Below are 57,671 nucleotides of genomic sequence, written 5' to 3'. Positions count from 1 at the left end.
TACACGCGCGTGGATCTGGAGGCCGTCGATCGGGGGGTCGTCATCGCGCCGCACGTCGTGGACCACCTCGTGCACCTGTGCGCGGAGCTGCTGGACAACGCGACCGCGTTCTCCGCGCCGGACAGCCGGGTGACGGTCGAGGGCCACCGGATGACCGACCGGGTGATCATCCAGATCGCCGACCGCGGCCTGGGGATGACGCCGGCGCGGCGTGCGGAGCTGAACACCCAGCTGGCCGCGCCGCGGCAGGTGGACAGCGAGACGGTGCGGGCGATGGGCCTGACCGTGGTCGCGCATCTGGCCGCGTGGTACGGGATCGAGATCCAGCTGCGGGCCCGGCCCGGCGGCGGGACGGTGGCCGAGGTGGGGCTGCCGTTGCGGGTGGTCTCGGCGGAGGCCGGTGCCGCGCCCGCGGACGGCACGGTCCATCTCGTGCCGGACACGGCCGCCGCGGTCAACCGAATCAACGGGGTCAACGGGGTCAACGGCGAGGACGCCGCCGCCGAGGACATCGACTGGCCCGAGCTGCCGTTCCCGGACGTCGACGAGCCGGCCACGATCGGCGCCAACGGGAGCGCTCACGTCAACGGCAGCGTTTCGGCCGACGGCAGCAGCGGCAGCGCTCAGGTCAACGGCCACGCTTCGGCCAACGGCAGTAACGGATCTCAGTCTTCTGACACCTATACAACTGTGAACGGCCTGCCTGTACGTCGCCCGAAGGCCCAGTTGCCGGCCAGGGCACGGCGCACCCCGGCCCCGGAAGCGGCCGCGTCCCCAGCACCTCCGACCGACGGCGGGCCCGGCAGCCACCCCGAGCCCGCCAAGAAGAAGGCCCGCATCGACCGCGACCCCGAATACGTGGCGGCGACCATGGCCGCCTACGCACGCGGGCTCAGCGGCCGCAACGGGCCGAAATCGTAGTGACGCAAACCCCTCATGCCATCCTCTAGCCCCACGGGAACCGCCCCATGAACGAACCTGCACCCGATCCGCACGGCAGCCTCGACTGGCTGCTCAACGACTTCGCCCACGGCACGCCCGGGGTCCAGCACGCGCTGGCGGTCTCCGCCGACGGCATCGTGGTGGCCGCCTCCCGGGATCTGGGCGAGGAGCAGGGTGAGCAGCTCGCGGCGGTGGCCGCCGGACTGGTGAGCCTGCTGGCCGGGGCCGCGCTGCTGCTGGACTCCGAGCCGGTGCGCAGCAACCTGACCGAACTCGGCAACGGCTTCCTGTTCTCGATGGCCGTCAGCGACGGCGCCTCGCTGCTGGTGTACGCCGAGCGCGAGTGCGACATCGGCCAGGTCACCTACGCCATGGCCGAGCTGATCAACCAGGTCGGGGAATCCCTGACGCCGACCGCGCGGGCCCGGATGCTGGCCCACGGCAACCTCCCGGGGGCCCGCTGATGGCCGCCCCCACGATCGCGGCGAAGATCGTCGTGGCCGGCGGCTTCGGCGTCGGGAAGACCACCCTGGTCGGGGCGGTCTCCGAGATCCAGCCGCTGACCACCGAGGCCGAGATGACGCAGGCCGGAATGGGACTGGACGACGTCCACCTGATCCCGACCAAGCGCAGCACCACGGTGGCGATGGACTTCGGCCGCATCACCATCGCCGAGGACCTGATCCTGTACCTGTTCGGCACCCCGGGCCAGGAGCGCTTCTGGTTCTTCTGGGAGGAGCTCTCCCGCGGCGCACTCGGCGCGGTGGTGCTGGCCGACGTCCGGCGCCTGGGCGACGCTTTCGCGGTCATCGACTTCTTCGAGGACCGCCGGATCCCGCACGTCATCGCCGTGAACCAGTTCGACGGCGCGCAGGTGTACGGGCACGAGGAACTGCGCCAGGCACTCGCCTTGGAGGACGACACGCCACTGCTGATCTGCGACGCCCGGCGGCGCGACTCGGCCAGGGGGGTGCTGGTGACGCTGCTGGAGCACGCGATCACGCAGCAGCGGATGCGCGACGACCTGCCGCCCGACGACCGGATGAACTGATGGCGGCGGCCCGGGGCGGTGCCCCTGTCGCGAGTGCCGCCGGGCACCGCCGGCGGGCCTTCGCCGCACTGCTGCTGGCCGCCTCCACCGCCGCCTCGGCGGGCTGCGCGTACGGCGGCGGCTACGGCGGCGGCGGCCTGGCGTACGGCGACCCCGCGGGCCGCCCCGACAGCCACACGCCGTTCCCGGTGGGGCTGCTGCTGGACACGTCCGGCACCAACGGCACCGGCGGCGTCGACGCCCGCGACGGCTTCGAGCTCTACGTCAGCCAGCACGCCGGCCGGCTCGGCGGCCGTCCGGCGCAGGTGACCGTCGCCAACGAGGGCCCGACACCGGCGGCCACCGCGACGACGATGCAGGGCCTGGTGGCGGCCGGGGCGCAGACCGTCGTCGGCCCGATCGACTACGCGGGCTACGAGAGCGTCGCACCGCTGGCGGACGCGGCACACGTACCGCTGATCGGCGTGGTGGCGCGTCCGGACCTGACGGACATCAGCTACATATGGAACGTGGCGTTCCTGTCCACGGAGCCCGGCGCGGCGATCGCACCGTTCATCTACAACCACGTCAAGTCCCCGGTCTTCGCAATCGGCGGCAACTACCCCGGCGACTGGGAGCAGGTGCGCGGGTTCGTCGACTCCTACACCGCCCTCGGCGGCAAGCTGGCCAACACCGGAGGCCAGCCGACGTTCACCCCGGCGGCGACGTTCACGCCGGCGAACGACACCACCGACTTCACCCCGTACCTCCAGGCGATCAAGGACTCCGGAGCGAAGGCGGTGTACTGCGCCTTCACCGGCGCCGAGGCGGTGCGCTTCGTGCAGCAGTACGCGCGCTCGCAGGTGAAGGACCTGCCGCTGTACGCGGTCGGCCTGGTCACCGACGGCCCGCTGCTGAAGCAGGAGGGCCCGGCGGCCACGAACATCACCTCGGTACTGAACTACTCCCCCGACGTCGACACGGCCGCCAACCGGGCCTTCGTCTCAGCGTGGGCAGCGGGCCACGACGGCCAGGAGCCGAGCGTCTACGCCCTGGACGGCTACGACGCGGCGGCACTACTGGACCAGGCAGTCGCCCAGGCCGGCCCGAACGCAGGCGCCGCAGCCGTCAACGCGGCGATCGCGGCGCTGGGGCGCATCGACAGCCCGCGCGGGGCTTGGCAGCTGGCGTCGACGACGCACGCGCCGATCCAGAAGTGGTATCTGCGGCGGGTGCAGGTGGACGGGACGGCGCTGGCGAATGTGGAGATCGAGGAGTTGGCTACGTTGCCGGATTGATGGCGCTGCTTGGTGGCGCCGTTTGATCGCGCTGCTCCGATCGGGCGGACTTCCGGCGCTGTGTCTTCGTTCGGCGGTTGACGGTCCGGGATAATCGACACGAGGGTGGGTGTCCCCGGATGGGGCGGGGTTGCCATGCCATTGTGGCCGAGGCTGGCGAGCTGCCGCAGAGATGGCGAGTCGACACCGGCCAGCAGCGCATCCAGCCCGAGGCGGAACAGGTGCCTCTGGCCACAAATGGCAGTCGGCGGCATGATCGAGGCGCGCCGCGCGGAGCCTCGCGACGCTCGCGGAGGCCTCGATCTCGGGGATGGAACCTGCCCTTGCGGTCTGGCGGCGGTTGCGCACTTCTTCCGGCGGCGCGGTCGTCGGTGAGCGGTTTTCGCCACCTCCCGGCCCGGCTAACGTCCCGGTCTCGGGTCAGGAATGTTCCCCATTGCCAGCGCGTTCTGTCCCACATGCGTATCGAGATGTGGGCCGACATCGCCAACCCGTGGACCCACGCCGCGGCCGAGCGGCTGCGCGTGGCGTTGGGGGCGGGTGACGTCGCCGCCGAAGTTGTCTGGCGTCCGCTGCTGACCGATGCCGCCGATCCCGACGCGCCGCGTGATGCCCTGCGCCTGCTGGTGCTCGCCGAGGAGCGTGGCGGGGTCGAGCTGCAGGGTCGGGTCGTTGCTGAGCTGCTGGCGTCGCATGATGTGCGCGACCTGGTCGAGCTGGCCGCCGTCGCGGAGCGTGCGGGGTTCCCGGACGGCGGGGCGCTGTTGGCGTCCGGCGGCGGGCAGGCGCGGCTGCGTGAGCTGCTGCTGATCGGCAAGGCGCGCGGCATCACCATCTCGCCGACGCTCGCCGACGGGGAGCGGTTGCTGGAGTTCGCGATGTCGCCGGCGACGATCGGCGAGTTCCTCGACGCGTCCGACGGCGCAGACGCCGACGCCGGCAGAAGCGCGCGCCGCCTCCCGCCCGAGGTCGAGCGCCTCCGCTGGGCCGAGGAACTGCTCGCCCTCAACGACCCGCTCGGCGCCCTGGTGCTCCTGGAGCCGCTGCTGGCCGAGCACGCTCAGGACCCGAACATCCGCCGCGTCGCCGCCTCGGCGTACTTCGCCTCGGCGCAGCTGGGCCGGGCACGCCAGGTCCTGGAGGCGACGCTCGCCGACCACCCCTCCGACTCCTACGCGCGCCTGATGCTCGGCCGCACGCTGAAGCGTCAGGGACACGCCGAGGAGGCCGGGACGCATCTCCGAATGGCCGCGGCGATGACGCCGGAATACGCGTAGACGCGTAGACGCTTAGGCCGCGGCAACCCGCACCTCGCGGGAAGACGTACAATCCAGCGGCGGCGGACAGGACTTACTGCCCGCCGCCGCAAGCGTTTCCAGCAGCGCACACCTTTTCTCGCGTAGACCACCTATGGCGGAACCCTCCAGACCCGACACGAACCCCTTGGTGCTTCCGTGACCGCACCCCTTCACGTCAGCACGCGAGGATCAGTAGGGAACAACCGCCCGCCCCGCGAGCAGCGACCCGCTCCGCGAACAAACTAAGGAGCGTCGCGTGCCCGGTTCCCGGATCGCAGCCCTCGGCCACAGCCAGCCCGACCGCGTCCTCACCAACGCCGACCTGGCGCAGCTGGTCGACACCAGCGACGAGTGGATCACCACGCGCGTGGGGGTGCGGACCCGCCGTGTCGCCGAGCCCGGCCAGACGCTCGACGAGTTCGCCGCCGTGGCCGCCGGCAAGGCGCTGGCCGGCGCCGGCATCGCGGCGGCCGACGTGGACCTGGTCCTCGTAGCGACCAGCACCGCCGTCGCGACCAGCCCGAACACCGCCGCGCGCGTCGCGGCGCGCCTGGGCATGAAGGCCCCGGCGACCATCGACGTGAACGTCGTCTGCTCCGGCTTCACCCACGCCCTGGCGCTGGCCGACCAGGCGATCCGCTGCGGCCAGGCCGCCACGGCCGTGGTCGTCGGCGCCGACTTCATGAGCGCCGTCACCGACTGGACCGACCGCAGCACCTGCGTCCTGGTCGGCGACGGCGCGGGCGCCGCGGTGGTCACCGCCACCGACCACGCGTCCGGCATCAGCCCGGTGCTGTGGGGGTCGGTCCCCGAACGCGGCCGCGCCGTGGTCATCGAGGGCACGCCGAACCGCTTCTCCCAGGAGGGCCAGACCGTCTTCCGCTGGGCCACCACCGAACTCCCGGCCGTGGCCCGCCGGGTCTGCGACCGCGCCGGCATCCGCCCCGAGGACCTCGGCGGCGTCGTCTTCCACCAGGCGAACCTGCGCATCATCGAGCCGCTGGCGGCCAAGCTCGGCGCCGTGAACGCGGTGATCGCCCGGGACGTCGTCGACTCCGGCAACACCTCCGCCGCCTCGATCCCGATCGCGCTGGCGAAGCTGGTCGAGCGGCGGGAGATCCCGGCGGGCGCGCCGGTGCTGCTGTTCGGGTTCGGCGGGAACCTGTCCTACGCCGGGCAGGTCGTGACGAGCCCCTGAGGGCAGCGGAGGGGCAGCGGAGGGGTGACGGCAGGGCGTCAGCTACCGGCGCCGCCGCCACCGCCGCCACCACCGCCGCTCAGTTGGTGACGGCGGAGGCCACCGCCGATTGGACAGTGGTCAACGTCAGCTTGGAGTAGAAGTCCGACGGCGCCCGTCCGTTCACCACTGTGATCGTGTCCGGGCAGGCCGAGTCGTCGCCGTCGATCTCGTGCGGTGCCAGGACCTGCGCCCCGGTCCGTGCCGCGTAGACCGAGATGGTGTACTGCTCCAACTTCATCGGTATGTTCGCTCCGCTGGAATACGGACAGTTGTCGAGCAAAGTCTCGGTCTGGACACCGGTGACGCAGGCGACGAGCTGGACGTCGGTCGCCTTCGCAGGGGCCCACCCGACGTACTCGCCGTCCAGGACTCCGGCATTGTCGTCGACTCCCGCGAAGCCGTCGGAGCCGCCCTCGAAGTCGATGGGATGCGGCGCGCCGCCGCCCGGGACGTAGGCCGTGGCGCGAGAGGCACCGTGGCCGTCGCACGCCGCGGTATAGCCGAGCCCGTGCCTGGGCAGATGGATCGTCGTGATCGCGGCGCCGCCGATCACCACGGCGGCGAAGGCGGCCCCGCCGAAGACGGCCTGCCGGCGGTCCTTCCGCGAACGCTGCCGTACCTCGGCCTGCTCGGTAGCGATGTCCTTCGCCAGCAGGTCGGCGGCCTTCTCAGCCGGCGGCGTGGTCGGATCGGGATCGGTCGCGGCCATCAACCAGTCGGCCGCGGTCGCGTCCGCCACGAGCGCCCGGAACCACTCCTTGGCGATCCTGCCCTTCGTGGCGTCCTTGACGAAGGCGCTGACGACGATGACGCCTCCGTCGTGGGTGTACGAGGCGACGGCCGGCCACGGCGCGTGGACCGTGCGTTTCCCCTGGTCCGCGAAGATGCCGGCGGCGGTGACCGCCATCGGCGGGAAGTCCGCCTGCTCGCCCGCCGCGAGCCGGGCCTGACCCCGGGCGAACGCGCGCGGCTGCAACTCGGCGTCGACGAGCTGCAGCAGCCGGTAGATCCCCGCGACCCGTCGCAGGATGATGCGGCCGCCCGGCCCCGTCAGATCCGGCGTGTCCGCGGCGCCTGTTGCTTCCAGGACGTCCTTCCGCGGCATGATCGCCATATCGGATTTGCCCCGCCACGAGTAGAGCGCCTCGTCCCAGCGCACAGACCGCAGTTGCCGGCCGACGCAGCACGCGAGCCCGTGCTCGTACACGACGACGCATCTGGCGTCGCCGCTGTACCGCCACAGCGCGATCCCCACCACGAGGGCCCCGATCAGGATGAGGGCCGGCCCGTGCCAGCCGAGCAACCCCAGGGTGACCGCCAAGGCCACCCCCACGATGGTGATCGGCCACACCAGCAGCACAGGAGCCGCGCGCCGCCAGAAGACGGCTTTCTGCGCCCCGAGTGCGCGCTGCTCGGCGAGCGCCGTGACGGCCGGCGGCACCCCGACGGTGAAACTGACGGACCTCATGGCGCCCCCAGGCATCTATCTTCGTTCTCTGAGATAGTCCGTTGCGGATTCAACCAGCGCCGCACCCCGCGCGTCCATCGTTTGCCGCTACTACACAACGGGCAACCGCCGGCCTTCTCCTCCTGCCCTCAGGAGTCAGGATTCGACTAATGTCCGGTCGGTTGTGTCTTCACGAGACGGGACGGTGCTTCGATGCTGTGCGGTGATCCCGCATGACCTGGAACCGATTTCTGCTCGGCAGGTCGACGCGGGTGTACGACGCCGTATTGATCGTCGGGATGCTGTCCGTCGCCCTGCTCGTGCCGCTCTCGCAGCCGGCGCAGCCATGGCGCCACATGGACTTCCTCGGCCAGATCCTCATCACGCTCTCGATCGTCCCCGCGCTGGTGCGCCGCTCGGCGCCGTGGGTGACCCTGATCGCCAGCTGCGCGGCGTGCGTGGCGATCGAGGCGTGCGGCTTCTGGCCGGTCGTCGGGACATACGGTCCCATGATCGCGCTCTACAGCCTGGCGGCTTACCGCGGGCTGCGCGCGGGAGCGTACGGCGCCTCAGTACTGGGGGTGATCTGGATTTACGGCGGCATCGTCACCCGGGGCGGTTCCCTGCCCGCGACCATTGTGCAGGCCATCGTCGTACCCGTGATCCTTGCCGTCTTCGGGCTCCAGGCCTTCCGGCTGGCCGAGCGCAATATCCGTCTCGCGGAGCTCACCGAGCAGCTTCACAAAGAGCAGGCCGCGCGCGCTGAGCTCGCGGTGACGGCTGAGCGCCTGCGGATCGCGCGGGAGCTGCATGACGTGGTCGCACACCACCTGTCGGTCGTCTCGATCCAGGCCGGTCTCGCGTCGTACGTGTTCGACTCGGATCCGCCGACGGCGCAGGAGGCTTTGGGCGCGGTCAGGGCCACGAGCAACGAAGCCTTGCAGGAGATGCGGTCTGTGCTGCGTCTCTTGCGCGGCGGCGCGCGCCCCGGCCAGGCGGGCTCCGGTACGGCGGACTCCGGCGCGGAGGCGCAGGGCGGGGGACGCACGCCGGGGCTGGCGCAGCTGGACGCTCTGGTCGAGCGCGTGGGCGCCGCCGGCGTGGACGTACGGCTCGCGCTCACCGGCGCGCGCAGGCCGCTGGGAGAGGGCACCGAGTTCGCGGTCTACCGGATCGTGCAGGAAGCGCTGACGAACGTGCTCAAGCACGTGGGACCGGCAGCCACGGCGGAGGTGGCGCTGCACTTCAGTGCGGATTGCTTCGAGGCACGCATAACCAACACCGTCCCGTCGGCGGAGTCCGGACAGGCCCAAGTCCAAGTCCATAGTGTCCATAGCGGGGAAACCGATCACCGCGGTGCCGGAGACGGGCTCATCGGCATGCGCGAGCGAGCCAGGATGCTTGGCGGCACGCTGGCCGCCGGGCCGCGTGCGCAGGGCGGATTCGAGGTTGTGTTCAGTCTGCCGACGGCCTCGGCCGCTGAGTGAACGCCGCGCCGGCCGACGAAGGAGCCCCTGGCCGGATCGGCTGCCAGGGGCCTGGTTCGGAGCGTCGTCAGATGCGAGACAGAACCAGTTCGGTCAGGCTGTACGCGGGCAGCTGGGCCCGGCCGGCGGACCCGATCGAGGTGGCGATGGCGGTGCTGCCGGGGGCGTAGCGGTAGCTGATCGCCAACGGCAGCGGTCGGTAGCCCGCGTAGTCCAGCTGCACGGTGTGCGTCGCGGCGGGGTCCTCGTTCTCGATCAGGACCACGAGATCGCCGTTGCGCTGAACGGCGGCGTGGGTGACGATCGGCGTGCTGCCCGTGCTACCCGTGCCCGACACCGAGGTCCGCACCAGCGTCGCGCCCGGACCGGCCAGCCGGCTGGTCAGGCTGAGCGCGTAGTAGGCCGGGAAGGGCGTGTTCACGGGCGGCTCGCACACCTTGGCGCCCTGGACGTTGGTCACGCAGCTGTTCACACCCGAGGAGAGCAGGCCCCAGTCGCCGTAGCCGTGGCCGTCCGGGTCGTCCGGCGAGCCGGCCGCGTCCTGCACCGCGCCGATGTGCGTGTTGAACCAGTCCACCTGGGATGCCCCCTGCTCCAGCCAGGTGGCCACGTCGTCGGCCGCGTAGAGCGCGTCCGGCGCGGTGACGCTCTGCACGCCCGGGTCGAAGCCGGCGGTGTTCGTCTCGCCGACGATCACCTGGATGTGGTCGGCGTGCGGGCCGGCGTTCTGCGCGATGTCGGCCTTGATGGACGCCATCTGGGCGGGGATCCGGGCCGGCACCGTGAACAGCGAGGCGTCGCTGGTGTCGGCGAAGGGCGGGCGGTACGAGTGCACGTCCACGAAGTCGATGGCCGAGCCGGCCGCCTTGAGCAGCGGCCCGTTCCAGTCCGGCTGTCCGGCGGCGGGGGCGAACGGGGAGATCTCGACGCCGACCTCGATGCTCGGGTCGACGGCCTTCATCGCCTTGGCGAACAGCACGGCGTTCCGGCCGTAGGCCGTGGGGCTCTTGTCCGCGTGGTTGTCCGGCTCGAAGGCCGGGAAGCTGGTGTAGAAGCCGTTGCCCCAGACCTCTTCGCCGATGGTCCAGTACTTGATGCCGTCGTGGTCCACGATGTTCGCCTGGCGCACCCAGGCCGCCGCCTCCTGCGGCCCGATGTCGGTGCCGCCGGGGCCGTCGGTCGCGGTGCTGCCGTAGTTGACGTGGATCATCGCTTGCGCGTGCGTCTGTTCGGTCTGGTGGACCCAGGTCTGCCACGGCAGCGGGGCGTCCGGACCGAGGTTGGCGGTGGCCGCGTTGGCGTCGTCGGTGTTGGTGCGCCAGCGGTAGACGTCGTCGAACGGGCCGGTGTTGAGCTCGCGGACGCGGAGTCCGGCGGCGTCCAGGAGCGCGCTGGTGCCGGGGTTGGTGATGTTCGGATCCGAGTCCCAGTCGTTGGTGCCGATCGGCGCGGCGGGGACGCGCGCGAGCGCTTGGTCGGCGTGCACGGTCACGGTGATCGGGGTGGCGCCGGTGTTCGCGGTGGTGGTTGAGGTTGAGGTTGTTGTGGTGGTGGCGGTGGCGGCCGGACCGGTCGCCACCGTCGCGCCGAGCGCCAGCGCGGCGAAGGCGGCGGTCTTCGAAACGGTCTTCATGATCCGAGCGTAGGGCTCTGACATGCCGTTTCGGCATTGCCGCGAATCATGACCCTGGCATGACCTGTGTCATGGATCGGCCAATCAACGGCGTCACAATTTCCGTCCGCCGATCTCCGTCCCGTCCGGCAGTTCCATCTGCGCGGTGAGCCAGGGGATGAACGTCGCTTCCTCGAACGCCGACCAGTCCGGCGTGTGCAGCACCTGCGCCTCGCCGATGCGGCGGGCCAGCGCAACGACGGCGTCGCCGGCGGGGCGGCGGGCCGCGTCGTAGCGCGCGGCGAGGTCGTCGAGGTCGGTGGCGGCGGGCCAGAGGTGCAGGAGGGTGGCGGCGTCCTGCATGGCCTTCACCGCGCCGGCGCCCGCGTGGGGGCGCGCGACCGCGCCGGCGTCGCCGAGCAGGAGCATGCGGTGCTTGGCGTAGGCGGGAGCTTCGAAGTCGTAGATCGGCTGGATGAAGACCTCTTCGCGCGGGGTCTTGCGGAGTGCCGCGGCCCAGAGTGGCGGCAGTTCGCGGGTGAGCAACGCGTCCATGAAGTCCAGGAGGCCGTCCGAGACCGCGCCGGGCGGGATGCTCGTCGCGGTGCCCAGGTCGCTGGCCAGCTCCGGCGGGACCATGGAGTACAGCACCCAGTTGAAGTGCCGACGGCCGTCATCGGCGGGGATCGGGTACGCGACCAGGTGCCCGTGCCGGAAACCGACGGTGAAGAACGCATCGGTCGGCAGCCCCTCGAGCTCTGCGAAGTCCGCCAGGCCCCGCCAGCACAGGTAGCCCGCGTACTCCGGCACGACGCCCGGAAACATCGCCTCGCGCACCACCGAGCGGTAGCCATCGGCACCCAGCAGCAGGTCGAAGTGCTCGACGGTGCCATCGGCCAGCGTGACGGAGGCACCGGATTCGCTGGGCGCCGCCGAGACCACCCGTGCGTCGCCCCGGTACTCGACGTGCGACGGCAACCGGCCGCGCAACGAGCGGTGCAGGTGCCCCCAGTTGTAGGCATTGAAAGGGAAGGGCTGCGGCCAGATCAGCTTCCCGAGCCCGGACCCCTCGCCGCCCCACGCGTACCACTGCCGCGCGGCGTTGGTCGTAGCGGGCAGCGAAGCATCGAGAAGCCCCGCCGCGACCAGCTCCGCGAACCGCTCATGCTGGATGCCGATCCCAGCCCCGCGCTCCCGCAGCTCCCCGGCCGAACGCTCGAACACGACGACCGCCGCGCCGGGCACCGCCTGCGCCGCCGCCAACGCCGCCGCGCACCCGGCGATGCTGCCGCCGACCACGCCGATTCGTATGCTGCCAGTTGTCATCGCCGACCCCCCGTATCAGAGCTCAGCCCAAAATATCGTTGCCGGCGGGTCGGCGCCGCCGCGGCTCAACGTGCTGGGGCAGGTGCTACTGCGAGTGCGGTTTGCACCAGTGCCGCGCGGTGTTGGTCGTGGCGGCCTGCGGCGACCAGCTCGGCGAACCGCTCGCGTCTGGATGTCGATGCCGATCCCGACTCCGCGGTCCCGCAGTTCACCGGCCGAGCGTTCGAACACGACGACCGCCGCGTCGGGTACTGCCTGCGCTGCCGCGCTTCGCACCCCACCCCATCCAGGGGGACAAACCACCCTCGTATCGATTGTCCCGGAACGTCAACCGCCGAAGGAAGCCACCACCGCCGAAGTCCGCCCGATCGGAGCAGCGCCGCCTAGAAGCCCCTACAACTCCCCAGGCTGCGTGGCCGAGAACCGAGCCTCCACAGCCGCGTAGACGTTCTGCCGCGTCGGTTCCAGGTCCAGCGCGGGCGGGCCGTCGTCGACCATGCCGCCGCCGCGCGTCGCCATCGCGTACATCGCGCGGCCTTGGGGGGCTGGGGCGCCGCCGGTCGACAGGCCGGTGTCGGCCAGTTCGAGGAGGGCCGTGAGGTGGGAGCCGAGTGCGTCCGCGTACTCGCGTGCTCTGCGGACCGCCTCGCCGACGGCCTCGGTGCGGGCTTTGCGGTAGACCTCCGAGTCGCGGCGGAGGGTCCAGTAGGGGCCGTCGATCGCGCGGCCTTCGCCGTCGGCGATGCGGGTGACCATCTCGCCGAGGACTGTGAAGTCCTTCACCACGAGCCGGATGCGGACCGAGCCCTGATACGGGCCCATCTTGTCCGTGCGCTTGCGCCATTCCGGGTACACCGAGAAGCGGCCGGTCTCCAGCTTCTCCAGCGCGTCGCCGTAGTCGGCCTTGATCTGGTCCAGGAGTTCCTTGTTGCGCTTGGTCAGCTGCTCCAGGGCGGCGCGGCGGTCCTTGTCGCGGGCCGTGACCGTGACCGTGAACTCGCACAGTTCCGGGTCCGCTTCGAGGTTGGCCTCGCCGCGGACGCTGACGACGATGGGGTTGCCGGCGGTCTGGGCGACCTGAGCGTTCTGAGCTTCCCTAGCGGTCTGATCCGTCTGATCGGGCTGGGCGGTCTGAGCGGTCTGGTCCGTCATGACCGCCAGTCTGCCGTAGCGGCGGGGTACCGCGCCTGGCGGAGCTCAGGACCGCACTAGCCTCGCGATGGCCTCGTTGGCCTCCTTGACCTTCGCGTCCGCCTCCGGGCCGCCGGTCGCCAGGGCGTCGGCCACGCAGTGCGCCACGTGCTCCTCCAGCAGCCCCAGGGCCACCGACTGCAGGGCCTTGGTGACCGCGGAGATCTGCGTGAGGATGTCTATGCAGTACTTGTCCTCCTCGACCATCCGCTGCAGGCCCCGCACCTGTCCCTCGATGCGGCGCAGCCGCTTGTTGTAGTCGTCCTTGCGGTCGGTGTAGCCGTGCATGCCCGGTGTCCCATCCGTCGTCGTCGCGCCTGGTGGATTACCCCCTTGGGGTAACTGGTCAGCCCGCTCCAGTGTTCCCGCGGATACCTACCCACAGTAACGGGCTGAACTGCGCCGACCCGTAAGATTAACGTCATGAGCCACTCCGATTCCGGCACCGCCCGGCCCATCACGATCGTCGGCAATCCGGTGCTGCACCACCCGTGTGCTCCGGTGGAGACCTTCGACGACCAGCTGGCGGTGCTCGTCGACGACATGTTCGCCTCGATGTACGCCGCCGAGGGCGTGGGACTGGCCGCCAACCAGATCGGCGTGGCGCTGCGGGTGTTCGTCTACGACTGCCATGACGACGACGACGTCCAGCACGTCGGCCACATCGTGAACCCGGTGCTGGCCGAGCTGCCGGCCGACCGGCGCCAGCTGGACGACTCCGCCGAGGGCTGCCTGTCCGTCCCCGGCCCGCACCACGAGCTCGCGCGCCCGGACTACGCGAAGGTGACCGGCGTGAACGTCAAGGGCGAGCCGATCACCGTGGAGGGCACCGGTTACTTCGCCCGCTGCCTGCAGCACGAGTTCGACCACCTGGAGGGCCGCCTCTACATCGACCGGCTCAGCAAGCGCCAGCGCAAGAACGTGCTGGCCGAGATGGAGCGGATGCAGGCGGAGAAGGCGGAGAAGGCGGCGCAGGCAGCGCAGGCCGAGACGGCGACCGCCCCCGCGAACTGAACCGGAACACGAGACAGAGAAAGACGGCAACGACGAAGGGCCCGCACATGCGGGCCCTTCGTCATGTCATCCGAGCAGTCGCCGGAACCGACGGAACCGCCGGAACCGTCAGAACCGTCGAAACCGCCGGAACCAGCGCGGCAGCCGGAGCCAGCGCCCGCGTCACCCGCTCGTCTGCGGCTGCGGCCCGCCGGTCGTCGTCGGCCGCCCACCCGGCTGCGTGGGCCGGATCTGCGTCGTGCTCGTCCCCGGGGAGCCCGGCGAGTTCGACGTGCTCGGCGCGTTCCCCGACGTCGTCGACGTCCCGCCGGTCGCCCCGGTGCTCGTCGGCGGCGTGACCGGCGGCTGGTAGGTGCTGGTCGGCGCCGGCGGCGACGGCAGCCCGGTCGAGGTCTGGCCCGGCGTCGCGCCGCTGGTCGCCGGCGTCCCGGAGGGCGAGGAGCTCACCGGGTTCATCGGCACCGCCTGGTTGTTCTGCGCCGTGAACGTGAACGACTGCGCCTGCGTCCCGGCGACCGCCTTGTTCATGTACGCCGCCCACAGCGGCGCCGCCACCGCGCCGCCGCCGACGGTGTCCTTGCCGGCCATCCCGTTGATCGACATCAGCGCCCCGCCGTCGGTCTGGCCCCAGACCGCGACCGCGGTCGACAGCGTCGGGGTGTAGCCGACGAACCAGACCGAGCCCAGCTTGGCGCCGTCGCCCGGCAGGTCGGTGGTGCCGGTCTTGCCGGCCACGTCGCGGCCGTCGGACAGCTGCGCGCCGCCGCCGGAGCCGTTGGTCACCACGCCCTGCAGGGCCCGGGTCACCTGGTCGGCGACGGCCGGGGTGAAGGCCTGCTTGGCCAGGCTCTGGTGCGCGTACACGGTCTTGCCGCCCTGTACGACGCTGGCCACCGTGTACGGATCCACCTGCTGGCCGTGCGCGGCGAAGGTGCCGTAGGCGTCGGCCATCGACTCGGGGTTGGTGGACACCACGCCCAGCGGCAGCGTCGGCAGCGACTGCTCGGAGGCGTTCACCGGGATGCCGGCGGCGCGCGCCGCGTCGGCGACCTTGGTCATCCCGATCTGCTGGCCCAGCTCCACGAACACCGAGTTGATCGACTGGTTCAGCGCGTACTGCACCGAGACCTGGCCGTAGCTGGTGCCGCCCTCGTTCGGGATCACCTGCTGGGAGTTGGGGACGCGGTAGGGCGAGTCGCCGTCGAAGGTGTCGTTGACCGTGCCGCCGTTCTGCAGGTACGCGGCCAGCGCGAAGGTCTTGAACGACGAGCCCGGGGACAGCGTGCCCTGCCAGGAGGCGTTGAAGGCCTGCTTGGCGTAGTCGTCGCCGCCGTAGAGGACGCGCACCGCGCCGTCGCCGGGGACCACGGTCGCGATCGCGGTGTGCACGTAGTTGTCCACGGACCGCTTGGCCGGGTTGAGCTGGCTGGTGATCTGCGCCTGCACCGCGGCGGCCGCGGCGTCCTGCATCTTGGCGTCGAACGTGGTGTTGATCGTGTAGCCGCCGGTGACCAGCTGCTCGCGGGTCAGGCCGGTCTTCGCCTCGGCCTCGCCGATCGCCGCCTCGACCAGGTACGGGTCCTGGTTGTCGCTCTGGCTGCTGGGCCGGGGCCAGGCGGCGAGCGCCGGGAACTGCACGGCGGCGCGGTCGGTCTGGCTCAGCTTGCCCATCTTGACCAGGCCGTCGAGCACGTAGTTCCAGCGTGCCTGGAGCTTGGCCATGACGGAGGGGTCCTTGGGCGCCAGCTCGTAGTACGACGGAGCGTTCACCAGCGCGGCCATCACCGCGCCCTCGGCGACACTGAGCTGGTCCACGTCCTTGTTGAACCAGGCGCGGGCGCCCATCTCGACGCCGGAGGCGCCGCGGCCGAAGTACACGGTGTTCAGGTAGCCCTGCAGGATCTGCGACTTGGGCTGCTGCTGGGAGATCTTCAGGGCTATGACCGCCTCCTTGGCCTTGCGCGACAGCGTACGCTCGTCGGTGAGGTAGGCGTTCTTCACGTACTGCTGGGTGATCGTCGAGCCGCCCTGGGTGGAGCCGCCGCCGAGGTCGTTGACCAGGGCGCGGGCCGTGCCGGTGACCGAGATGGCGCCGTCGGACCAGAAGTTGCGGTCCTCGGCGGACAGGAAGGCGTTCTGCACCTGGGCCGGGACCTGCGAGAGCGGGACGTCCTGGCGGATCTCCGGGCCGCGCCGGCCGAGCACCACGCCCTTGTCGTCGACGACGGTCAGGTGCTGCTGGGTCACCGACTCGTTGATCGGCGGGACGTCGATCGAGGCGTAGACCGCCCAGGCCCCGCCGGTGACCAGCAGCACGAACGCGATCAGCGTGCTGGCGACCAGCCGCCAGGACGGCAGCCAGTGCCGCAGCCCGGACTTCCCGCGGCGGGGATAGTCGATCACACGCAGGGCCATGGGGAACGGCTCCTCATCCGGGCCCCTGCCGACTCGGCAGACCCCTCGCAGTCATTGTCTTCGGGCGTCAACACATCAGACCATCGTGAACTGAAAATTCTGAAAAAATCCGGAGGAACCGGTCGTGATCCACCTCTCATCACGGTATGCGTCCCTCCGTGGACTCATCGAGTAGTTGCGAACTCTTCGCAACTGCAAAATAATCGCGTCTGGGGCGGGCAGGCGTCCTCCCCCGCCGTCGGCCCCGGCGGCGACCATGTACCGAGCACAGGGGGCGTCCCGCGCCATGACCGCGACCACAGCAGGTGGCACCGACAGCACCGGCACCGCGCAGGCAGCGGACCAGGCGGCCGGATCCCGGCTGGCCCGGATCCGGGCCAGCCTGACCCCCGCCGAGTGGGGGCGCGTCGGGGGCATGTTCGGGTTCATCGCGCTGCTGCACGTGGTCGGCTGGGGGATCCTGGCGGTGATCGTCGTGCCCGGCCACTACAAGCTGCAGGGCGGCCTGTTCGGCTTCGGCACCGGCCTGACCGCCTACACCCTGGGCATGCGGCACGCCTTCGACGCCGACCACATCGCGGCCATCGACAACACCACCCGCAAGCTGATGGCCGAGGGCAAGCGGCCGCTGTCGGTGGGCTTCTGGTTCTCCCTCGGCCACTCCACCATCGTGGTCGCACTGACCCTGCTGCTGGGCCTGGGCCTGAAGGGCCTGGGCGTGCAGCTGACCGACGACAAGTCCGGGCTGCACAACTTCGGCGGCCTGGTCGGGACCACGGTCTCCGGCACCTTCCTGTACCTGATCGCGATCATCAACCTGGTGGTGCTGGTCGGGATCCTGAAGGTGTTCCGGCAGATGCGGCGCGGGGAGTTCGACGAGGCCACGCTCGAGGAGCACCTGAACAACCGCGGCCTGATGAACCGGTTCCTGGGCCGGGCCATGCGGGCGGTGAACAAGCCCTGGCAGATCTACCCCGTCGGCGTGCTGTTCGGCCTCGGCTTCGACACCGTGACCGAGGTCGGGCTGCTGGTCCTGGCCGGCACCTCGGTGGCCTCGGGCCTGCCCTGGTACGCGGTGATGTGCCTGCCGATCCTGTTCGCCGCCGGCATGTCGCTGCTGGACACCATCGACGGCTCGTTCATGAACTTCGCCTACGGCTGGGCCTTCTCCAAGCCGGTGCGCAAGGTGTTCTACAACATCACGATCACCGGCCTGTCGGTGGCCGTGGCGCTCATCATCGGCACCATCGAACTGCTGAGCATCCTGCAGGACAAGCTGAACCTGACCGGCGGCTTCTGGGACTGGGTGGCGCACGTCGACCTGAACAGCATCGGCTTCGCCATCGTGGGCATGTTCCTGGTGGTCTGGCTGGCGGCCGTGGCCGTGTGGAAGTTCGGCCGCATCGAGCAGAAGTGGACCGCGGCGATGCCGGTGGCCGAGAAAGTTACCGACCAGTAGGATCATGGCATGACCGCAGCAGAGCAAGAGCCTTTCGACGTCGGCGCCTTCCTGACCGCCGCCGTCCCCATGGTCGGCACGCTGGCGCTGGAGTACGTCGAGACCACGCCGGAGCGCGCCGTGCTGAAGTTCCGGGACCAGCCGGCGTACCGGAACCACATCGGCGGGCCGCACGCCGGCGCGATGTTCACGCTGGCCGAATCCGCCTCCGGCGCGATCGTCACCGCCGCGTTCGGCCACCTCATGGCTGAAGCCACCCCCCTGCCCACCACCGCCACCATCGATTTCAAGAAGGTCGCCCGAGGCGACGTCACGGCCACAGCAACACTCGGGCGCCCCGTGGACGACATCATCGCCGAGCTCAAGGGCGGCACGCGCCCCGAGTTCCCGATCCATGTCGCCATCCAGCGCGACGTCGACGACGCCGTGACTGGCGAGATGACCATCATCTGGACCCTGCGGCCCAACAGCTGACCCCACCCACCGACGGCGCACGCGCCGTCGGCCCCTGCTTATAGAACGTCGCGAGCCTCGAAAAGGTTGCCTTTCCGCGGTGTTCGGGCCCGCCGGAAGATGGACTCCGCCGGCGGGCCCGTCCCTGTTCAGGGAGCTGATTCAGCGTCAGGAGACTCCGCCGGGGGCTGCGGCGGACGTCCGGTCGCGACACGACACCCGGTCAGGACACGACGCCCGGTCACGACACGCAGAGCACCGACCCCTGGGCCACCGCGCTGAGCACCCGTGCGCCGTCCTCCGCCACGCCGTACAGGTCGCACCGGCACACGGCCTGGCGGCGTCCGGTGTAGGTGACCTCGGCTTCGGCCTGCAGCGTCACCCCGGACGCCGGCCGCACGTAGCTGATCGTGACGCCGCTGGTGAGCACGTCCGGGCCGAGCGTCGTGCCGGCGGCGAAGGTGATGGCGTTGTCCGCCGCGTAGGCGAGCACGCCGCCGTGGACGAACCCGTTCTGCTGCTTGAGGTTCTCGCGGATGGGGACGGCCAAAACCGCACGCCCCTTCTCGAAGACCTCCACGCGCGCCCCGAGAAGGACGCTGAACGGCTGCGCGGCAAGGACCATGCGCGCCGTATCGATGTCGAGGGTGACCATGGAGGTCCATTGAGCGGATCTCAGGGCCCGGCGTCAAATCGAGACCCGGGGACCGCTCCCCGTGGCCGCAAAACGCAAAGGCGCCGCGCGTACCGTAGATTCCTGCCGTGGACCCCGACACACTGCCCGCTCCCCTGCCCCGCGGCAACCACGGCCTGAGCCGCGAGGACGTCAGCGCGGCACAACGCGGGCGGCTGCTGAACGGGATGCTGGAGGTCGTGGCGGAGAGCGGCTACGCCGCGGCCACGGTCGGGGCGGTGCTGTCGCGGGCGCACATCTCGCGCCAGACGTTCTACGAGCACTTCACCGACAAGCAGGACTGCTTCCTGGCGGCGTTCGACCGCTCGGCGGACAACTTCGCCCGCCTGATCGAGCAGTCCCTGGGCTCCCCCGGCGACCCGGCCCTGGTCCGCCTGGACCGGATCATGGAGGCCTACCTGGGCGCCCTGGCCGGGAACCCGACGAACGCCCGCGTGTTCATGATCGAGATCTACGCCGCCGGCTACCCCGCCGTCACCCGCCGCCTGGCCCGCGCCGAGGCCTTCGCGATGAACCTGGCGCAGGCCGTCACGATCGGCCGTCGCTGGCGCGGCGGCCTGGACCCACTGTTCGTGGCACGGTCGGTGACCGGGGCGGTGGGCGGGCTGGTGACGGAGCGGATCAATGCCGGGGAGGTCGCGGCGCTGCCGGAGCTGCGGCCGCAGATTGTGGCTTTGGTGGGGGCTTTGTTGGAGGGGGATGACGGGTGAGCGGTCCGGCGGATTGCCCGGACCGCTCATGCCCCCCCTCGCTGACTGGCTGCCTCACCGCCGCAGCAGCAGGTTCACATCCCCGAACTCATGCCACAGATACCGCCCCGCCAGCGCCGCGTCGTAGCTGGCCCGGATCAGGCGCGGCCCGGCGATCGCCGTCAGCATCAGCAGATGCGATGCTTCCGGTTCATGGAAGCCGGTCAGTAGGCCGTCGACGGCTCGCACCCCGCGCTCCGGCGTGATGATCAGCTCGGTCCATCCCTGGCCGGGATGGACCGTCCCCTCCTCATCGGACGCCGATTCCAGGGCGCGGACGGCTGTGGTGCCGATCGCGATCACGCGGCCGCCTCGGGCGCGGACGTGGTTGACCAGCTCCGCCGTGGCCTCGGGGACCGAGTACCACTCCGCGTACGGCTTCTCGTGTGCCTCGGGGGAGGCGACGCCGGTGTGCAGTGTGATCGGCGCTATGTAGACGCCCTTGGCCACCAGGCGTGCGACCACGTCGGCGGAGAAGGGCCGGGCGGCGCTGGGCATCTCCGCGCTGCCCGGGATCGCGGCGAACACCGTCTGGTACGCCGCGATCGGCCAGTCGCGGTCGACGTAGTCGTAGCGGATCGCGCGGCCGTGCCGGCTCAGGTAGTCGGCGACCGACATTCCCAGGTCGAGGCGCGCCACCCACAGTCGGCTCGTGTACGGCCGCAGCAGCGTGACCGTCGCGCCACCGGTGACGCGCAGCCGCAGTCCCGGCTCGGCCGGGCTGGCCGGGTCCGGTGATCCCGGCTCCAGCGCGAACGGCTTGGTCGAGCCGTCCCCCAGCGGCCGGCGCAGCTCGACGATCCACGCGTCCGGGTCCTGCGGTGTGCCGGTCGACACGTGCAGCACCAGCGGGGTGCCGGAGCCGAGCGTCACCGCGTCCAGTGCGGCCGGCAGCGTGCCGGAGTTGTTCACCACCAGCAGGTCGCCCGGCTCCAGGACCTCCGGCAGGTCCGAGAACACGTAGTGCGCGATCTCCGGGTCGGCGGCGCCCCGCCCGCGTGCGACCAGCAGCCGCACGCCGTCCCGGTCCAGGCCGCGGGCCTCGGCTGGCTTGCGGGCCAGCAGGTCGGAGGAGACGCGGAAGCCCGGGCCCAGCGGTCCGGCCGGCAGCGGACCGGGCCGGGAGGCGGCGGAGCCGTTCGCGACAGTCGGCTCGTGCAGCAGGATCCCCATGTCAGGCCACCTCCACACTGGACGCCGCAGAAGCTCCGGAGGCCTCAGCCACCCCGGCCACCCCGGCCACGCCGCCTCGCGGCAGCAGATCAGAAGCCTGATACCGCCCCGAAGGCCGCCGCTCATCGATCAGCCGCAGGAAAGCCGGCACCACGGTCTCCGGCAGCGGCAGATCGCTGATGTCCTCGCCGGGAAACGCGTCCTGGTGCATCTGCGTCCGCAGATCGCCCGGATCCACCGCCCACACCCGCACCTGCGGCTCCTCCAGCCCCAGGATCGCCGAGGCGTGGTCCAGCGCCGCCTTGGACGCCCCGTACCCGCCCCAGCCCTCGTACGGCTCGACGGCGGCGTCGGAGGAGATGTTGAGCACCTCCCCGCCGTGCTGCCGCAGCTGCGGCAGCAGCAGCTGCGCCAGCGCCAGCGGCGCCACCACGTTCACCGCGAACGTCTCGGCCAGCGCCTCCACCGGGAACGCCGCGAGCGCCGGCATCGGCGAGCCGCCGAGGCTGGAGGCGTTGTTCACCAGCAGGCTCGCGCCGCCCAGCTCGGAGGCCGCCTCGGCGAGGTCGGCGCGGTGGGCGTCGTCGGTGACATCGCCGGGCAGCGCGACGACCGTGGTCAGCTCGGCCAGCTCGGTGCGCACGGCGGCCAGCCGGTCGGCGGTGCGGGCGTCGATCACCAGCGACCAGCCGCGCTCGGCCAGGCCGCGGGCCAGCGCCAGGCCCAGGCCCTGCGAGGCGCCGCTGATCACCGCCACCGGATTGCCGCTCCACGTGCCGCCCGCCGCTCGGCCGGCCGCCGTTTCGGGCTGCTTCGTATCGGTCTGGTTTGTCGTCGTGTTCATGTCCTTCACCCTGCTCCGCGGGCCCGGCGCGGGGATCGGGCCCGGGACCGGAGTCGGGCACCGCCCTTGGTCCTAGGACCGGCGGCCTAGGCCCGACCGGTCCCCGGCCCGATGGGGCCGCGCGATCATCGGCGATACCCTGCGAGCATGAGCCCCCAGAACGCGCTGGACACCATGCGCCGCCTGTCGGCGGCCGTCCTCGCGGTCAGCCGCCACCTCGCCACCGACGAGGTGCTGCAGACGATCGTGGCCACCGCCCGCGAGCTGATCGGCGCCGAGTACGCCGCGCTCGGCGTGCCCGACGGCGCCGGCAGCTTCGCGCAGTTCCTCGTGGACGGCATCAGCGACGAGCAGTGGGCCGCGATCGGCCCGCTCCCCCGGCAGCACGGCATGCTCGCCGTGATGCTCCAGGACCCGGCGCCGCAGCGGCTCCCCGACATCCGCCAGGATCCGCGCTTCCGCTGGTGGCCCAAGGCGCACCCGGAGATGGACGCCTTCCTCGGCCAGCAGATCCGCGACGGCGACGAGATCCTCGGCGCGCTGTTCCTGGCCAACAAGGCCGGCGGCTTCACCAAGGACGACGAGGAACTGCTCGGCATCCTGGCCGGCCACGCCGCGATCGCCCTGCGCCACGCCCGGCTCTACGAGCGCGAACGCGAGCTGGCGATCACTCGCGAGCGCAACCGCCTGGCCCGCGAACTGCACGACGCAGTCGCCCAGAAGCTGTTCGCCCTGCGCCTGACCTCCCAGGCGGCCGCCGACGTCCTGGACGCCGACCCGGCCCGGGCCCGCGCCGAACTGGAGCAGGTCGCCACCCTGGCCAAGGAGGCCGCCGAGGAGCTGCGCTCGGTAGTGGTCGAGCTGCGGCCCGCCGAGCTGGAAGAGGACGGCCTGGCGGTGACGCTGCGCAAGCACGTCGAGGTCCTGGACCGGGTGAACCAGACCGCCGGCGGCCCCCGCGTGACCTTCGAAGGCGCCGACGTCAAAGCCCTGTCACCGGCCGCGGAGGAGGTCCTGCTGCGCGTCGCACAGGAGGCGCTGCACAACGCGCTGCGCCACGCCGACGCCACCAAGATCACCGTGCGCCTCCACGAGCACTGCCCGACCGGCGCCAAGTCCTGCGACGGCGGCGCCGCCCTGGAAGTGGTCGACGACGGCGTCGGCTTCGACCCGGCCGCGGTCCGCCGCGCCGGCCGCAGCCTGGGCCTGGTCTCAATGCGCGACCGCGCCAAATCGGTGCGCGGACGCCTGGACGTCACCTCGGCGCCCGGGGCGGGAACGACGATCCGGCTGGAGGTGGACCGTGGCCGCGCGGCCTGAGGTCATCAGAGTATTGATCGCGGACGACCACCGCATGGTCCGCCAAGGCCTGCGCACCTTCCTGGAGCTGCAGGAAGGCATCGAAGTCGTCGGCGAGGCGGCAGACGGCGCGCAGTGCGCGGAACTGGCCGCAGAACTGAAACCGGACGTGATCCTGCTGGACCTGGTGATGCCCGGCGTCGACGGCGTCGGCGCGATGGAACTGCTGCGCGAAGCGGGCTCCACAGCCCGGGTCCTGGTGGTGACCAGCTTCACCGACCGCCGAATGATCATCCCCGCGATCCGCGCCGGCGCCCGCGGCTACGTCTACAAAGACGTCGACCCCTCCGCCCTGGCCGCCGCAGTCCGCTCGGTCCACGCCGGCCACGTACTCCTGGAGCCGGAGGTCGCCGCAGCACTGCTGAACTCCGGCGGCGGCAGCGGCGAAGCGGGGGCACAGGCCCCACCGCTAACGGCGCGGGAGCGCGAGGTACTGGTGCTGATCGCGCAGGGGCGCTCCAACCGCGAGATCGCCCGCGCACTGGTACTCGCCGAGAAGACGGTGAAGACGCACGTCTCCAACATCCTGATGAAGCTCGGCGTCGCCGACCGGACGCAGGCCGCCCTGTGGGCGGTGCGGCACGGGATCGCTCCGGAGGATGAGGAGCGCGGGTCGGCGCGGGGGACTTCGCAGCAGGTTTAGGGGGCTGCGCCGGCACCTCGGCGGCCGCGCATGGTGACGGCGCAGCGGCGCCGGTGGTGTGGTGAGGGGGTCCGAAGGACCATGTGGGGTGTTGGTTCTGGGTCCCTCGCCGCGTCGACGGGCGAAGCCAACCTGGCCGGGCCGGTGGTGTCAAGCCGGGCGCGACTGCACCACAGCAGCAGCGATCCGGCTTGATACCGCCGGACCGGGCCAATGCCGCGTAGTTAAGAGTTCTGGCCCGTTGTCAACTGCGCTGAATTTGACCAGGTGGGCTTCGGATACGGTGCCCTCGCCGCCGCCAGGCTGTGACAAGTCGAGCGTATTGAACGAGCGTTGAGGTCAAATTGTCCTAGTTGACAGGGCCGCAGATTCCTTAACTACGCTGCATTGCGGACCGGGCTGGTTCCGTTTACGGCGACGACGCGGTGAGGGGCCCAGAACCTCGGCGACCACAAGCAACACCGCTGGCAGGCAGCGCGGCGTAACGCACAGCGTGATGGATAGCCGAACAGTCGCGGGCCGCCGCCAAACAGCAGGTCGCGCGGGTCGCCCCCTCGCTGTAGAGTGCCCGCCGGAGGCCTCTGGCGCCCACCAAACGCGGCAGACGGCCGCCCACATGACGCGTGCGCAGTGACTCGGACCGGTGCGTGGTCGTGGACACGAAAACCACCAGCCGCCAAAGCGCCACGCTCAAGCTCGACCGGCGCGTGGTCTTGCCCACGAACACCGCCGCCTGCCAACGCACCGCAGCGCAAGTCGGACCGCCGCGCGATCGTGTCCGCGAAAACCGCCGGCAGCCAGCGCCGGCTGGTGGTGCGGGTCGGCATGGCGGCATTTTGTTAGGGCATTATCACCCCTTATACATAGATATAGCACGCACCACCGACACCGACACCAACACCGCCGAACCACCGACACCGCCAGCGCACCGCCGCAGAGACCTGCACCACCACCGCGCGGTCCCGCACGCCTGCACCGCCAGCCGCCAAGGCACCACACCTAAGCCCGGACTTGCGCGCGGTCGTGTCCATGCACACCGGCGGCCGCCAAGGCACTAAGCCTAGGCCCCGACCTGCGCGCGGTCGTGTCCACGTACACCGGCAACCGCCAGCGCGAAACAAGTCCATCAACCGAACTGCGCCAACCAGCGAGGTCACCAAACCTTAGGCGAAGCCGTAAAAATCGCCTGTACCCCACATCCCAACCGCACCGCGGTCAGCTCACTCCGCCTCCGCCCCCGCCTCCGCCCCCGCCCCAAACCGCGCGCCGCCGAGCAGCGCCAGCAGCCGGTCCCAGTGCAGCTGCAGTCCCTCGGCGCTGAAGGCCGATGTGTCGGCCATCGTGAATCCGTGCACGGTGCCCGGGTAGATCTCCGAGGTGTAGCGCACTCCCGTCGCGTCCAGTGCCTTGTTCAGTTCGGCGACGTGCTCCGGGCGCATGTCGGTCTCGGCGTGGCCGATGTGGACGTCGGCGGTGATCGTCGGGATGAGGGCGCGGTGGGGGCTCTCGGGCGTGTCGTTGACCAGCTTGCCGGCGTGGAAGGATGCGACGGCCGCCACCTGGTCGGGGAACGCCGCGGCGGTGCGCAGGGCCTGGCCGCCGCCCATGCAGTAGCCCATCACCGCGACCGGGCCGGGGGTGACGCCCGGCTGCTCCGACAGGAACGTCAGGTACGCCTCGGCGTCGCTCAGCGCCTGCTCCGAAGTGAGCGCCTGCAACATCGGCAGCAGCTGTTCGACCGCCTTGTGCCGCTCGTCCTCGCCGACGAAGTCGGGCAGGTCGATCAGCGGCGCCGTCCCGTGCCGGTAGAACACGTTGGGGACCAGCACGTAGTACCCGTGCTCGGCCAGCTCGACGGCCTTGCGCTCCAGCTCGGGCCGGATGCCGAAGATGTCCATGTACAGCAGCACCCCCGGATGCCGCCCGCCGCCCTCGGGAACGGCGGCGATAGCGTCGGCCTGGCCGTCGGGGGTCGGAATCTGCAGCGCTACGGTCGGCATGGTCTCTCCTACAATCCTGCGATGATCTGCGACGGTGATGGGGCGGCGGTCCGGCGGTGATGGGCGGCGGTGCGGCGGTGATGGGGCGGCGGGGCGGTACGGCGGCTACGCGCCACTCACAAAAGCAACCGCGCCCGCCAACTCTTCCACGATCCCACGCCCCGAGCGCACAACCCTCAGGCGCCCTCCACCACCCCCGCGAGCCGCGCACGCCGCGCAAGCCCGAACTCTGCGACTACCCCGAAAGCGGACTTCGGCTCCCAGTTGAGCTCCGCATACTCCCCCACCGCAACCCCCGGCGGCAGCACCCTGACGATCCCGAAACTCGCCGCGTCGAAGTCCCGCTCCGGCTCCGCCTCACGGTCCCCGAGCGTCGGCATGTCCCAGCGCGCGAAGGTGTAGACGAACGCCGCCTCGACCCCGGCGGCGTCGTAGATCCCCAGCATCTCCCGCACGTAGCCGGCCTGCTCCTCCTCATCGCGAACAGTCCCCTCCGCCATCCGCGCCGGCCGCGCGTCCTCGCCCCACTCCACAATCGCGTCGCCCCGCGACGCCAACGCAGCGGCACCGCGAAACGCGCCACAGCCGAACTCCGTAACGGCAAACGGCTTCCCCTGCGAGACCTGAGCCCTCAACGCCTCAGGAAACATCGCAGCATTGGTCGCATCGCGGTACCCGGCATCGCTGGCAATCACATCGAACAGCGTCCAGTCCACCCGCTCGAACGCCACCGACGCATAGCCGACCACCCCACGAAACCGAGCCCGAACCTCGACAAGCACCCGCGCCAAGAACGCGTTCAGATCAACGTTCAACCGCGGCAGCAACCCCCGGAACCGCACCGGATCGCCCAACACCGCGGCCCGCTCCTGAAACGTCTCCCCCGGCAGAAACCCATCGGTGAACAACGTGATCTCCGACCCGGCAAGGAAAACCACCCGTGCCCCCTCAGCACGCAGCCGCTCAGCACGCTCAGCCGCATCAACCAGGAACCCGAACAGCTCCTCCCGACTCAGCCCATTCGTGAACGGGCAGTACCAAACCTCCAGCCCGACCGCAGCCGCCGCACGCGCGGCGATCTCCAACCGCTCCGCGACCCCGCCAGTGATACGCACAGCATCGCAGTGCAGGTCCTCGCGGATCACCCGCATCTCACGCTGCACAATGTCCGGCAGGAACGGTTCGTGGTTGGTGGTCCCGGCGGTCGTGAACCCGGTGTCGTACGTGACGCCGAAAACGCGCATCGCAATCTCCGATCACGGAAGCAAGCTTAGGGTACGTAGCGTACCCTATCCTCGAAAGGACACCCCGCCATGCCGCCCGACCAGCACCGCGAAACCCCCACCCGCCGCCGGGGCGCGGAGCTGGAGGACGCGATCCTGCGGGCCGCCGCCGAGGAACTCCGCGAATCCGGCTACGGCGGCATGACGATGGACCGCGTGGCGCAGCGCGCCGGAACGAACAAGAACGCGATCTACCGCCGCTGGCCGGCCCGCGCCGCCCTCGGTGTGGCCGCCTACCGCCACCTGGTCGCCGGCGAGCTACAGGTCCCGGACACCGGCACGCTGCGCGGCGACGCCCTGGCCCTGCTCCGAGCCGCGAACACGACCTGGTCCTCCCCCCAAGGCGCCGTCCTCCGCAACCTGCTCGCGGCGGCGGCAGACGACCCGGACCTGCTCACGCTCCTTCGCGAACAGGCCGGCGGCAACGCCATGGACGCCGCGTGGCTGACGCTCCTGGAGCACGCGGTGGCGCGCGGCGAGGCTCCGCACGAAGCCATCCATCCGCGCGTCGCCTCGCTGCCGATCATGGTGCTGCGCGGAGAGTACGCCGTGCGGGGCCTTCCCGAGGTCCCCGACGAGGTCGTCGTCGAGATCGTGGACGAGGTCTTCCTGCCGCTGGTGCGAGGGCGCGCCGCATCGACGTAAGCAGGGCCAGAGCGGGGCCAGAAGCACTCAGAAATCGATGCGCATCACAACACGCCGCGGCGACGCCCTGCCGCCGGTGCCCAGGACATCCGCAGCCGGAACGCCCGCTCCTCATCGGAGACGTTCTTCCAATCACTGCCAGGGCTCTTGAACCGCTGGCAGTAGCACCGGCGCCCATGGCAGTTCGCGGACCCGAGCACCGCTTGCAGGTCCGGCCACCTGGCCAGGTTCGCCGGGACGATCACGGCGTGTCCGCCTCCAGAAGTTGGGGGATCGCGTTCCGCAAATAGAGACGCGCCCCCGGCTTGTAGTAGTGGACCCCGTCCCAGCGGTAGGAGCGGCTGGAGGCGATGGTCGGGTCCTGGCAGAACTGCGCCGGCGGGTAGAGCGCGCGGACGTGGTGCGCCGGGTCCTGGGCGTAGGACGCCAGCAGGGTGTTGACGTGCGCGACCCGCGAATCGTCGCCGCGCTCGGGCCACAGGCCGCCGGAGCTCCCCGCAGTGTGGGTCGGCCGGTAACAAGGCAGCAGCGCCAGGTCGAGCTGCGGCAGGCCGGTGGCCTTCAGGGTGCTGACGGCCTGGCCCAGCCGGTCGGTGAAGTACGCGTCCCAGCCGGAGCTGCCGAACGGCAGCGCGGCGCCGTCCACCTGCTCGTCGAACAGGTCCCAGGCGCCGACCATCAGCAGCGCGGTGTCGGCGTGGTCGCGCTCGATCCGGGAGGCCCACTTGGCGACCGTGGCGCCGCATTCGGCGTCCAGGTCGCGGCGGTCGCCGGCGCCGCTGCTGATGCGGCCGCCGAGGAAGTCGCAGCCTTCGGTGGTGTCGTCGAGGAGGTGGACGTAGGCGGCGGTGTCCGGGGGCCGGTTGATGTACAGGGTCATGCCCTGCGAGTCGCCGATCAGGGCCACGCGCGGCGGGTGCGCCGGACGCGGCGGGAGCGCGGTCGGGTAGGAGGGGGTGGCTCCGCCGACCGAGGCGGCGTGCGGGTGAGGTTGCGGCGCGCTGCCGTGCGGCTCGTCCAAGGCGGCGGCCGGCCGGTTGTCGACGGCGACGGCTCGCGCGTCGACAGGGTGCGCGGCAGCGGTCGTGACCAGCGTGTCGGTGAGCATGGCGGCCGCCGTGAGCACGGCCAGCGCCGATCCGGCGGTCGCCAGCGGCACGCCGAGCTCGCGCCGTCCGAACGCCTCGCGCGCCCGCGCGGCGGCCCGGCCGAGGGCGCCGTGACGGATCGGCGTCTCGATGAAGCGGTAGGTGAGGTCGGCGAACACCACGGAGAGCAGGACGCGCACCAGCAGCACGGTCTGCGGAGGCCAGGCGACGTCGACGCCGGGGCGCGTGACGTCGAAGATCGGCCAGTGCCACAGGTAGAGCGCATAGGAGCGCTCGCCGAGCCAGACGAAGGGCCGGCCGGACAGCAGCCCGGACACCGCGGTGCCGGAGACCAGGGTCCTGATAAGGACGGCCGAGGCGATGGACACCGCGATGAGGCCCATCGGATAGAGCGTGGGCGAGGACGCGGGGACGGCGGCGAAGGCCCACAGGATGCCGGCCAACGTGAGGAACGACGCCGATTCGACGGCGATGCGGCGCAGGGTCTGCGCGGTCGAACCGTTTCCGTCTCCGGCCGCCACCGCTCCAGCCGCCACCGCACGCCCCGGCTTCTCCCGCGCGATCTGCATCAGCGCGGCCAGCACGCCGATCAGCAGCTCGAAGGCGCGGGTGTCGGTGCCGTAGTAGACGCGGGAGGGGTCGCGCCACGGCGAGTAGAGCAGGACGGACAGCCCGACCGAGCAGACCGCCAGCAGCGTGGCCCACCCGACGGCACGCCACAGGGCCCTGATCCGCTCGGCGCGCTCCGACTGCGGCGACCGGCCGAGCGCGACCAGCAGGAACACCGGCCAGACGACGTAGAACTGCTCCTCGACGGCCAGCGACCACAGATGCATCACCAGGCTCGGCCGGCCGGTGCCGCCGAAGTAGGACTGGCCCTTGGCGACGAACCACCAGTTGGTGACGTAGAACAGCGAGGCGGTGGCGTCGCCGCGGAAGCCCGCGGCCTCACCGGGCAGCCGCAGCACCACGTAAGCGCAGACGGCCGCCAGGACCACGAACAGCGCCGGCAGCAGGCGGCGCGCGCGGCGGTGGTAGAAGCGGCGCAGGGCTACGGCACCGGTCGCGAGGTACTCGCGGGCGAGCAGGCCGGTGATGAGGTAGCCGGACAGGACGAAGAAGACGTCGACGCCGAGGAAGCCGCCGCGGGCCCGGGAGATGCCGGCATGATAGAGGAGGACGGCGGCCACGGCCAGGGCGCGGAGTCCGTCGAGGGCGGGGATGCGGGTCGGTGTGCTGGCAGCCGGGTCCGATTCCGGGTCCAGCTCCGGACCCTCCTCAGGTGCCTGTTCGGACTCCCGCCCCAGCTGCTCCCCGCGCGCCTCGATCCCGGCGATCGTCCTCAGCTCGGCGACGTCATCGGCTCGCACTGCGCCGACGGATCGCCCGGAGGCGATGCCGAAGACCGGCAGTTCCACGAAACGATGACGCGGAAGCGGCCGCGCCCCCTCATCAGGCTCCATAAGTCCCCTTATGCACCACTTCCCGCGGGGCATTAACGCAGTTAGACGGGAGTCCGGAGCCGAATCACCCGTCCAGCGGAGACAGATCGTTTAAGGATGCTTATATGACGTGTGGTTGATCGCGGAATCGTTGGAGCAGCGCGCGGTAACGCTCGTCCGCGCCGGGGACTTCGGCGTAGTGCGCGTCGTGGTGGGTCTCGGCCCACGTGTAGAGCGGGTGGTCCCGCTCCTCGGCGGCGTGGACCGCGGCGAGGGTGCCGCGTCCGCGGTGGATCACGTGGCCGTCGGCGAAGTGCAGACCCCGCGGCTCGCCGCCTCGGCCAGGAACCGCGCCGATCCGTCGCGGGAGCCGTTGTCCACGACCACGATCTCCAGCTTCGGCCAGGTCACAATGGTGCGCAGCGACCAGAGCAGGAACGCCGTCAGCTCTAGCGTGTTGTACGAGACGGTCACGACCGCGACGCGGCCTTCGTCCACCGTCGGCGTCTGCGGCCACCACACGAGATCGTCGGCCACTCGCAGCAGCCTGTCACGCGCCACCACGCTCGTCACCTGCATTACCTCGTCACCTGCACTAACGCGCCATCAGCGTCACTCGCGGCGCAGCTGCCGCAGCGTCCATCCGCGTCCGGCCTCATCAAGGCCCTGCGTCGCGGCGGTGAACAGCTCCGCCGCGCGGCGGTAGGACAGCCGGCCGCGGCCGGTCACCCGGCACAGGTCGTGGGCGGGGGTGTCGGCGGGCGCGCGGCGGTCGGTCAGGAACAGCGGGCCCGTGGGGCGTCCGGCGGCGAGCAGGGCCAGCAGGCGTCCGGTCGTGGGGCGCCAGTGCAGGGGTTCGCCGGGGAGGCGGGGGTGGGTGCGGCGGCCGTTCGGGTCCAGGTCGGGGACGTCCAGGGCGAGGATGCGCCCGATGCCGCCGCCGCTGTCGTAGACCGCGTGCCACAGGGCTTGTTCGCGCAGCGGCGCGCGGAGGCGCAGGACCGCGCGTGCCTGCTCGTCGCTCAGCGGCTCGACGCTTCGGGCGGTCGCGGTGCGGCGGCGGATGCCGGCGGTCGGGTCGCAGGCCACCCATTCGCGGGCGCGCCACCAGGTCAGGGCGCTGCGGAGGATCGCCAGTTCGCGGTTCGCGGTGCGGGCGCCGACGGCCGCCTCGCGGGCGGCGAAGCCGGCGGCCAGGCGGGACGGTGCCGAGGCGCTGTCGAGCTGCCCGAGCGGTACCACCGGCGCCGGCGCGCCCCGGCGGGCCGGGCCGACCGGCGACTCGCGCTCGACCAGCAGCCAGGACCAGGTGGTCAGCGCGATCCGGTAGACCCGCTGCGAGGCCGCGCTCAGGCCGGCGGAGGCCAGGAACCGCTCGACCGCGACCGCGTATTCCACCGGCGGTGCGAAGTCCGAAGTTACCGCAGTAAACATGCTTCCGCTCCCTCCTTTCAGCGAGCCCAAAAGAAGTGTAGTACGACTGGTCAAGACAGGTGTTTACTGCGACAGATATAGCCGCTCATAAAGTTTATGCAAAGAGACTCAACTTAAGCGCAGAAAACTCTTGAGCGGCACTCTGCCGAGCGGCGACGCTCCCGATGTGTCTCGAATCTTCTCCACGCTGGCCGACAAGGACTTCCGGTGGTTCTTCACCGGCTACCTGACCTCCCGGCTCGGTACCTCCATGGCCCCGGTCGCCACCGCCTTCGCCGTCCTGCACACCGGCGCCGGGCCCGGCGGCCTGGGCTGGGTGATGGCCGCGCGCATCGTGCCGGTGATCCTGCTCCTGCTGCTCGGCGGGGTGTTCGCGGACCGGCTCGGCGGCCGGAAGGTGATGATCGCCTCCGACCTGCTGCGCTGCGGGGCGCAGGCGGCCTTCGGGCTGCTGGTGCTCACCGGGCACGCCACGCTGACCGCGATGATCGTCACGGCGGCGCTGTCCGGCGTCGGCGAGGGCGTCTTCAGCCCCTCGCTGCAGGCGCTGATCCCGCGGCTCATCCCGGCCGGGCGGCGGAGCGACGCCAACGCCATGCTCAGCGTGGCGGTGTCCAGCGCGGGGGTCGCCGGTCCCGCGCTCGGCGGCATGATCGCGGCGGCCTTCGGCGGGGCCGCGGGGCCGGCGTCAGTGTTGTTCATCGACGCCGGGAGCTACGCGGTCAGCGTCGTGGTGCTGCTGCGCCTGGCGCACGTGCCGCAGCCGGAGCCCGGCGAGCGGACCACGATCATCAGGGATCTGCGGGACGGGTGGGACGAGTTCCGCTCGCGGACCTGGCTGTGGCTGAGCACGCTGCAGTTCGCGCTCTTCAACGCCCTGGTCTGGGCCCCGTATCTGGTGCTGGGGCCGGTGGTGGCCGAGCACCGGCTCGGCGGGGCCGGCGCGTGGGGCCTGGTGCTGGCCGCGAACAGCGCGGGGTCGATCCTCGGCGGGCTGGCGCTGCTGGGGCGCAGGCCGAAGCGGCCGTTCCTGATCTCGGTGGTCGCCACCTTCGGCTACGTCTGCACGCCCGCGCTGCTGGCCAGCGACCTGTCGCTGCCGTTCGTGTGCGCGGCCGCGGCGGTCACCGGGGTCGGCGGGGCGGTCGGGGGCGCGCTGGACACCACCGTGATGCAGGCGCGGGTGCCGGCCGAGGTGCTGGGGCGGATCACGGCGTACCAGACGCTCGGCGCGTTCGCGCTGGGGCCGCTCGGGCTGGTGGCGGCCGGGCCGTTGGGGGCGGCGTTCGGGATCGGGGCGTTCCTGGCGTTCGGGGCGGTGTTCCAGTTCGCGACGGTCGCGCTGATGCTCGCTTTGCCCGCTGTACGGCGACTTGACCTGGAAGATGCCGACTTGTCAGAACCCTCCGCTACGGTCGAAACAGTGATCGAACCCGAACCCGCATCGCCGACCGCGCCGAGCCTGGAGTCCTCGACCGCCCCCTCGGCATCGCCCTCGCCATCAGGAGGTTGACCATGACCGCCGAAGCCGCCGCGCTCGCCACCGCCACCGGCGACCGCTGGACCCGGCACCCCGACCACGTCCGCCGCCGAGCCGGCCGGGCGATCTGGGACGCCGCCGAGGCCGAGCCGGATCCGCTCCGGGCCATCGACGCCGCGCGCCGGCTGGCCGCCGACCTCGTGGACCGCCTGGCCCGCACCGCGCCCGACGGCGAACACCTGGCCACCTGCCTGGCGCACGGCCCGCGCGGCGAGCCGGGGCTGGCCGCCGACCTGGCGCTGTCCCGGCGCGGACGGCGCTGTCTCACCGACCGCGAGGGCGCCGGGACCACGTTCGGCGGGCTGCTGGTGCTCGGCGCGCTCACCGGCGCCCCGCTCGGGCTGATCCTGCGCAGCTGCCGCGGCCCCTGCCACACGCTGCCCGGCCACGAGTCCACGCTGCGCGGCTGGGTGGTGCGCGAGCGGCGGGCGCAGCCGATGAGCCGCGGGGCCGTCCGGACGATCGCGCACGGCGGACGGCGGCCGCATCCCGCGCTGCCGCAGCACCCGGAGGAGGGAACTCACTATGAAAAGGCCTACTCGCTGTACCAGGCTGGGGAGGACGCCTGATGCGAGGAGGTGGCTTTCGTGGCGACGGCGGATCGAGATCGGGATCGAGATCTGGACGAACGCGGCGAGGGCGCGCGTTCCGGTTCAGGCACGGGTTCCGGCTCCGGTCGCAATTCTGGTTCCGCTGCTGGTCCCGATTCCGACTCGGATCGCGAGCGCCGCCGTCGGGCCTGGCGCGATCGGGCCGAGGCCGGGCGGGCCGCATCCCGCGCCTCCCGCGCCGAGGCCCAGGCCGCCGCCTTCCGGGCCGCGCTCGCCGACCGCCTCGTCGCCGAGGGCGCGATCAGCACGCCCGAGGTCGCGGCGGCCGTCCGCGCCGTGCCCCGGCACCTGTTCACGCCTGGGCTGGCGCTGGAAACGGCGTACGCGAACCGGGTCGTGTTCGTGAAGCGCGACCGGCACGGCGTCCCGACCAGCTCGGTGAGCGCGCCCGACATCCAGGCGATCATGCTGGAGCAGGCCGGCATCCGGCCCGGCATGCGGCTGCTGGAGATCGGCTCCGGCGGCTACAACGCCGCGCTGATGGCCGAGCTCGCCGGACCGGACGGCGAGGTCACCACCGTCGACATCGACCCGGCGGTGACCGACCGCGCGCGCGGCTGCCTGGATGAGGCCGGCTACACCGCCGTGCACGTGGTCACCGCCGACGCCGCGGCCGGGGTGCCCGAGCACGCGCCGTACGACCGCGTCGTGGTGACGGTCGAGGCCTGGGACCTGCCGCCGGCCTGGATCAGGCAGTTGACGCCGCGGGGCCGCGTCGTCGTGCCGCTGCTGCTGCACGGCATGACCCGCTCGGTGGCCTTCGACCGCGAGGACGACCGCCTCGTCAGCCGCTCCACGCGGCTGTGCGGATTCGTCAAGATGCAGGGCGCGGGCAGCCATCCCGAGGACGGACTCCTGCTCAACGACGGCGATCTCACCGTCGCCGCCGACGATCTCGACGCGATCCCCGACGCGGCGCGCGTCGAGGCGCACCTGCGCGGCCCGCGCGCCGAGCGCTGGTCCGGCGTCCGGGTCTGGCGCTGGGAGCCGTGGGACACGCTGCCGCTGTGGCTCGCCACCGAGTTCCCCGGCTACTGCCAGCTGACCGTGCACGTCCCCGGCGCCCCGGCCGCACCGGGCCGGCCGGGTGCGCCGGGCACCGAACCCCTGGAACCGGCGTTGGCCACCGCCACTCCCGCCGTCGCCACCCCCGCCGGCTTCGCCCACCTCACCGCGCGCGCCCGCCCCGACGGCCGCATCGAACTCGGCGCTCACGCCTTCGGCCCGGGCGCCGCGCAGCTGGCCTCCGCGCTGGCCGACAGCACCGCGGTGTGGAGTCGTGAGCAGCGGCTGGGCTCCGGGCCGGTCATCACCGCCCGGCCGATCGGCGGCCCGGCCCCGGATGCGGGTGTGATCGGCGTGCGGGAGCATGTGCGCCTGGCCGTGACCTGGCCGCCTGCATCGAGGTAGGCCGGATCGGGTAAATGCACTACGTCGCCATGCGCGACGCAGCGCACCGACGGGGAGGAAGACCGACCCATGCGACTCACGCGCCCCGAGACCCGACCCGAGACCCGACCCGAGATCCGACCCGAGTCCCGCCCCGCGACTCGACTCCGTACCCGAACTCGCACCCCCGGCATCCGCAGCAGCCGCAGCACTCGCAGCACCCGAACTCGTACCTGTGCGGCCGCGCTGGCCTGCTGCACCGCAACCCTCTGTCTGACCGCCTCGTGCAGCAGCGGCCACAAGAAGCCGGACGCGGCGCCGACCGGTTCGACGACATCGTCGACCTCTGTTTCGGGCAACGTCTCGCCGCTCACCGGTCTGCCGGGACCGGCCGGGAAGATCCTCGCGGTCAAGATCGACAACATCGTCTACGCGCGACCACAGACCGGTCTGGCCTCGGCCGACGTCGTCTACGCGATTGAGGTCGAGGGCGGCCTCTCGCGCTTCCTGGCCGTGTACGACTCCAACCATCTGCCGGCCGGCGGCAAGATCGGGCCGGTGCGCAGCGCCCGGGAGAGCGACCTGCCGATCCTGGAGCAGTACGGCAAAGTCGACTTCGCCTACTCCGGCGCGCTGAGCGTGTTCCTACCGGTGCTGGCCGCCGCGGACATCTCCAACACGAGCCCCGATCAGGACGGCGCCGCGTTCTCCCGCGACGACTCGCGCAACGCGCCCTACAACGAGTACCTGAACCCGGCCAAGGTACTGAGCGACTTCCCTGATACCGCCGCCGCCAAGGACATCGGCTTCCGCTTCGGCGCCGCGCCGGCCGGCGGCGTCCCGACCGCGACCGCCACGGCGCGCATGCCCTCGGCGTCCTTCACCTTCACCTGGGACGCGGGCAAAGGCGAGTACCTGATCGCGATGGACGGCCGGGACGCCTCCACCACCGACGGCGGTGCGCTCGGGGCGCCGACCATCGTGCTGCAGAAGGTCGCCGAGACGACGTCGCCGCGCGGTTTCCACGACGTGCCCGACCAGCTCTCGCCGTACGCGCCGACGGTCGGCACCGGTCAGGCTGTGGTGCTGCGGGACGGCAACTCCTACACCGGCACCTGGTCGCGTCCGAACGACGCCGCCACGACCAGCTTCACCGTCAACGGCCGGCCGATGCCGTTCCACCCCGGCCAGGTCTGGATCGTGCTCACGCCGCAATAAGCTCACGCCGCGACAGCCGGCGCTCGGGACCGACCGATCAGGCCACGAACCCAGAGCGCTGCCACCGCTTCAACGTCGGCCCGCCCATCAGCCCGAGCTCCTCGAAGAACGGCACCACCTTCGCCGCGGCCCGCCGCTTCACCTCCAGGTGGTACGGGTTACCCTTCGCCATCCGCCGCGCGGCCACCGGGTCCGCGATCCCGACCCGCTTGTAGACGGCCGGGTTCACCATGAACTCGCCGACCACCACCGCGCTCTCGGCCGCGACCAGCCGCGCGTGCTCCCGCTCCAGCCGCCCGGCGCGCGGGACACGCCGCGCCAGCGCCTCGCGGGCGTAGCTGACGTGCCGGGTCTCCTCGATCACGTGGATCTTCGACACCTGCCGCACCAGGGGCTGCACCCGCTCGTCGCGGATCATCTCGCGCTGCATGACGTCGACGATCTCCTCCCCCATGAGCGTGCCCACCCACATCGGCGCGCCCTGGAGCAGCACCGGAACATAGCGACCCAGCGTGTTGAGATACCCGGGCCGGCCGTACGGCCGCGCCCCGACCGTCTCGATCATGCGGATGAACATCAGCGAATGCCGGCACTCGTCCCCGACCTCGGTGTACGCGTACTGCACGTGCCGCGACTCCGGCCGATGCCGCTCGTAGGCCATCTTCAACAGCATGCGCATGAGGATGGTCTCGAACCAGATCCCCATCGACATGATGTTGACGATCTCCTGCTTGCTCAGCTCGATCCGCTGCTCCGCGGTCATCCGCTCCCACAGCGGCGTGCCGTACAGGGAGACGTGCTCCGGTACGGCGTAGAACAGATCCGCCGGCTGCTCCTGCTCCCAGTCGACCTCGTGCACCGGGTCGAAGGAGTGCTTCGCGGACGCGTCCAGCAGCTTCTCCGCCACCTGTTCCCGGTCAAGCGTCCCGCGCGCCATGTCCCATCCCCTTGCTCCAGGGCTACCGGCGGCCGCGTCACCCACCGAAGAACCAGCCGCACAGCCGCGCATGCCAGGTCCGGCTGCGATACCGGCAAGCCTGGTCACTATTGGACTGAAAGTCAAGAGTGGCGGCGCGGAAACGATTCGACCACGGCGGCCGCCGTCCGGCTCCGTGTCGCTACGTGGACAAGTACGTGGTTTCGCCGATGCGGACGACCACGGCCGGCAGGACTCTGGAGGCGACAGCACCGCGCGACTCGGAGGTTCTGATGGATCCGGCGACAGGCTCGGACGCCCGAATCGTGACGGCACAAATAACGCTATTGATTCGCTATTGTTTGTGGTTGGATGACCATACATGGGGCGCCGATCGCGGAAAGTCGCGAAGGATGGTGCTCCGTGATTCGCCGTCGCGTTACTTGTGTACTGTCGGGAGTTCCTGGAAGCTTCACCGTTTCGTGCACTTCCACGGTGTTTGAACGATAAAAGATACACCCACGCTCGGCCGAGGCTCGTCCCCCGGTGGGACGGCCGCAGCAGGCGTGCGCCCACGGATCGCCACGCCGAGGAGGGCACATGAAGATTGCGTCGTTTTGCGTTGATCCCGTCGCACGGCTCCGGTCGGGCAGGCGCTTCGACCCCGCGTGTTTGGCGCGTACGCGGACAGAGGTCAGGAGCGCCGGCTATGGAGCCTAGGCTGTTAGAGGCTTACACCGGTGCCGCCGCCATGGGCCCGGTGATCGGAAAGCACAAAGGCGTTGCGGCTCTGCTGGAGGAGCGCGTCGATGCGCTCGCTTATGTAATGGTGCGTGCTTATCAGGACTCCATCACCGAATATCGCGCGATCACCGACGAGTCGCTGCTCACCGACGTCCGCGAGGTGTCGGCGGCGACGGTCCGGTGCTGCCTGAACGCGATGCGGACCGGCGAACTGCGCGACGAGGACTTCGTGCCGATGATCGAGGGCGCCCGGCGGCGGGCCCTGCAGGGCATCGACCGCGAAGCGGTGTTGCGGGCCTACCGGCTCGGCGTCCAGGTGTTCTGGCGGGAGGTGACAGGGACGCTCGCCGTCACCGGCACGACGAGCGACCACGACCTGGCCTCGATGGCGGCGTTCGTGCTCGAGTTCGCCGACCGGATCAGCACCGAGGTGGCCGCGGTCTACGCGGACCAGTCCCCCCGGGACGCCCGGGTCATGGAACAGCGGCCTCGGACCCGGCTGTTCGACGCGGTGCTCGCCGGGACCGTGGCCGACCACCACCGGGGCGTGGACGCCTTCGCCGCGAAGCACTGCGTGGCGGTGGCCGAGGTCCGGGGCAGCGCACCGCTCGCCGACCTGGAGAAGGTCGGCAGGACGTTGGTGAACCACGCCGGCGCGCTGTTCTGGACCGTGCGCCACCACAGTGTCATCGCCGCGATCGAGATGCCCGGCCAGGGCCGGGAGCACCTGGTGCGCAGCCTGGCCGGGCTGCCGGCGGGCCGGATCGTCGGCATCGGGCTGGGACAGGTCGCCGACGACGCCGGCCAGACCCGTCTGAGCTACGGCGAGGCGCTGGACGCGCTGCGGGTCGGTCTCGGCATCACCGGCGGGGCGGCGATCCGTCCGGTGTTCGACCACCACCAGCTGGCGCCGCTGATCGCGATGCTCGCCGACCTGGACCGGGCCCGGCGGTTCGCGGGCGCCGCGCTGGCCCCACTGACCCCGGTGATGGACCGCCGATGGGTGATACCGACCGTTGACGCCTACCTGTCGCACGGCGGCCGGTTGAAGGAGGTCGCGTCGGTGCTGAACGTGCATCAGAACACTGTCAAATATCGCATCAGCGAATTGCGACCGTTCCTTGATCTGGCGGCGTGTGGCGGCGAGGAATCGGCGGCGTTGCTGATGGCTGTGCGTGTTCACATGTATCTCTCGACCGACGCCAAGGAGAACGCCCCGTAGATCGTGGCTTCACGGCGTTCGGCGGCTTCCCGCGTTCCGTGGCTTCACATCGCCGTTGGCAGCGATGTGCCCGCCGCAACCGGCCACCGCCGACCGCTTCTCAGGTCCCTGATCGCACGCGACGATCGTTGCGGCCAGTCCGCGCCGAAGTACGTGCAGGCATCTTCATAGGGAGATCGCGCCATGAAGATCCAAGGAATCGAAGACGACGATCCCGCCGCCGACCACGAGTCGGCGGTCGCGCTGGTCGGCATGTCGGGACGATTCCCCGGCGCGTCCACGGTCGCGCAGCTGTGGGACGACCTCACCCGCGGCCGGCTGGGCCTGCGCGCGATCACGGACGAGGAGGCGGTCGCGGCGGGCCTGGACCCGGCCGTGACCGCCGACCCGGGCTACGTGCGCGTCGGCGGACCGGTCGACGGGATCGAGCTGTTCGACGCCGCGGTCTTCGGCTTCACCGAGCGCGAGGCCGAGATCATGGAGCCGCAGCACCGGCTGCTGCTCGAGTGCGCGTGGGAAGCCCTGGAGAGCGCCGGATACCGGCCGACCGAGCCGGACGGCGTGGTGGGGATCTACGCGGGCTGCTCGTTCCCCGACTACATGCTGCGCAACCTGCGCCTGGCGAAGGATCCGGAGGCGGCGAAGTCCTTCGCGGCCGGGAACGAGCGCGACTCGCTGACCTCGCTGGTGAGCTACAAGCTGGGGCTGCGCGGGCCCGGGGTGACCGTGCAGAGCTTCTGCTCGACCTCGCTGGTCGCCGTGCACCTGGCCTGCCAGAGCCTGCTCACCTACGAGACCGACATCGCGCTGGCCGGCGGCGCCTCGCTGCCGCTGCCGCAGCCGGCCGGGTACGTGCACCGGCCCGACGGGATCCACTCGCCGGACGGCCGGATCCGTCCGTTCGACGCCGAGGCGAACGGCACGGTCCCGGGCTCCGGGGTCGCGGTCGTGGCGCTCAAGCGGATGGCGGACGCACTCGCCGACGGCGACGTCATCCACGCGGTGATCCTCGGCTCCGCGGTGAACAACGACGGCCGCGACCGCGCGGGCTACGGCGCCCCGGGCGTGGACGGCGAGGCCGAGGCGATCTCGGCCGCGCTGGCCGTCGCCGGGGTCAAGCCGGAATCGGTGGGCTACGTCGAGTGCCACGCCATCGGCACGCCGCTGGGCGACTCGATCGAGCTGGCGGCGCTCGGCCGGGTGTTCAAGGACTCGGACGGCACCCGCGTCCTGGGCTCGGTGAAGCCGGCGGTCGGGCACCTCGACGCCGCGTCGGGCGTCACGGCCCTCATCCGCGCCGCGCTGTGCCTGCGGCACGCGCTGCTGCCCGCGGTGCCCGGCTTCCGGACACCCAACCCGGCGCTGGCCGCGAGCGAGGGCCGGTTCACGGTGCTGACGCGGGACCAGCCGTGGCCGGCCGGGCCCGAACCGCGGCGCGCGGGGGTCAGCTCGTTCGGCGTGGGCGGCACCAACGCGCATGTGGTGCTGGAGGAGGCACCGGTCCGCGAGTCGGGCGCGGCGCGCGCTACGGGTCCGCAGCTGCTGGCGTTCTCGGCGGCGGACGAGGAGGCGCTGGGCCAGGTGGCCGAGCGGCTGCGTGGCCACCTTCGGCGCGTGATGGAGGGGTCGGAGGGGTCGGAGGAATCGCAGAGTCTTGCGGACATCGCCTTCACGCTCCAGGTGTCGCGGGGGCGGTTCGCGCTGCGGCGGGCTGTGGTGTGCCGCGATCTCGGTGATGCGATCGAGGCTATGGGCGATCCGGCGCGGTGGATTGAGGGGCTGACGCAGCGGCGGGATCCGCAGGTTCGCATCGTGGTGCCCGAGGAGCTGACCGGGGCGGTGTGGGCGGAGCTGGGCGCGGCGATCGCCGGGCTGGTGTCGCAGGATGTTGCGGTGGGGCGTGTAGCAGTGCTGGAGGCCTTGCGGGTGGCTCTGGATGGCCTCGGGGTACGTGCGACGATCGGGGACAACCAGGGTTCGACCAATACCGTCGAGCTCGCGGTCGATCCTGCGGCGGGTGGCGCGGCCGAGTGGCTGGTGGCGGCGCTGGGCAGGCTGTGGCTCGCGGGTTCGCGGATCGATTGGAAGGCGCTGCATCGGGGCGCTGGTCGGCGCGTCGAGCTCCCGACGTACCCGTTCCAGCGCAAGCGCCATTGGATCGACGCTGACGCGTCTGCCTCGCTCGATACCAAGACGGTCAGCGACTTCGAGCCGCGGGTTCGTTCGTACGTGCCGATCTGGCGCCCACTCCCCCGGCCGACCGCAGACCTCGACACGCGCCTGCGGGCTGCGGGTCCCTGGCTGCTGCTGGGCGCCGACTCCGTGATGAGTCCGCTCGAACACAGGCTGCTGATAGCCGGCGCCGAAGTGATCGAGTCCGAGGCGGACCTCAGGGATCTGATTGTCGCGCCGCGCATCTGTGTCGTCCACGAAAGCGGGATCGAGAGCGCGCCAACGTTCGTGGACGCGCTCCGCGAAGCGCTCCCGACGGCGAGGGTCGGCCTGGTGTTCCTGACCTCGCAGGCGGTCGGCGTGAGCGGGGCGGACCTGGCGCATCCGGAGCAGGCCCCGATCGGGGCGTTCGCGGGGCAGGTGGGCGGCCGGCACATCGACATCGACGGCTTCGCGGACGTGGACCAGACGCTCGCGGCGATGGTGGGCGAATACCAGGGGCCCACGGCTGTTCGCGGTGCCGATGTGTGGGTGCGCGACTATGAGCTGGTCGAGCTCGACGGTCCCGGTCAGCAGCGCCGATCCGGGTCGTTTCGCGAGCAGATTGTTGGGATCGCCGGCGTCGAGGGCACCGCCGTCCAAGCAGCCAAAGCCTCGTTGGAGGCCGCGGGCGCCAAGGTGATCGTGATCAGCGCGGATGATGGCGATGCCGGAGACTGCCGCCTCATCGCACTGTGCCCTGATTCGCCGGACGGCGCGGCACTCGCGGCTCGCGCACACGCAGCCCGCCAGAGGGGCCACGGCAGATGGCTCGCCCTGACGTGGGACGAGTCGATCGCCGGCGACGACCACCAGCAGCAGCAGTCAGCGCTGTCCGTCGCCCTGCGCTTCCTGGAAGGCGCCGTGGCGGCCAGCAGCCACTTGGCTCAGGTCGTCATCACGAACGGCTCGCCGCAGCGCGGTTTTCGGTCACACGTCGCCTCCACCGCCGACGCCGACCCCGACGCCACCCGCGCCGAGCGAACCGCCCGACCCACCCTCGCGGTCCCCTACATCGAGCCCGACGCCGGCCTCGAACGCTCGATCGCCGACGCCTGGATCCGCACCCTGAACGTGGAGCCCATCGGCGCCGACGACAACTTCTTCGAGCTCGGCGGCCGGTCCCTCACCGCGGTCCAGCTGGCCGTCAGCATCGGCTCCGAGCAGGCCGTGACGCTGCCGGCCACCGCCATCGTGGAGCACCCGACGGTACGCGGGCTCGCCTCCTGCATCCGCGACACCTGACACCTGACACCGAATAGAAGATTCGCCCGCATCCTCGGCAGGAGGATGCGGGCGAATCGGCCTTATACCGCCTCAGCCTTCGACGGCCCCGCGGATGAAAGCGCGCGTGGCCTCGGCGTGCTCCAGGACGGCGAAGTGCCCGCCGGAGAGCAGGTGCATCCGGAAGCCGCGGCTGGTCTGCCGGCCCCAGCCGCGCATCTGCGCGACGCTGGCCCGCGGGTCGGCGGTGGCGGCGATCGCCGTGACCGGCACGCCGAGCCGCGGCTCCGGCTGGTAGCCGTAGGTGTCGCGGACTGTCAGGTCGCCACGGAAGGGCGGCAGGATCAGGCGCCGGACCGAGCGGTCGGCCAGGATCGGCTCCGGCGTCCCGCCGAGCCGGCGCAGCAGGCCCACCACCTCCTCGTCGCTCATCTCCGACACCGGAGGCTGGCCGTCGTTCCCTTCGAGCAGGTCCGGGGCGGAACAACCGGAGACGATCAGGTGCACCGGCGCCAGGCCCGCGCGGCGCCGGATCTCGCGGACCAGCTCGAAGCCGACCAGCGCGCCGAGGCTGTGGCCGTACACCGCGTACGCGCCGCGCGTCCGCTGCCGCTCCAGGATCGCGTCCGCGAGCTCGTCCACCAACGGGGCCATCCGCGTATAAGGGGTCTCCCTCATCCGCGTCTCGCGGCCGGGCAGCTGGATCGGCGCCACCGCGATGCCGCCGAGCCGCCCGGCCCAGGACCGGTACACCGACGCCGATCCGCCCGCGTGCGGCAGGCAGTACAGGACCGTCTCGCCCTCCGGCACGCCGAACGGCAGGCACGCGACCGGATCGGCCGCCGCGGGCTCGACCGCGACGACGCTCACTGCTCCACCTCCAGCACCACGTAGCCCGGCGGGTCCTGCAGCGCGCTGGTGTCGGCGGCGAGCACCACGTGCGCGCCGTCCCGGGAGACCTCGCGGAATCCGCTGAACGCGTAGGTGATCTGCATCATCCGGTTGCGGCCGGTCTCCACGAAGTCGGCCAGCAGTCCGGCGCCGTCCGCGCGTGCCCGGCCCATGATGTGGTTGAGCAGCACCGAGCCGACCCCGCGGGACATCACCCGGCAGGACATCAGCATCATGTTCAGCCGCCAGTCCGGCCGCCCCTTCTCCACCAGGGCCACGCCGATCTTGCCGTAGGAGCCGAAGCGGTCGGTGAGGGAGGCGACGAGCAGCAGGTGGTCGGGCGACTCCCGCAGCGCGTCGAGCTCGTCGTAGGAGTAGGTGCGGCCGGTCGCGTTGAGCTGGTTGGTGCGGATCGTCAGTTCCTCGGCGCGCTGGAGGTCCTCGCGCCGTGCCGGGGCGATGGTGAACGTCATGTCCAGGCTGGCCAGGAACTGCTCGCTGGTGCCCTTGAACTCGGTCTCCAGCTCCTCCCGCTCCAGTTGGCTGCGGTACATGCCGCGGCGCTGCGCCGACTCGTCGGTGACGAACCGGGGGTGGAAGTCCGGCCGGAGCAGCACCTCGTCCACGTCGAGCACGTCGACGCAGGTGACCTCCGGCAGCGCGAACTCGACCTCGGCCCGCTCGAACTCCTGGTCGTCGACGAAGGCGAACGCGTCCAGGCCCAGGTTGAGCCGGGTCGCGATGCGCCGGATCGACTCGGACTTGGCGTCCCAGCCGATCTGCGGGCACAGGAAGAGGTCGTCGATCCCGAACTCGCGCAGCTTCGCCGTCGCGAGCTCGGGGTCGTTCTTGCTGGAGATCGAGTGCAGCACGCCGAGGCCGTCGAGCCTGCGGATGTGCTCGACCATGCCGGGGCGCAGCCGGACCTGCTCGTCCTCCAGCAGCACACCGTCCCAGAGCGTGTGGTCCAGGTCCCAGACCACGCATTTGACGCGGCCCTGCACCGGCTTCGCCGGGACCGCGAGTCCGGGTTCCGTCGTGGTGCTCACCGGGCCCACTCCTTGTTCGTGTCGGTCGTCGGCAACCGGTCCCGAAACGCCTCGCCGGCGATCGTGATCCGCTGGATCTCGGTGCTGCCCTCGATGATCTCCATGACCTTCGAGTCCCGGTAGAGCCGCGCGGCCGGGTGGCCGGGGCTGCAACCGAGCGCGCCGTGGATCTGCACGGCCTCCGAGGCGTGCCGGGCGGCGGCCGTGGAGGCGAAGTACTTCGCGATCCACGTCGCCATGATTGTCGCCGGATCCCCGGCGTCCTTGAGCCGGCCGGCCTCGGCGCACAGCAGCCGGGCCGCGCGCACGTCGGTGACCATGTCGGAGAGCTTGGCCTGGATCAGCTGCAGGTCGCGCAGCGGCTGCCCGCCGACGGTGCGCCGGGCCGCGTGCGCCGCGCTCAGGTCGACGCAGGCCTGGATGATGCCGACCGAGCCCGAGGCGACGGAGAAGCGTCCCAGGTCGAGCGTCCCGGTCAGCACCATGCCGGAGGCGAACGCGCCCGGGCCGAGCAGCGCGTCCGGTCCCAGCCGCACGTCGGTGAACCGCACCTCGGCGACCAGCGACGCCCGGGTGCCGAGCATGTCGTCGATCGGCGCCACCTCCACGCCCGGGGTGTCGCGCGGGACGAGCAGCGCGACGATGCTCTGCCCGGCCCTGGCGAAGACCAGGAAGAGGTCGGCGCGCCGGCCGCCGGTGATCCAGGTTTTGACACCGTTGAGCAGCCAGCCGCCGCCGGGCCGCTCGGCGGCCGAGGAGGCGATGCCGGCGGCGTCGCTGCCGGCCCCCGGCTCGGACAGGCAGAAGGCGCCCAGGACGCGGCCGGCGGCCAGCTCGGGCGCCCAGCGCTCGAGCTGGTCCCGGCTGCCCCAGCGCTGGAGCGCCCAGGAGACCATGGTGTGCACGGTCAGCAGGCTGCGCATCGAGGAGCAGCCCCGGCCGAACTCCTCGTGGATCTCCCCGAGCGTGGTCATGGCCAGGCCGTGGCCGCCGAACTCGGGGCTCAGGAACGGGGCCCAGAGCCCTTCGGCCGCCACCGCCCGCAGGAGTTCTTCGGGGATCTCGCCGAGGCGGTCGTAGTCCTCGGCGTTCGGCACGATGTGCTTGTCCACGAACGTGCGCGCGCTGTCGCGGTCGGGCGCGGTCTGCGCGGGCGGCACGGGCGGCACGGGCGCTGTGGCGGCGAGCGCCGCAGCGTCCGGCTCGGTGGTCGGTTCGATGGTCGGTTCGGTAAGGGTGCTGGTCATACCCCGCCGCCTAAGCGACCGGCGCGGGCGCGACGTGCCGGGCGACGAGCCCGGTCATCGCCGCGACGGTGCGGAAGTTGTCGATGCGCAGGTCGTCGTTGCCGATGGTGATGCCGAAGGTCTTCTCGATGTACATCACCAGCTCCATGGCGAACAGGGAGTTGATGAAACCGAGCGAGAAGATGTCGTCGGTCTCGGTGAAGTCCGCCTCCGGGAAGCGGGCGTGGATGAAGCTGGTGATCTGCTCGCCGGTGTTCTCGGCCATGGCCGTCTCCTCGGTTTAGTAGGTGTAGAAGCCGCGGCCGGACTTGCGGCCGTGCAGGCCCGCGTCGGTCATCTGCTTGAGCAGCGGGCACGGCCGGTACTTGCTGTCGGCGTAGTGCTCGTGGAGCACTTCGACGCTGTAGAGGATGGTGTCCACGCCGATCAGGTCGGCGGTCTCCAGCGGGCCCATCGGGTGCCCGAAGCAGCCCCGGAAGACCTCGTCGACCTGCGCGGCGGTCGCGACCCCCTCGTACACCAGGAAGGCCGCCTCGTTGACGGTGAGCATCAGCACCCGGTTGGAGACGAAGCCGCTGGCGTCCTTGACCTCGACCGGCTTCTTGCCCATGCCGGCGAGCAGTTCGCGGGTGAGCTCCAGGGTGCGCGGCGAGGTGTGCACGCCGGGGATCAGCTCGACCACCGGCTTGGCCGGCACCGGGTTCATGAAGTGCACGCCGACGACCCGCTCCGGGTGCCGGCCGGCCGAGGCGATCCGGGTGATCGGGATCGCCGAGGTGTTGGCGATGATCACGGTCTGCTCGGCGCACACCTCGTCGAGGCGCCGGTGCACGGCCTGCTTGGCCTCCCAGTCCTCGGTGATGTTCTCGATCACGAACTCGGCCTTGGCCAGCGCCTCGACCCCGACCGCGGAGCTGATCCGGGCCAGCACCTCGTCCGGGTCCAGGGCCGGGCCGCCCATCAGCTTGCTCATCCGGCAGTTGCGGACGATCTCGGCGCGGGCCGCGGCCAGCGTCTGCTCGTCCAGGTCGACCAGGACGACGTCGTATCCGTCCTGGGCGAGGTTCTGGGCGACGCCGATGCCCATGACGCCGGCACCGACCACTCCGACAACGGTCACAGTTCTCTCCTTCTGTGTGTGCACTTGTTTGTGGGGGTGTCAGCCGCGCCGCCGACGCGCGGCGGCGGCCTTGAGCCCGGATCTGCGGAGCTCGGCGAGCTCGCGGACCTCGCCGCCGCGCTCCGGCGGGGTGTCCTCGACCAGGCCGGCGGCGATCCTGGCCAGCGCGGCGACCGTCGGTGCCTCGTGCAGGATGTGCGGCGGCAGGTGCGCGCCGGGGAACGCGCGCTGCACCGCGGCCAGCAGGTTGATCCCGAGCAGCGAGCTGCCGCCCAGCTCGAAGAAGTTGTCCAGGGCGCCGATCCGGTCCAGTTTGAGCGCGGCGCCCCAGATCTCGGCGATGGTCCGCTCGGCCTCGGTGGACGGCTCCTGATACGCGGTGACCAGTTCCGGGCGCGGGTGCCGGGCCTGGCCGGCGCCCTCGGCGGGGGTCGCGGCCCAGAACAGGTCCACGGTGAACGAGCGGCCGTAGCGCACCATCGTCGGCAGGTCCTGGGTGCTGACCACGACCCGCGGCTCGCCGGCGGCCAGCGCCCGCAGCAGCATCCGCCAGCCCTCATCGAAGGTGAGGCCGAAGGCGTCGCGGTGCCGGCGCATGAAGGCCGCCGTCCCGTCGTCGACGCCGCCCAGGCCGCCCTCCCAGGCGTTCCACGCCCATTCGCCCCAGCCCACCGAGACCACCCGGTGGCCGGCGGCGGCGAGCTTGGCCGCGTAGCCATCGAGGTAGCTGTTGGCGGCGCAGTAGTCGAACTGGCCGGGGCCGCCGCCGGTACTGGTGACGATCGAGGAGAACAGCAGGAGGAAGTCCAGCGGCACCTCGTCGGGCTCGTCCAGGCGCAGCGCCTCGGCCAGGGCCCTGACACCGTCGACCTTGGGGGCGAGCACCGCGTCGCTGTCGCCGGACCCCTTGAACTGGATCAGGCCGACCCCGGGCACTCCGGCGGCGTGCAGGACGCCGTGCAGCGCGCCGAAGCGCTCCTGCGCCAGTCCGACGGCGCGGCGCACGTCGGCGGAATCCGCGACGTCGCCGACCGCGATCTCGACCTCGCCGCCGAGGGCGATCAGGGCGCGGACCCGCTCGACGCGGTCGCGCACCGCCGGATCGGCGGCCAGGGCGCCGGAGGCGATCGCGGCCCACTGCTCGCGCGGCGGCAGGCCGCTGCGACCGAGCAGGACCAGCTTCGCGCCGCAGGCCCGCACCAGGCGCTCGGCCATCGCCAGGCCGAGGCCGCCGAGGCCGCCGGTGATCAGGTACACGCCGCCGGGCCGCAGGGTCTTCGCGGCCTCGTCGAGGTCGGCGGGCGCGACCGTCTCGAAACCGCTGAGCCAGCGCCGGGTTCCGCGGAGCGCGACGGGCGTCCCGGTGCGTTCCCGGCGCAGCTCGGCGACGATCGCCGCGGCGTCGGTGGCCGGCTCGGCGTCGATGAGCCGCGTGGAGATCGACGGGTACTCCAGGGGGATCACCAGCGCCGGTCCCACGAGCGCGGCCGCGACCGGCCGGGCCTCGGAGCCGTCCAGCACCGGGAAGGCCCCGGCGCTCACGATGTCGAGCGCCCAGTGCGTCGACCCGGCCTCGCCCGCGGCGCGGCACAGCGCGGCGAGCGAGTGCAGGCCGAGGGCGAGCGCGGTCTTGTCGTCCAGTTCGGAGCGCTCGTCCAGAGCCCACAAGTGCACGACCCGCTCCAGGCCGATCTCGCGGCGGCGCAGGTCTTGAAGCATTGCGAGGATGTCCTCGCTGCTCCCCGGGCGGACGGTGTAGCCGCCGTCGGCGCCGGCCGCGTAGCCGTCACCGTAACCGACTCCGGGGCGGACCTCGGTCACGGCGGCGCCACTCGCTGCGGCGGCGGCGCGCAGCTCGTCCAGGACCTGCGCCGCGAGTCCGTCCCGCGCGAACACCAGCCAGGAGCCGGGCTGCGCGGCGGCGGGCGGGGCGGCCGGAATCTGGCGCCAGACCGGGACGCTCAGCCACTGTTCCTCGGGCAGCTTGGGCAGCAGATCGAGGTCTTCCAGGCGGGTCGCCTCGTAGGGAGCGGCGGACGCGGCTGCGGATGTGACGGCCGGTGCGGCGATTCCGGCACCGGCCCGGTGCGAGCGCACGGTCCCGGTCGGTTCGATCCAGTGCCGCTTGCGCTGGAAGGGGTAGGTCGGCAGCGGGACGCGGCCGGGAGCGTCGGCGGACAGGACCGTACCCTCCCGCACCACGCGACCGTGGTAGGCGTCCCAGTCGATCTCGACGCCGGCCAGCCAGAGCCGGGCGACGCCCTCGCTCAGCGTCTCGTCGGCGGCGGTCGGGTCGCCGGCGGCCGGGAGGGTCGCGCAGATCAGCGGCCAGCGCTCGGGCGGGCAGCCGGCCGCGCGCATCAGGGTCCCGAGAGACTTGCCGGGGCCGATCTCGACGACGGCGAGGTCCGGGTCGGCCAGGAGTTCGGCGGCCGCGTCGGCGAACTGGACGGTCGCGCACATGTGCCGAGCCCAGTAACCGGGGTCGCACACCAGCTCCGCCTCGGCCGGGCCGCCGGTGACGTTGGACAGGTACGGCAGTTCCGGCGCGTTGAGCGTGACGTTCGCGGCGACCCACGCGGTCAGGTCGTCGGCCAGCGGCGCGAGCATCCGGGAGTGGAAGGCGTGCGTGGTCTGGAGCGGCCGGGCCGGGATGTCCCGCTCCCGCAGCCGGGCGGTCAGCATGTCGAGGGCCGCCGCGGGCCCGGCGACGACGGTCGTGCCGGGGCCGTTCACCGCGGCGACGTCCAGGCCGAGCTCGTCCAGCGCGAAGCGGTCGCGCAGCTCGTCGGCGGACAGCGGGACGGCGGCCATCGAGCCGTGCTCGGCGGCGCCGATCAGCGCCGCGCGATAGGCGACCAGGGCGATCGCGTCCTCCAGCGAGAGCACGCCGGCCAGGCAGGCGGCCACGTACTCGCCGAGGCTGTAGCCGAGCATCGCCGTCGGGTGCACGCCCCAGCGCATCAGCGTCACGGCCAGCGCGTAGTCGACGGCGAACATCAGGGGCTGGATGATCTCGGTGCGCTCCAGGGCCTCGGTCCGGGGGTCCGCGGCGCCGCGCCGGCCGAGCAGGGCGGCGAGGTCGCCGCCGCCACCGCCGCGCGCGCCGGTGAGCAGATCGAGCAGGTCCGGCAGGTCGGTGTCGGGCAGATCGGCGTTGGACATGCCGACACCGGGCAGGCCGCCGCCGAACGGGCCGTGCGCGGTCAGGGCCTTGCCGACCAGGGCCAGGCATTCGTCCAGCTGCTCGCGGAAGACCGGCTCGCGGCGGTAGAGCTCGCCGACCATGCCGGGGTACTGCTCGCCGACACCGGCCAGCAGGAACGCGACGGGGCGCTGCTGCGCCGGGTCGGTGCGGCGCATCGGCGGACGCGCTGCACCGGGGTCGGTGAGCGCGGTGACGGCGTCGTCGAGCCCTGACACGACCGCGACCCGCCGGTGTTCGAAGGTGCGGCGGCCGGCCTGGAGCGTGTAGGCGGCGTCGACCAGGCGGGTGTTCGGGTTCGCGTCGAGGTGTTCGCCGAGCCGGCGGCAGGCGGCGTCCGCGGCGTCGGCGGTGCGTGCCGAGACCGGCAGGATCTGCACGCGGCGGCTCGCGGCTGGATCAGCGTCCTGATGCCTGGTCCCGAGGGCCCGGCGCTGCGGCGGCTCCTCGACGATCATGTGCACGTTGGTGCCTCCCATGCCGAGCGAGTTCAGACCGGCGATGCGCGGGCCGCTGTCGGCCGCCCCGGGGCCGGCGCTGTCGAGGGGCCACGGCTGGAGCTCGGCGGCGACGTAGAAGGGGCTGTCGGCGAAGTCGATGCCGGGGTTCGGACTGGAGTAGTGCAGCGTCGGCGGGATGACCTGCTCGCGGACCACCATCGCGGTCTTGATCAGCCCGGCCGCGCCCGCCGCCCGGTCCAGGTGGCCGACGTTGGTCTTGAGCGAGCCGATCGCGCAGTACTGCTTGCGCGGGGTCGGGCCGTAGGCGCGGGTGAGGGCGGCCACCTCGATCGGGTCGCCCATCACGGTTCCGGTGCCGTGCGCCTCGACGTAGCCGACGTCCTCCGGCGTGACGCCCGCGTCGGCCATCGCCGCGACCACGACCCGGGACTGGCCGACGACGCTCGGGGCGGTGTAGCCGACCTTGAGCGTGCCGTCGTTGTTCATCGCCGAGCCGCGGATGACGCCCCAGACGTGGTCGCCGTCGCGCAGGGCGTCGGAGAGCCGCTTCAGCGCGACCACCGCGGCACCGTCGCCGAACATACTGCCGCGCGCCTGGGCGTCGAACGTGCGGACGTGGCCGTCGGGCGACTCCATGCCGCCGGGCACGTAGAGGTGGCCGGACTTGTCGGGGACGCGGATCGAGACGCCGCCGGCCAACGCCATGTCGCAGTCGCCGGCCCGCAGGCTCTGCACCGCGAGGTGGGCGGCCACGAGCGAGGTGGAGCAGAAGGTCTGCACGGCGACGCTGGGGCCGTGCAGGTCGAGCAGGTAGGAGACGACGGTGGTCAGCGCGTCCTTCTCGTTGCCCATGGCGAGTTCGAAGATGCTGACACCGTCGGCTTCGAGCTGGTCCTGGATGCCGTGCAGGTAGGTGCTCAGGTGCGTGCCGCCGAAGACGCCGACCTTGCCGCGGCTGTCGTCGGCACGGGCGTAGCCGGCCTGCTCCAGGGCCTCCCAGCAGACTTCGAGGAAGAGCCGCTGCTGGGGGTCGGTGATCGCGGCCTGCCGGGGGCTGATGCCGAAGAAGGCGGCGTCGAAGCCCGCGATGTCGTCGAGGACGGGGCGGGCCAGGACGTAGGAGGGGTCGTCGACGAGGTCCGGGGCGACGCCGGCGGCGATCAGGTCGTCGCGGGTGAAGAAGGAGATCGACTCCACGCCGGCGCAGAGGTTGCTCCAGAACGTGTCGACGTCGGCGGCGCCGGGGAAGCGGCCGGCCATGCCGATGATGGCGACGTGGCGGTCTGCTTCGGTGGGGGTCGGCGGGGGCGTGCGGAGCGGAGCTGGACGCTCGCGGTCGAGGACCGGGAGCGGTCGTGGGGGCTGTGGCTGGGACGCGGCGGTGGACACCGGTGTGGGCGGGGTCTGCGGCGCCGGCTCCTGCTTGGTGCTCTGTGTCTCCGGCTCAGCGTTCTGTGTCTCCGGCTCGGTGTTCTGCATCGGCTCACTGCGCCGGGCGCCACGCTCGTCGACTATGGCGGCGAGTGAGCGCACGGTCGGCGCCTCGAACAGCGCCACCGTGGGCAGCGAGACCCCGCAGCGTTCGGCGATCGCGGCGAGCAGGCCGGGCACGACCAGCGAGGTGCCGCCGAGGTCGAAGAAGTTGTCGCCCATGCCGACCGGCTCGACGCCGAGCTCCGCGCTCCACACGGCGGCGACGGCCCGCTCGGTCGCGGTGCGCGGCGGGGCGTAGGGCTGCGGCAGGTCGGGGCGCGGGTGGCGGATCGCCGTGCCGGCGCGCGCCGTCGCGGTCGCGGCCGAGGCGGCGCGGGACGCGGGGCGGGGCAGCCGGTCGGCGAGGCCGCCGGCGGCGATCACGATCGGGCTCGTGCCGCTCGTGCCGCTCGTGCCATGGCCGATCGCGCGGTCGAAGGCGTCCAGGGCTTCGACGTCGGTCATCGAGTGCGCGACCAGGCTCGCGCCGATGCCGCCGCTGAGCTTGCCGAGCGTGCAGGCCCAGGTGTCCCAGACCGCTGATGTCCAGCGGGTCGAGCCGTGCGCGTTCGCGGCCTGCGCGACGGCGCCGAGCGCGGCGTTGGCGGCCGCGTAGGCGCCGAACGTCACGCCGCCGAGGAGCGCGGAGGTCGAGGAGAAGAGCATGCACCAGTCCGGGGAGCGGTTCTGGTTCGGGTCGGCCGACTCGGCTGGCTCGGCCTGCCCAGCCAATTCGGCGACGACGCCGACCAGCACGCGGGCGCCGTCGACCTTCGCGCCGAAGTGGCGCGCGGCGGAGGTGCGGTCGAGATCGCGCAACGGTTGGAAGGCGTCCTGGCGGGCGTCGGCCGCGGCGTGCACCACACCGTCGATGCGGCGGCCGGCGGAGGCGAACAGCTCGCGCATCGCCGCCGGGTCGGTGACGTCCACGCGCGGGGTGGCGACCGTCGCGCCGAGCTCGCGCAGCCGCCGGAGCGCCACAGCGCGCGGGTCGTGCGGGTCGGCGGGCTCCCCGCTGCGGCTGGTGAGCAGGAGCTCGGCGGCGCCCTGGCGCACCAGGTGCTCGGCGATGACGAGGCCGATCTCACCGAGGCCGCCGGTGATGAGGTAGGTGCCGCCGGGTCGGACGACCGGCAGCGGCGGCAGCGGGGCTGCGGCAGCCGAGTAGGTGGGGGCGTAGCGGCGGCCGGCGCGATACGCGGTGGTGATGCGCTGCGGCGCGTCCGAAGGCTGACGGAGTTCGGCGGCAATCGTCTCGGCTGCGACGCTCGCGGTGTGTGTTGGGTCGAGGTCGATGCTGCGGCAGTCGAGGTGCGGGTACTCCTGGTTCGCCACGATCGGCAGGACAGCGACTGCCGCCTGGGTCGACGACATGGCGTCCGCCGGCCGGACGGCGTGCGCGGCGCGGGTGACGACGAGGACGCGGGCCGGGGCGGAGGCCTCGCCCCACGCCGCGATCGCGCTCGCGGCGGATGCGACCGCCTCGGCCTCGTCGGCCTCGTCGTGCGAGGTGTCGAGGGCCGCGAGGTGAACGACCGTCGTGGGGGTATCGGCGGCGGCCGGCTCGGCGGTGGCGAATTCGACCTCTGCGCCCCGTGCACGGAGGAGGTCGGCGAGCGCGTCGGCGACGCCGGAAGCGTCGCGGTAGAGCACGTAGCGGCCGGAGTACGCCACCTCGGAAGGCGATTCGACCGCCTCCCAACGCTGGGTCAGCAGCTCGACGCGGTCGGTGGCGGACTCCCCGGGCACGTCCACCCAATACCGCTCGCGCTGGAACGGGTATGTCGGAAGCGAGATGGGCCGGAGCCCGCTGGCGCCCCGGACAGACCGGTTCAGGCCGAGGCCGAGTTCCCACAGTCGCCCGCAGGTCTGGAGCAGCCAGGTTTCGGGATCGGCGATATCGGCGGCGAATTCGATGACGGCATCGACGTCCGCCAGCTCGCTCTCATCTCTGGCGATCAGATCCGGCACGATACCGAGGCCCGCCAAGCGCTCGACGAGCTCGGCCTGCATGTCCGGGGACACGAACCCCACGCGCGGGCGATCCTTCAGACGGCGAACTCCGGGCGCCTCGCCGGCCGCAGCCAGCTGGACCGCCGCGTCCTCCAGGCTGGTGGCGACGATCGCGCGCCGGACATCAAGCTCCGAACGGCCGGTACGCAGCGTGTACGCGACCTCGGCAAGGCTGGCGCCGGTGCTGGCCACGGCGTCGGCCAAGCGCTGAAGGGAAGCGCTGAGCGCCTCCTGCCCCGCCGCCGACACCATCAGCAGCTCCGGCCGGGGCGTCTTCGCGCCCTGCGACGCCTCAGCCTCAGCAGCCGACGCCGCCTCAAGCTCAGCCGCCCGCAGCGCGTCCGCCTCAACCTCGACAGCCTGCGCCCCCTCGGCCCCAACCGCGCGCGCCGCCTCAGCCCCAACCGGCCGCAGCACCTCCGCCCCAGCCGCCCACAGCGCGTCCACCTCAACCGTCCGCGCCGCCTCCGCCCTAGCCGCCCGCAGCACCTCCGCCCCGACCTCGACAGCCTGCGCCCCCTCAGCCCCAACCGCCCGCAGCACCTCCGCCTCAGCAGCCGCCGCCCCCGTCGTCTCAACCGCCGGCGCCGCCTCAAGAACCGCGTGCGCGTTCGTCCCCGACCATCCGAACGAGCTGACCCCCGCCACCAGCGGCCGCTCGCCGGTCGGCAGGTCTCGGGCCGCCGTGCAGGGCTGGACCGCCGTGCTCGCCAGGACCGCCTCGGCCGGTTCGGCCAGGTTCAGGTTCGCCGGGGCCCGGCCGTGTTCGAGCACGAGCACGGTCTTGATCAGGCCGGCCATGCCCGCCGCGGCCTGGGTGTGGCCGATGTTCGTCTTCACCGCGCCGACCGGCAGTGGCGTGGTGCGGCCGGCGAACACCTCGCCGAGTGCCGCCAGTTCGATCTCGTCGCCGAGCGGGGTGCCCGAGCCGTGTGCCTCGACGTAGCTCAGGTCCGCGGGGTCGGCTTGGGCCGCGGCCAGTGCGCGGCGGATCACGTCCACCTGGGCGCCGCGGTTCGGCGCCGTCAGGCCGTTGCTGCGGCCGTCCTGGTTCACCGCCGAGCCGCGGATCACCGCGTGAATGCGGCGGCCGTTGCGCAGCGCGTCGGACAGGCGCTCCAGCAGGACCAGGCCGCCGCCCTCGCCGAGCACGTAGCCGTCGGCTGCGGCGTCGAAGGTGCGGCACTGGCCCGAGCGGGAGAGCATCGAGGTCGCGCATCCGTGCACGTACATGTCCGGGTGCAAGGCCAGGAACACCCCGCCGGCCAGGGCGGTGTCGCACTCGCCGCGGCGCAGCGCCTCGCTCGCGAGGTGCACGGCGACCAGCGAGGAGGAGCACGCCGTGTCCAGTGCGAGCGTCGGGCCGCGGAGGTCGAAGTGGTAGGCGAGGCGGCCGGCAACGACGCTCGGCGAGGAGCCCTGACCGGTGTAGGGGTCGGTGAAGACCTCGGGTCCGACCCGCTCGTCCTCGATCCGGCCGTACTGGAAGACGTCGGAGAAGCCGACGATCACCGCGGTGCGGGTGCCGGCCAGGCTCGCGGCCGGGGCGCCGGCGTCCTCCATGCCCTCCCACGCCAGCTCCATCAACAGCCGCTGCTGCGGGTCCATGCGCAGCGCCTCGCGCGGCGGGAAGCCGAAGAAGCGCGCATCCCAGCGGGTGACGTCCTCGACGAACCCGCCGCGCCGGGTGTACACGCCGAGCGCGTCGGCTTCGGGGCCGAGCGCGAAGCGTCCGTCCGGGACCCCGTCCAGGACTCCCGAGCGGCCCTCGCTCAGCAGCCGCCAGTACTCCGGCACCGACGGGGCGCCGGGGAACCGGCAGGACATGCCGACGATCGCGATCGGCTCGCGGCGCCTGGCGTCGGCTTCGGCCAGCCGGCGGCGGGCGTCGGCCAGATCGACCGTCGCCCGCTTGAGGTATTCGCGGAGCTTGTCCTCGGTAGCCATGCAAGAACCCCTGTCGTGATCGGTGCCGGCGCGCCGGTGCTAGAGCTGTCCGTCGATGAACGCGAAGATCTCCTCGTCGGAGGCCTCCCCGAGCCGGTCGCCCGGGGCGTCCGCCGCGGACTGCGCGGGCGGCGCGGCCCCGGTCGCCCTGAGCAGGGCCCGCAACGAGGCCGCGGCCAGCTCCCGGCCGGCGGCGTCGAGCTCGGGCGCCGCGAGCAGGCCGCCGACCTCGGCCAGGGCCGCGCGCAGCCGGTCCGGGACGCTCGGCGCCGCGCCGACGACCAGGCCGAACAGATGCTCGGACAGCCGAATCACGCTCGGGTGGTCGAACACCGCCGTGGCCGGCAGCCGCAGGCCGGCGTCGGCGTTGAGGCGGTTCCGGAAGTCGACCGCGGTCAGCGAGTCGAAGCCGAGCTCGCTGAACGACGCGCCGACGTCCACGGCCTCGGCCGAGCCGTGCGAGAGCACCGCCGCCGCGTGCCCCTGCACCAGCTCGGTGATCGTCTTGCGCGCCACCTCCGCCGTGAGGCCCGCGAGCCGGTCGGCCAGCGGGGCACCGCCGCGTGCGGCCGTGCCCGTGCCCGGGGACGCAGCAGACGCGCCGCGCGGACGCGACGTGGCACGCACGAGCGCACGCAGCATCCCGGAGATCTCCTCGCCGCTCTCGACACGGGCCCGCAGACCCGCGATGCTCCACCGCGAGGCGACGACCAGCGGCGGCGCGTCAGTGTCGCCGAGCGCCGCGTCGAAGAGCGCGAGTCCCTGCTCGGCGCTGAGCCCGGCTATCCCGATGCGGGCCAGCCGGGCCTCGTCGGCAGCGGTCAGCCCGGCACCCATGCCGGAGGCCGTGGCCCACAGGCCCCACGCGACCGAGACCGCGGGCAGCCCGAGCGAGCGCCGCAGCGCGGCGAGCGCGTCCAGGAAGGTGTTGGCGGCCGCGTAGTTGCCCTGCCCGGCGTTGCCGATCACCCCGGCGATCGAGGAGAAGAGCACGAACACACGCAGCGGCCGGTCGAGGGTGAGCTCGTGCAGCAGCCATCCGGCGTCCACCTTGGGGCGGAAGACCTTCTCGACCCGCTCCGGCGCCAGGCCTTCGAGCGTCGCGTCGTCCAGGACGCCGGCCGAGTGCACGACGCCGATCAGCGGCCGGTCGGCCGGGATCGAGGCGAGCAGAGCGGCCAGCGCGGCACGGTCGGCCACGTCGCAGGCCTCGAACCGCGCCTGGGCTCCCAGCGCTTGCAGGCGCGCGGTCAGCTCCGCGGCGCCGTCCGCAGCCGCACCGCGGCGGGAGACGAGCAGCAGGTCCCGAGCGCCGTGCCGTTCGGCCAGCCGCTCGGCGATCAGCGCGCCGAGTTCGCCGGTGGCCCCGGTGACGAGCACCGTTCCGTCGGACAGGTCGACCGGTTCGGCGGGCGCCGGCGTCCGGCGCACAACGCGGGGAACCAGGATCCGATCACCGCGCAGGAGGCACTGATCCTCGCCGGCTGCCACCACCGCGGCCACCCGGGCCGGTGTCGTCGCGTCGACGTCGCCGCCGACCAGGACGAAGCGGCCGGGGTTCTCGATCTGCGCGGCGCGGACCAGGCCCCAGGCAACGGCTGTC

At 71.9% G+C, this 57,671-nt stretch carries 42 protein-coding genes and 1 pseudogene (2 of these 43 running past the window's edge); 20 read left to right on the top strand and 23 right to left on the bottom strand.

All coding sequences use genetic code 11. The annotated features are described in order from the left end of the window. The 6 genes from ABH920_RS19295 to ABH920_RS19270 all read left to right on the top strand — a co-directional run. A protein-coding gene (locus tag ABH920_RS19295) for a nitrate- and nitrite sensing domain-containing protein (RefSeq protein WP_370350419.1) crosses the window boundary here: on the top strand, positions 1-921 show its 3' end. Its footprint begins 1,533 nt before the window's first position; the window shows 921 of its 2,454 coding nt (coding positions 1,534-2,454); the start codon falls outside the window, past its left edge; it ends in the stop codon at positions 919-921. A gap of 47 nt (positions 922-968) precedes the next feature. Continuing rightward, positions 969-1,406, top strand: a complete 438-nt coding sequence (locus ABH920_RS19290) for a roadblock/LC7 domain-containing protein (protein WP_370350418.1) — start codon at positions 969-971, stop codon at positions 1,404-1,406. Further along, positions 1,406-1,993 carry an ATP/GTP-binding protein gene (locus tag ABH920_RS19285; RefSeq protein WP_370350417.1) on the top strand — a complete coding sequence of 196 codons (588 nt, stop codon included), beginning with the start codon at positions 1,406-1,408 and terminating at the stop codon, positions 1,991-1,993. Before ABH920_RS19290 ends, ABH920_RS19285 begins: the two co-directional genes overlap by 1 nt. Next, positions 1,993-3,270, top strand: a complete 1,278-nt coding sequence (locus ABH920_RS19280) for an ABC transporter substrate-binding protein (protein WP_370350416.1) — start codon at positions 1,993-1,995, stop codon at positions 3,268-3,270. The genes ABH920_RS19285 and ABH920_RS19280 overlap by 1 nt, the downstream gene beginning before the upstream one ends. Positions 3,271-3,728: 458 nt before the next feature. Beyond that, positions 3,729-4,547, top strand: a complete 819-nt coding sequence (locus ABH920_RS19275; protein ID WP_370350415.1) for a tetratricopeptide repeat protein — start codon at positions 3,729-3,731, stop codon at positions 4,545-4,547. A gap of 277 nt (positions 4,548-4,824) precedes the next feature. Further along, entirely contained in the window at positions 4,825-5,766 is a 942-nt protein-coding gene (locus ABH920_RS19270; RefSeq protein ID WP_370350414.1) for a beta-ketoacyl-ACP synthase III, read from the top strand. A gap of 79 nt (positions 5,767-5,845) precedes the next feature. Here the strand turns inward: ABH920_RS19270 and ABH920_RS19265 are convergent, their stop codons facing one another. Then, the gene (locus ABH920_RS19265) at positions 5,846-7,276 is read right to left on the bottom strand and encodes a hypothetical protein (protein ID WP_370350413.1); all 1,431 of its coding nucleotides are present in this window, start codon (positions 7,274-7,276) and stop codon (positions 5,846-5,848) included. Between the two features lie 212 nt (positions 7,277-7,488). Here ABH920_RS19265 and ABH920_RS19260 point away from each other — a divergent pair, with 212 nt between their 5' ends. Beyond that, complete coding sequence (locus ABH920_RS19260; protein ID WP_370350412.1) at positions 7,489-8,742, top strand: sensor histidine kinase; 1,254 nt, start codon at positions 7,489-7,491, stop codon at positions 8,740-8,742. Between the two features lie 67 nt (positions 8,743-8,809). On the opposite strand, the gene ABH920_RS19255 is transcribed toward ABH920_RS19260, so the two are convergent. From ABH920_RS19255 to ABH920_RS19240, 4 genes are all read right to left on the bottom strand, one after another. Beyond that, a complete protein-coding gene (locus ABH920_RS19255) occupies positions 8,810-10,375 on the bottom strand; it encodes a hypothetical protein (protein ID WP_370350411.1) in 1,566 nt (521 codons plus the stop codon). A gap of 93 nt (positions 10,376-10,468) precedes the next feature. Further along, on the bottom strand, positions 10,469-11,680 hold the full coding sequence (locus ABH920_RS19250) for an FAD-dependent monooxygenase (protein WP_370350410.1): 1,212 nt from the start codon (positions 11,678-11,680) through the stop codon (positions 10,469-10,471). 393 nt (positions 11,681-12,073) lie between these two features. Beyond that, positions 12,074-12,832: an SIMPL domain-containing protein gene (locus ABH920_RS19245; protein ID WP_370350409.1), complete on the bottom strand. Its 759-nt coding sequence runs from the start codon at positions 12,830-12,832 to the stop codon at positions 12,074-12,076. Between the two features lie 45 nt (positions 12,833-12,877). Continuing rightward, on the bottom strand, positions 12,878-13,159 hold the full coding sequence (locus ABH920_RS19240; RefSeq protein WP_194910670.1) for a metal-sensitive transcriptional regulator: 282 nt from the start codon (positions 13,157-13,159) through the stop codon (positions 12,878-12,880). A gap of 135 nt (positions 13,160-13,294) precedes the next feature. On the opposite strand from ABH920_RS19240, the gene def reads away from it, so the two are divergent. After that, positions 13,295-13,885 (top strand): peptide deformylase, encoded by a 591-nt coding sequence (gene def, locus ABH920_RS19235; RefSeq protein WP_370350408.1) that lies wholly within the window; start codon positions 13,295-13,297, stop codon positions 13,883-13,885. Positions 13,886-14,047: 162 nt separating this feature from the next. Here the strand turns inward: def and ABH920_RS19230 are convergent, their stop codons facing one another. Then, a complete protein-coding gene (locus ABH920_RS19230) occupies positions 14,048-16,300 on the bottom strand; it encodes a transglycosylase domain-containing protein (protein ID WP_370350407.1) in 2,253 nt (750 codons plus the stop codon). A 286-nt stretch (positions 16,301-16,586) separates the two neighbouring features. Here ABH920_RS19230 and ABH920_RS19225 point away from each other — a divergent pair, with 286 nt between their 5' ends. Continuing rightward, a complete protein-coding gene (locus ABH920_RS19225; RefSeq protein ID WP_370350406.1) occupies positions 16,587-17,759 on the top strand; it encodes a HoxN/HupN/NixA family nickel/cobalt transporter in 1,173 nt (390 codons plus the stop codon). Between the two features lie 9 nt (positions 17,760-17,768). Next, positions 17,769-18,233: a DUF4442 domain-containing protein gene (locus ABH920_RS19220; protein WP_370350405.1), complete on the top strand. Its 465-nt coding sequence runs from the start codon at positions 17,769-17,771 to the stop codon at positions 18,231-18,233. A 220-nt stretch (positions 18,234-18,453) separates the two neighbouring features. Here ABH920_RS19220 and ABH920_RS19215 read toward each other — a convergent pair whose 3' ends face one another. Then, positions 18,454-18,867 carry a PaaI family thioesterase gene (locus tag ABH920_RS19215; RefSeq protein ID WP_370350404.1) on the bottom strand — a complete coding sequence of 138 codons (414 nt, stop codon included), beginning with the start codon at positions 18,865-18,867 and terminating at the stop codon, positions 18,454-18,456. Between the two features lie 107 nt (positions 18,868-18,974). Here ABH920_RS19215 and ABH920_RS19210 point away from each other — a divergent pair, with 107 nt between their 5' ends. Beyond that, on the top strand, positions 18,975-19,616 hold the full coding sequence (locus ABH920_RS19210; RefSeq protein WP_370350403.1) for a TetR/AcrR family transcriptional regulator: 642 nt from the start codon (positions 18,975-18,977) through the stop codon (positions 19,614-19,616). A 54-nt stretch (positions 19,617-19,670) separates the two neighbouring features. Here ABH920_RS19210 and ABH920_RS19205 read toward each other — a convergent pair whose 3' ends face one another. Both ABH920_RS19205 and ABH920_RS19200 read right to left on the bottom strand, forming a co-directional pair. Then, positions 19,671-20,828, bottom strand: a complete 1,158-nt coding sequence (locus ABH920_RS19205; protein ID WP_370350402.1) for an S-adenosylmethionine:tRNA ribosyltransferase-isomerase — start codon at positions 20,826-20,828, stop codon at positions 19,671-19,673. 1 nt (position 20,829) lies between these two features. Further along, positions 20,830-21,672: an SDR family NAD(P)-dependent oxidoreductase gene (locus ABH920_RS19200; RefSeq protein WP_370350401.1), complete on the bottom strand. Its 843-nt coding sequence runs from the start codon at positions 21,670-21,672 to the stop codon at positions 20,830-20,832. A 147-nt stretch (positions 21,673-21,819) separates the two neighbouring features. Here ABH920_RS19200 and ABH920_RS19195 point away from each other — a divergent pair, with 147 nt between their 5' ends. Beyond that, positions 21,820-22,992: a GAF domain-containing sensor histidine kinase gene (locus ABH920_RS19195; RefSeq protein WP_370350400.1), complete on the top strand. Its 1,173-nt coding sequence runs from the start codon at positions 21,820-21,822 to the stop codon at positions 22,990-22,992. A 34-nt stretch (positions 22,993-23,026) separates the two neighbouring features. After that, on the top strand, positions 23,027-23,674 hold the full coding sequence (locus tag ABH920_RS19190; protein WP_370350646.1) for a response regulator: 648 nt from the start codon (positions 23,027-23,029) through the stop codon (positions 23,672-23,674). Positions 23,675-24,894: 1,220 nt separating this feature from the next. Here the strand turns inward: ABH920_RS19190 and ABH920_RS19185 are convergent. Further along, positions 24,895-25,674 carry a dienelactone hydrolase family protein gene (locus tag ABH920_RS19185; RefSeq protein WP_370350399.1) on the bottom strand — a complete coding sequence of 260 codons (780 nt, stop codon included), beginning with the start codon at positions 25,672-25,674 and terminating at the stop codon, positions 24,895-24,897. Between the two features lie 176 nt (positions 25,675-25,850). Continuing rightward, entirely contained in the window at positions 25,851-26,918 is a 1,068-nt protein-coding gene (locus ABH920_RS19180; protein ID WP_370350398.1) for a hypothetical protein, read from the bottom strand. Positions 26,919-26,987: 69 nt separating this feature from the next. On the opposite strand from ABH920_RS19180, the gene ABH920_RS19175 reads away from it, so the two are divergent. Further along, positions 26,988-27,602 (top strand): TetR/AcrR family transcriptional regulator, encoded by a 615-nt coding sequence (locus ABH920_RS19175; protein ID WP_370350397.1) that lies wholly within the window; start codon positions 26,988-26,990, stop codon positions 27,600-27,602. A 241-nt stretch (positions 27,603-27,843) separates the two neighbouring features. Here ABH920_RS19175 and ABH920_RS19170 read toward each other — a convergent pair whose 3' ends face one another. From ABH920_RS19170 to ABH920_RS19155, 4 genes are all read right to left on the bottom strand, one after another. Continuing rightward, entirely contained in the window at positions 27,844-30,129 is a 2,286-nt protein-coding gene (locus ABH920_RS19170) for an acyltransferase family protein (protein WP_370350396.1), read from the bottom strand. 145 nt (positions 30,130-30,274) lie between these two features. Continuing rightward, positions 30,275-30,451: a hypothetical protein gene (locus ABH920_RS19165; RefSeq protein ID WP_370350395.1), complete on the bottom strand. Its 177-nt coding sequence runs from the start codon at positions 30,449-30,451 to the stop codon at positions 30,275-30,277. Beyond that, positions 30,448-30,732, bottom strand: a complete 285-nt coding sequence (locus ABH920_RS19160) for a glycosyltransferase family 2 protein (RefSeq protein WP_370350394.1) — start codon at positions 30,730-30,732, stop codon at positions 30,448-30,450. The genes ABH920_RS19165 and ABH920_RS19160 overlap by 4 nt, the downstream gene beginning before the upstream one ends. 33 nt (positions 30,733-30,765) lie before the next feature. After that, positions 30,766-31,587 carry a hypothetical protein gene (locus tag ABH920_RS19155; protein ID WP_370350393.1) on the bottom strand — a complete coding sequence of 274 codons (822 nt, stop codon included), beginning with the start codon at positions 31,585-31,587 and terminating at the stop codon, positions 30,766-30,768. Between the two features lie 166 nt (positions 31,588-31,753). Between ABH920_RS19155 and ABH920_RS19150 the strand changes: the two genes are divergently transcribed. The 4 genes from ABH920_RS19150 to ABH920_RS19135 all read left to right on the top strand — a co-directional run bounded on the left by ABH920_RS19150 (position 31,754) and on the right by ABH920_RS19135 (position 36,345). Beyond that, entirely contained in the window at positions 31,754-33,100 is a 1,347-nt protein-coding gene (locus tag ABH920_RS19150) for an MFS transporter (RefSeq protein WP_370350392.1), read from the top strand. Between the two features lie 2 nt (positions 33,101-33,102). Then, positions 33,103-33,696, top strand: a complete 594-nt coding sequence (locus ABH920_RS19145; protein ID WP_370350391.1) for a hypothetical protein — start codon at positions 33,103-33,105, stop codon at positions 33,694-33,696. Positions 33,697-33,714: 18 nt separating this feature from the next. Further along, entirely contained in the window at positions 33,715-35,148 is a 1,434-nt protein-coding gene (gene fxlM, locus ABH920_RS19140) for a methyltransferase, FxLD system (protein WP_370350390.1), read from the top strand. 69 nt (positions 35,149-35,217) lie between these two features. Beyond that, positions 35,218-36,345: a DUF3048 domain-containing protein gene (locus ABH920_RS19135; protein WP_370350389.1), complete on the top strand. Its 1,128-nt coding sequence runs from the start codon at positions 35,218-35,220 to the stop codon at positions 36,343-36,345. A 37-nt stretch (positions 36,346-36,382) separates the two neighbouring features. Here the strand turns inward: ABH920_RS19135 and ABH920_RS19130 are convergent, their stop codons facing one another. After that, positions 36,383-37,282 carry a diiron oxygenase gene (locus tag ABH920_RS19130; protein WP_370350388.1) on the bottom strand — a complete coding sequence of 300 codons (900 nt, stop codon included), beginning with the start codon at positions 37,280-37,282 and terminating at the stop codon, positions 36,383-36,385. Between the two features lie 688 nt (positions 37,283-37,970). Between ABH920_RS19130 and ABH920_RS19125 the strand changes: the two genes are divergently transcribed. After that, positions 37,971-39,227 (top strand): PucR family transcriptional regulator, encoded by a 1,257-nt coding sequence (locus ABH920_RS19125; RefSeq protein ID WP_370350386.1) that lies wholly within the window; start codon positions 37,971-37,973, stop codon positions 39,225-39,227. Between the two features lie 183 nt (positions 39,228-39,410). Then, complete coding sequence (locus tag ABH920_RS19120) at positions 39,411-42,683, top strand: beta-ketoacyl synthase N-terminal-like domain-containing protein (protein WP_370350385.1); 3,273 nt, start codon at positions 39,411-39,413, stop codon at positions 42,681-42,683. 72 nt (positions 42,684-42,755) lie between these two features. On the opposite strand, the gene ABH920_RS19115 is transcribed toward ABH920_RS19120, so the two are convergent. From ABH920_RS19115 to ABH920_RS19085, 7 genes and pseudogenes are all read right to left on the bottom strand, one after another. Next, on the bottom strand, positions 42,756-43,532 hold the full coding sequence (locus tag ABH920_RS19115) for a thioesterase II family protein (protein ID WP_370350384.1): 777 nt from the start codon (positions 43,530-43,532) through the stop codon (positions 42,756-42,758). Continuing rightward, a complete protein-coding gene (locus ABH920_RS19110; protein ID WP_370350383.1) occupies positions 43,529-44,602 on the bottom strand; it encodes an HAD-IIIC family phosphatase in 1,074 nt (357 codons plus the stop codon). Before ABH920_RS19110 ends, ABH920_RS19115 begins: the two co-directional genes overlap by 4 nt. Then, positions 44,599-45,849, bottom strand: coding sequence for an acyl-CoA dehydrogenase family protein (locus tag ABH920_RS19105; RefSeq protein ID WP_370350382.1), 1,251 nt, complete (start codon positions 45,847-45,849; stop codon positions 44,599-44,601). Before ABH920_RS19105 ends, ABH920_RS19110 begins: the two co-directional genes overlap by 4 nt. Before the next feature lie 10 nt (positions 45,850-45,859). Continuing rightward, positions 45,860-46,114 carry an acyl carrier protein gene (locus ABH920_RS19100; RefSeq protein ID WP_370350381.1) on the bottom strand — a complete coding sequence of 85 codons (255 nt, stop codon included), beginning with the start codon at positions 46,112-46,114 and terminating at the stop codon, positions 45,860-45,862. Positions 46,115-46,129: 15 nt separating this feature from the next. Further along, on the bottom strand, positions 46,130-46,969 hold the full coding sequence (locus ABH920_RS19095; RefSeq protein ID WP_370350380.1) for a 3-hydroxyacyl-CoA dehydrogenase family protein: 840 nt from the start codon (positions 46,967-46,969) through the stop codon (positions 46,130-46,132). A gap of 39 nt (positions 46,970-47,008) precedes the next feature. Beyond that, positions 47,009-56,068, bottom strand: a complete 9,060-nt coding sequence (locus ABH920_RS19090; RefSeq protein ID WP_370350379.1) for a beta-ketoacyl synthase N-terminal-like domain-containing protein — start codon at positions 56,066-56,068, stop codon at positions 47,009-47,011. A 39-nt stretch (positions 56,069-56,107) separates the two neighbouring features. Continuing rightward, positions 56,108-57,671, bottom strand: a pseudogene (locus ABH920_RS19085) (type I polyketide synthase) (its annotated part continues 3,881 nt past the right edge of the window); the annotation flags it as partial.

Origin of the sequence: Catenulispora sp. EB89 (assembly GCF_041261445.1) — a bacterium.
Taxonomy (GTDB): Bacteria; Actinomycetota; Actinomycetes; order Streptomycetales; family Catenulisporaceae; genus Catenulispora.
Note: the sequence above shows the minus strand (reverse complement) of the source record. Positions and strands in the feature narration are given on the sequence as shown.

What these genes read in the sequence shown, in the direction of transcription:
- ABH920_RS19290 (WP_370350418.1), top strand. Translation starts at nt 969, where the DNA reads ATGAACGAACCTGCACCCGATCCGCACGGCAGCCTCGACTGGCTGCTC.
- ABH920_RS19090 (WP_370350379.1), bottom strand. Translation starts at nt 56,068, where the DNA reads ATGGCTACCGAGGACAAGCTCCGCGAATACCTCAAGCGGGCGACGGTC.
- ABH920_RS19200 (WP_370350401.1), bottom strand. Translation starts at nt 21,672, where the DNA reads ATGAACACGACGACAAACCAGACCGATACGAAGCAGCCCGAAACGGCG.
- ABH920_RS19105 (WP_370350382.1), bottom strand. Translation starts at nt 45,849, where the DNA reads ATGACCAGCACCCTTACCGAACCGACCATCGAACCGACCACCGAGCCG.
- ABH920_RS19155 (WP_370350393.1), bottom strand. Translation starts at nt 31,587, where the DNA reads ATGTTTACTGCGGTAACTTCGGACTTCGCACCGCCGGTGGAATACGCG.
- ABH920_RS19260 (WP_370350412.1), top strand. Translation starts at nt 7,489, where the DNA reads ATGACCTGGAACCGATTTCTGCTCGGCAGGTCGACGCGGGTGTACGAC.
- ABH920_RS19265 (WP_370350413.1), bottom strand. Translation starts at nt 7,276, where the DNA reads ATGAGGTCCGTCAGTTTCACCGTCGGGGTGCCGCCGGCCGTCACGGCG.
- ABH920_RS19245 (WP_370350409.1), bottom strand. Translation starts at nt 12,832, where the DNA reads ATGACGGACCAGACCGCTCAGACCGCCCAGCCCGATCAGACGGATCAG.
- ABH920_RS19230 (WP_370350407.1), bottom strand. Translation starts at nt 16,300, where the DNA reads ATGGCCCTGCGTGTGATCGACTATCCCCGCCGCGGGAAGTCCGGGCTG.
- ABH920_RS19190 (WP_370350646.1), top strand. Translation starts at nt 23,027, where the DNA reads ATGGTCCGCCAAGGCCTGCGCACCTTCCTGGAGCTGCAGGAAGGCATC.
- ABH920_RS19130 (WP_370350388.1), bottom strand. Translation starts at nt 37,282, where the DNA reads ATGGCGCGCGGGACGCTTGACCGGGAACAGGTGGCGGAGAAGCTGCTG.
- ABH920_RS19240 (WP_194910670.1), bottom strand. Translation starts at nt 13,159, where the DNA reads ATGCACGGCTACACCGACCGCAAGGACGACTACAACAAGCGGCTGCGC.
- ABH920_RS19135 (WP_370350389.1), top strand. Translation starts at nt 35,218, where the DNA reads ATGCGACTCACGCGCCCCGAGACCCGACCCGAGACCCGACCCGAGATC.
- ABH920_RS19250 (WP_370350410.1), bottom strand. Translation starts at nt 11,680, where the DNA reads ATGACAACTGGCAGCATACGAATCGGCGTGGTCGGCGGCAGCATCGCC.
- ABH920_RS19160 (WP_370350394.1), bottom strand. Translation starts at nt 30,732, where the DNA reads ATGCAGGTGACGAGCGTGGTGGCGCGTGACAGGCTGCTGCGAGTGGCC.
- ABH920_RS19175 (WP_370350397.1), top strand. Translation starts at nt 26,988, where the DNA reads ATGCCGCCCGACCAGCACCGCGAAACCCCCACCCGCCGCCGGGGCGCG.
- ABH920_RS19275 (WP_370350415.1), top strand. Translation starts at nt 3,729, where the DNA reads ATGCGTATCGAGATGTGGGCCGACATCGCCAACCCGTGGACCCACGCC.
- ABH920_RS19125 (WP_370350386.1), top strand. Translation starts at nt 37,971, where the DNA reads ATGGAGCCTAGGCTGTTAGAGGCTTACACCGGTGCCGCCGCCATGGGC.
- ABH920_RS19185 (WP_370350399.1), bottom strand. Translation starts at nt 25,674, where the DNA reads ATGCCGACCGTAGCGCTGCAGATTCCGACCCCCGACGGCCAGGCCGAC.
- def (WP_370350408.1), top strand. Translation starts at nt 13,295, where the DNA reads ATGAGCCACTCCGATTCCGGCACCGCCCGGCCCATCACGATCGTCGGC.
- ABH920_RS19180 (WP_370350398.1), bottom strand. Translation starts at nt 26,918, where the DNA reads ATGCGCGTTTTCGGCGTCACGTACGACACCGGGTTCACGACCGCCGGG.
- ABH920_RS19280 (WP_370350416.1), top strand. Translation starts at nt 1,993, where the DNA reads ATGGCGGCGGCCCGGGGCGGTGCCCCTGTCGCGAGTGCCGCCGGGCAC.
- ABH920_RS19255 (WP_370350411.1), bottom strand. Translation starts at nt 10,375, where the DNA reads ATGAAGACCGTTTCGAAGACCGCCGCCTTCGCCGCGCTGGCGCTCGGC.
- ABH920_RS19120 (WP_370350385.1), top strand. Translation starts at nt 39,411, where the DNA reads ATGAAGATCCAAGGAATCGAAGACGACGATCCCGCCGCCGACCACGAG.
- ABH920_RS19205 (WP_370350402.1), bottom strand. Translation starts at nt 20,828, where the DNA reads ATGGGGATCCTGCTGCACGAGCCGACTGTCGCGAACGGCTCCGCCGCC.
- ABH920_RS19215 (WP_370350404.1), bottom strand. Translation starts at nt 18,867, where the DNA reads ATGGTCACCCTCGACATCGATACGGCGCGCATGGTCCTTGCCGCGCAG.
- ABH920_RS19225 (WP_370350406.1), top strand. Translation starts at nt 16,587, where the DNA reads ATGACCGCGACCACAGCAGGTGGCACCGACAGCACCGGCACCGCGCAG.
- ABH920_RS19285 (WP_370350417.1), top strand. Translation starts at nt 1,406, where the DNA reads ATGGCCGCCCCCACGATCGCGGCGAAGATCGTCGTGGCCGGCGGCTTC.
- ABH920_RS19145 (WP_370350391.1), top strand. Translation starts at nt 33,103, where the DNA reads ATGACCGCCGAAGCCGCCGCGCTCGCCACCGCCACCGGCGACCGCTGG.
- ABH920_RS19100 (WP_370350381.1), bottom strand. Translation starts at nt 46,114, where the DNA reads ATGGCCGAGAACACCGGCGAGCAGATCACCAGCTTCATCCACGCCCGC.
- ABH920_RS19220 (WP_370350405.1), top strand. Translation starts at nt 17,769, where the DNA reads ATGACCGCAGCAGAGCAAGAGCCTTTCGACGTCGGCGCCTTCCTGACC.
- ABH920_RS19195 (WP_370350400.1), top strand. Translation starts at nt 21,820, where the DNA reads ATGAGCCCCCAGAACGCGCTGGACACCATGCGCCGCCTGTCGGCGGCC.